General features: G+C 63.5%; 54 protein-coding genes (1 of these 54 cut by a window edge). 27 read left to right on the forward strand and 27 right to left on the reverse strand.

Annotated features, from left to right (window positions below; translation table 11 throughout):
* Window positions 1–230 precede the first annotated feature (230 nt).
* Both JAO75_RS00005 and JAO75_RS00010 read left to right on the forward strand, forming a co-directional pair.
* Window positions 231–608: a TadE/TadG family type IV pilus assembly protein gene (locus JAO75_RS00005; RefSeq protein WP_199045533.1), complete on the forward strand. Its 378-nt coding sequence runs from the start codon at window positions 231–233 to the stop codon at window positions 606–608.
* Window positions 605–1,924: a TadG family pilus assembly protein gene (locus tag JAO75_RS00010; protein ID WP_199045535.1), complete on the forward strand. Its 1,320-nt coding sequence runs from the start codon at window positions 605–607 to the stop codon at window positions 1,922–1,924. The genes JAO75_RS00005 and JAO75_RS00010 overlap by 4 nt, the downstream gene beginning before the upstream one ends.
* Before the next feature lie 196 nt (window positions 1,925–2,120).
* Here JAO75_RS00010 and JAO75_RS00015 read toward each other — a convergent pair whose 3' ends face one another.
* Together JAO75_RS00015 and JAO75_RS00020 are read right to left on the reverse strand one after the other, a co-directional pair.
* Entirely contained in the window at window positions 2,121–4,751 is a 2,631-nt protein-coding gene (locus JAO75_RS00015) for a hybrid sensor histidine kinase/response regulator (RefSeq protein WP_199045536.1), read from the reverse strand.
* A 76-nt stretch (window positions 4,752–4,827) separates the two neighbouring features.
* A complete protein-coding gene (locus JAO75_RS00020; RefSeq protein ID WP_199046269.1) occupies window positions 4,828–5,451 on the reverse strand; it encodes a LuxR C-terminal-related transcriptional regulator in 624 nt (207 codons plus the stop codon).
* 519 nt (window positions 5,452–5,970) lie between these two features.
* Here JAO75_RS00020 and JAO75_RS00025 point away from each other — a divergent pair.
* Together JAO75_RS00025 and JAO75_RS00030 are read left to right on the forward strand one after the other, a co-directional pair.
* Entirely contained in the window at window positions 5,971–6,699 is a 729-nt protein-coding gene (locus JAO75_RS00025; RefSeq protein ID WP_199045538.1) for a vWA domain-containing protein, read from the forward strand.
* The gene (locus tag JAO75_RS00030; RefSeq protein WP_199045540.1) at window positions 6,696–7,409 is read left to right on the forward strand and encodes a DnaJ domain-containing protein; all 714 of its coding nucleotides are present in this window, start codon (window positions 6,696–6,698) and stop codon (window positions 7,407–7,409) included. Before JAO75_RS00025 ends, JAO75_RS00030 begins: the two co-directional genes overlap by 4 nt.
* 29 nt (window positions 7,410–7,438) lie before the next feature.
* Here JAO75_RS00030 and JAO75_RS00035 read toward each other — a convergent pair whose 3' ends face one another.
* The 6 genes from JAO75_RS00035 to JAO75_RS00060 all read right to left on the reverse strand — a co-directional run bounded on the left by JAO75_RS00035 (window position 7,439) and on the right by JAO75_RS00060 (window position 13,852).
* Window positions 7,439–8,095, reverse strand: coding sequence for a dioxygenase family protein (locus JAO75_RS00035; RefSeq protein ID WP_199045542.1), 657 nt, complete (start codon window positions 8,093–8,095; stop codon window positions 7,439–7,441).
* Window positions 8,096–8,241: 146 nt separating this feature from the next.
* Window positions 8,242–9,099: a PPC domain-containing DNA-binding protein gene (locus tag JAO75_RS00040; RefSeq protein ID WP_199045544.1), complete on the reverse strand. Its 858-nt coding sequence runs from the start codon at window positions 9,097–9,099 to the stop codon at window positions 8,242–8,244.
* A gap of 21 nt (window positions 9,100–9,120) precedes the next feature.
* A complete protein-coding gene (locus tag JAO75_RS00045) occupies window positions 9,121–10,002 on the reverse strand; it encodes an alpha/beta fold hydrolase (RefSeq protein WP_199045546.1) in 882 nt (293 codons plus the stop codon).
* Between the two features lie 11 nt (window positions 10,003–10,013).
* Window positions 10,014–10,817: an SDR family NAD(P)-dependent oxidoreductase gene (locus JAO75_RS00050; RefSeq protein WP_199045548.1), complete on the reverse strand. Its 804-nt coding sequence runs from the start codon at window positions 10,815–10,817 to the stop codon at window positions 10,014–10,016.
* A gap of 91 nt (window positions 10,818–10,908) precedes the next feature.
* Entirely contained in the window at window positions 10,909–11,919 is a 1,011-nt protein-coding gene (locus tag JAO75_RS00055) for a TRAP transporter substrate-binding protein (RefSeq protein ID WP_199045550.1), read from the reverse strand.
* A 52-nt stretch (window positions 11,920–11,971) separates the two neighbouring features.
* Window positions 11,972–13,852, reverse strand: coding sequence for a TRAP transporter large permease subunit (locus tag JAO75_RS00060; protein ID WP_425523132.1), 1,881 nt, complete (start codon window positions 13,850–13,852; stop codon window positions 11,972–11,974).
* Window positions 13,853–14,195: 343 nt separating this feature from the next.
* Here JAO75_RS00060 and JAO75_RS00065 point away from each other — a divergent pair, with 343 nt between their 5' ends.
* The 3 genes from JAO75_RS00065 (at window position 14,196) to JAO75_RS00075 (ending at window position 17,530) form a co-directional block, all read left to right on the forward strand.
* The gene (locus tag JAO75_RS00065) at window positions 14,196–15,011 is read left to right on the forward strand and encodes an IclR family transcriptional regulator (protein ID WP_199045554.1); all 816 of its coding nucleotides are present in this window, start codon (window positions 14,196–14,198) and stop codon (window positions 15,009–15,011) included.
* 34 nt (window positions 15,012–15,045) lie between these two features.
* Window positions 15,046–16,680 (forward strand): acyl-CoA synthetase, encoded by a 1,635-nt coding sequence (locus JAO75_RS00070; RefSeq protein WP_199045556.1) that lies wholly within the window; start codon window positions 15,046–15,048, stop codon window positions 16,678–16,680.
* 79 nt (window positions 16,681–16,759) lie between these two features.
* Window positions 16,760–17,530 (forward strand): SDR family NAD(P)-dependent oxidoreductase, encoded by a 771-nt coding sequence (locus JAO75_RS00075; RefSeq protein ID WP_210340121.1) that lies wholly within the window; start codon window positions 16,760–16,762, stop codon window positions 17,528–17,530.
* Between the two features lie 5 nt (window positions 17,531–17,535).
* Here the strand turns inward: JAO75_RS00075 and JAO75_RS00080 are convergent, their stop codons facing one another.
* From JAO75_RS00080 to JAO75_RS00090, 3 genes are all read right to left on the reverse strand, one after another.
* Window positions 17,536–19,422 (reverse strand): bifunctional sugar phosphate isomerase/epimerase/4-hydroxyphenylpyruvate dioxygenase family protein, encoded by a 1,887-nt coding sequence (locus JAO75_RS00080; RefSeq protein ID WP_199045558.1) that lies wholly within the window; start codon window positions 19,420–19,422, stop codon window positions 17,536–17,538.
* A 67-nt stretch (window positions 19,423–19,489) separates the two neighbouring features.
* Complete coding sequence (locus JAO75_RS00085) at window positions 19,490–20,170, reverse strand: GntR family transcriptional regulator (RefSeq protein WP_199045561.1); 681 nt, start codon at window positions 20,168–20,170, stop codon at window positions 19,490–19,492.
* Entirely contained in the window at window positions 20,167–20,835 is a 669-nt protein-coding gene (locus JAO75_RS00090; RefSeq protein ID WP_199045563.1) for a GntR family transcriptional regulator, read from the reverse strand. The genes JAO75_RS00085 and JAO75_RS00090 overlap by 4 nt, the downstream gene beginning before the upstream one ends.
* 197 nt (window positions 20,836–21,032) lie before the next feature.
* On the opposite strand from JAO75_RS00090, the gene JAO75_RS00095 reads away from it, so the two are divergent.
* The 7 genes from JAO75_RS00095 to JAO75_RS00125 all read left to right on the forward strand — a co-directional run bounded on the left by JAO75_RS00095 (window position 21,033) and on the right by JAO75_RS00125 (window position 25,990).
* Entirely contained in the window at window positions 21,033–22,025 is a 993-nt protein-coding gene (locus tag JAO75_RS00095) for a sialic acid TRAP transporter substrate-binding protein SiaP (RefSeq protein ID WP_199045565.1), read from the forward strand.
* A 90-nt stretch (window positions 22,026–22,115) separates the two neighbouring features.
* Window positions 22,116–22,634 (forward strand): TRAP transporter small permease, encoded by a 519-nt coding sequence (locus tag JAO75_RS00100; protein ID WP_199045567.1) that lies wholly within the window; start codon window positions 22,116–22,118, stop codon window positions 22,632–22,634.
* Window positions 22,631–23,932 carry a TRAP transporter large permease gene (locus tag JAO75_RS00105; protein WP_199045569.1) on the forward strand — a complete coding sequence of 434 codons (1,302 nt, stop codon included), beginning with the start codon at window positions 22,631–22,633 and terminating at the stop codon, window positions 23,930–23,932. The genes JAO75_RS00100 and JAO75_RS00105 overlap by 4 nt, the downstream gene beginning before the upstream one ends.
* A 27-nt stretch (window positions 23,933–23,959) precedes the next feature.
* Window positions 23,960–24,409 (forward strand): type II 3-dehydroquinate dehydratase, encoded by a 450-nt coding sequence (locus tag JAO75_RS00110; RefSeq protein WP_199045571.1) that lies wholly within the window; start codon window positions 23,960–23,962, stop codon window positions 24,407–24,409.
* Window positions 24,410–24,414: 5 nt separating this feature from the next.
* On the forward strand, window positions 24,415–25,317 hold the full coding sequence (locus JAO75_RS00115; protein WP_199045573.1) for a shikimate dehydrogenase: 903 nt from the start codon (window positions 24,415–24,417) through the stop codon (window positions 25,315–25,317).
* 246 nt (window positions 25,318–25,563) lie between these two features.
* Window positions 25,564–25,710 (forward strand): hypothetical protein, encoded by a 147-nt coding sequence (locus tag JAO75_RS00120; RefSeq protein WP_199045575.1) that lies wholly within the window; start codon window positions 25,564–25,566, stop codon window positions 25,708–25,710.
* 49 nt (window positions 25,711–25,759) lie between these two features.
* Window positions 25,760–25,990 (forward strand): hypothetical protein, encoded by a 231-nt coding sequence (locus JAO75_RS00125; RefSeq protein ID WP_199045577.1) that lies wholly within the window; start codon window positions 25,760–25,762, stop codon window positions 25,988–25,990.
* An 18-nt stretch (window positions 25,991–26,008) separates the two neighbouring features.
* On the opposite strand, the gene JAO75_RS00130 is transcribed toward JAO75_RS00125, so the two are convergent.
* Entirely contained in the window at window positions 26,009–26,236 is a 228-nt protein-coding gene (locus JAO75_RS00130) for a hypothetical protein (RefSeq protein ID WP_199045578.1), read from the reverse strand.
* A 207-nt stretch (window positions 26,237–26,443) separates the two neighbouring features.
* On the reverse strand, window positions 26,444–26,842 hold the full coding sequence (locus tag JAO75_RS00135; RefSeq protein ID WP_199045579.1) for a hypothetical protein: 399 nt from the start codon (window positions 26,840–26,842) through the stop codon (window positions 26,444–26,446).
* Window positions 26,843–27,214: 372 nt separating this feature from the next.
* Between JAO75_RS00135 and trhA the strand changes: the two genes are divergently transcribed.
* On the forward strand, window positions 27,215–27,832 hold the full coding sequence (gene trhA / locus JAO75_RS00140) for a PAQR family membrane homeostasis protein TrhA (RefSeq protein WP_199045580.1): 618 nt from the start codon (window positions 27,215–27,217) through the stop codon (window positions 27,830–27,832).
* Between the two features lie 54 nt (window positions 27,833–27,886).
* Here trhA and mmsB read toward each other — a convergent pair whose 3' ends face one another.
* From mmsB to ytfQ, 8 genes are all read right to left on the reverse strand, one after another.
* Window positions 27,887–29,032 (reverse strand): multiple monosaccharide ABC transporter permease, encoded by a 1,146-nt coding sequence (gene mmsB / locus JAO75_RS00145; protein WP_425523138.1) that lies wholly within the window; start codon window positions 29,030–29,032, stop codon window positions 27,887–27,889.
* 55 nt (window positions 29,033–29,087) lie between these two features.
* The gene (gene mmsA / locus JAO75_RS00150) at window positions 29,088–30,617 is read right to left on the reverse strand and encodes a multiple monosaccharide ABC transporter ATP-binding protein (RefSeq protein ID WP_199045582.1); all 1,530 of its coding nucleotides are present in this window, start codon (window positions 30,615–30,617) and stop codon (window positions 29,088–29,090) included.
* A gap of 92 nt (window positions 30,618–30,709) precedes the next feature.
* The gene (chvE, locus tag JAO75_RS00155; protein ID WP_425523139.1) at window positions 30,710–31,753 is read right to left on the reverse strand and encodes a multiple monosaccharide ABC transporter substrate-binding protein; all 1,044 of its coding nucleotides are present in this window, start codon (window positions 31,751–31,753) and stop codon (window positions 30,710–30,712) included.
* A gap of 300 nt (window positions 31,754–32,053) precedes the next feature.
* On the reverse strand, window positions 32,054–32,830 hold the full coding sequence (locus JAO75_RS00160; protein WP_199045585.1) for a FadR/GntR family transcriptional regulator: 777 nt from the start codon (window positions 32,828–32,830) through the stop codon (window positions 32,054–32,056).
* A gap of 18 nt (window positions 32,831–32,848) precedes the next feature.
* Entirely contained in the window at window positions 32,849–33,808 is a 960-nt protein-coding gene (yjfF, locus tag JAO75_RS00165) for a galactofuranose ABC transporter, permease protein YjfF (RefSeq protein WP_210340122.1), read from the reverse strand.
* A complete protein-coding gene (gene ytfT, locus JAO75_RS00170) occupies window positions 33,805–34,809 on the reverse strand; it encodes a galactofuranose ABC transporter, ATP-binding protein YtfT (RefSeq protein ID WP_199045587.1) in 1,005 nt (334 codons plus the stop codon). Before ytfT ends, yjfF begins: the two co-directional genes overlap by 4 nt.
* Window positions 34,809–36,317 carry a galactofuranose ABC transporter, ATP-binding protein YtfR gene (ytfR, locus tag JAO75_RS00175; RefSeq protein ID WP_199045589.1) on the reverse strand — a complete coding sequence of 503 codons (1,509 nt, stop codon included), beginning with the start codon at window positions 36,315–36,317 and terminating at the stop codon, window positions 34,809–34,811. The genes ytfT and ytfR overlap by 1 nt, the downstream gene beginning before the upstream one ends.
* Window positions 36,318–36,414: 97 nt before the next feature.
* The gene (gene ytfQ / locus JAO75_RS00180; RefSeq protein ID WP_199045591.1) at window positions 36,415–37,377 is read right to left on the reverse strand and encodes a galactofuranose ABC transporter, galactofuranose-binding protein YtfQ; all 963 of its coding nucleotides are present in this window, start codon (window positions 37,375–37,377) and stop codon (window positions 36,415–36,417) included.
* 157 nt (window positions 37,378–37,534) lie between these two features.
* On the opposite strand from ytfQ, the gene JAO75_RS00185 reads away from it, so the two are divergent.
* From JAO75_RS00185 to JAO75_RS00240, 12 genes are all read left to right on the forward strand, one after another.
* Window positions 37,535–39,268 carry an IlvD/Edd family dehydratase gene (locus JAO75_RS00185; RefSeq protein ID WP_199045593.1) on the forward strand — a complete coding sequence of 578 codons (1,734 nt, stop codon included), beginning with the start codon at window positions 37,535–37,537 and terminating at the stop codon, window positions 39,266–39,268.
* Window positions 39,269–39,301: 33 nt separating this feature from the next.
* Entirely contained in the window at window positions 39,302–40,240 is a 939-nt protein-coding gene (locus JAO75_RS00190) for a dihydrodipicolinate synthase family protein (protein WP_199045595.1), read from the forward strand.
* Window positions 40,241–40,783: 543 nt separating this feature from the next.
* Entirely contained in the window at window positions 40,784–42,247 is a 1,464-nt protein-coding gene (locus tag JAO75_RS00195) for an aldehyde dehydrogenase (protein WP_199046273.1), read from the forward strand.
* 119 nt (window positions 42,248–42,366) lie between these two features.
* On the forward strand, window positions 42,367–43,566 hold the full coding sequence (locus tag JAO75_RS00200; RefSeq protein ID WP_199045597.1) for an ABC transporter substrate-binding protein: 1,200 nt from the start codon (window positions 42,367–42,369) through the stop codon (window positions 43,564–43,566).
* 88 nt (window positions 43,567–43,654) lie between these two features.
* Entirely contained in the window at window positions 43,655–44,326 is a 672-nt protein-coding gene (locus JAO75_RS00205; RefSeq protein WP_199045599.1) for a glutathione S-transferase family protein, read from the forward strand.
* The gene (locus tag JAO75_RS00210; RefSeq protein ID WP_199045601.1) at window positions 44,323–45,075 is read left to right on the forward strand and encodes an ABC transporter ATP-binding protein; all 753 of its coding nucleotides are present in this window, start codon (window positions 44,323–44,325) and stop codon (window positions 45,073–45,075) included. The genes JAO75_RS00205 and JAO75_RS00210 overlap by 4 nt, the downstream gene beginning before the upstream one ends.
* Window positions 45,065–45,772: an ABC transporter ATP-binding protein gene (locus JAO75_RS00215; protein ID WP_199045603.1), complete on the forward strand. Its 708-nt coding sequence runs from the start codon at window positions 45,065–45,067 to the stop codon at window positions 45,770–45,772. Before JAO75_RS00210 ends, JAO75_RS00215 begins: the two co-directional genes overlap by 11 nt.
* Before the next feature lie 3 nt (window positions 45,773–45,775).
* Window positions 45,776–46,663: a branched-chain amino acid ABC transporter permease gene (locus JAO75_RS00220; protein WP_199045605.1), complete on the forward strand. Its 888-nt coding sequence runs from the start codon at window positions 45,776–45,778 to the stop codon at window positions 46,661–46,663.
* A 5-nt stretch (window positions 46,664–46,668) separates the two neighbouring features.
* On the forward strand, window positions 46,669–47,655 hold the full coding sequence (locus JAO75_RS00225) for a branched-chain amino acid ABC transporter permease (protein WP_199045607.1): 987 nt from the start codon (window positions 46,669–46,671) through the stop codon (window positions 47,653–47,655).
* Between the two features lie 5 nt (window positions 47,656–47,660).
* Window positions 47,661–48,884 carry a CaiB/BaiF CoA transferase family protein gene (locus JAO75_RS00230; protein ID WP_199045609.1) on the forward strand — a complete coding sequence of 408 codons (1,224 nt, stop codon included), beginning with the start codon at window positions 47,661–47,663 and terminating at the stop codon, window positions 48,882–48,884.
* Between the two features lie 3 nt (window positions 48,885–48,887).
* Window positions 48,888–49,817: a hydroxymethylglutaryl-CoA lyase gene (locus JAO75_RS00235; RefSeq protein ID WP_199045612.1), complete on the forward strand. Its 930-nt coding sequence runs from the start codon at window positions 48,888–48,890 to the stop codon at window positions 49,815–49,817.
* 160 nt (window positions 49,818–49,977) lie between these two features.
* Window positions 49,978–50,598 carry a helix-turn-helix domain-containing protein gene (locus tag JAO75_RS00240; protein ID WP_199045614.1) on the forward strand — a complete coding sequence of 207 codons (621 nt, stop codon included), beginning with the start codon at window positions 49,978–49,980 and terminating at the stop codon, window positions 50,596–50,598.
* Between the two features lie 158 nt (window positions 50,599–50,756).
* On the opposite strand, the gene JAO75_RS00245 is transcribed toward JAO75_RS00240, so the two are convergent.
* The 6 genes from JAO75_RS00245 to JAO75_RS00270 all read right to left on the reverse strand — a co-directional run.
* Window positions 50,757–51,890 (reverse strand): 5-methyltetrahydropteroyltriglutamate--homocysteine S-methyltransferase, encoded by a 1,134-nt coding sequence (locus tag JAO75_RS00245; RefSeq protein WP_199045616.1) that lies wholly within the window; start codon window positions 51,888–51,890, stop codon window positions 50,757–50,759.
* A gap of 21 nt (window positions 51,891–51,911) precedes the next feature.
* A complete protein-coding gene (locus JAO75_RS00250) occupies window positions 51,912–52,646 on the reverse strand; it encodes an ABC transporter ATP-binding protein (protein ID WP_199045618.1) in 735 nt (244 codons plus the stop codon).
* The gene (locus JAO75_RS00255) at window positions 52,639–53,391 is read right to left on the reverse strand and encodes an ABC transporter ATP-binding protein (protein ID WP_199045620.1); all 753 of its coding nucleotides are present in this window, start codon (window positions 53,389–53,391) and stop codon (window positions 52,639–52,641) included. Before JAO75_RS00255 ends, JAO75_RS00250 begins: the two co-directional genes overlap by 8 nt.
* A gap of 1 nt (window position 53,392) precedes the next feature.
* Window positions 53,393–54,427, reverse strand: coding sequence for a branched-chain amino acid ABC transporter permease (locus tag JAO75_RS00260; protein ID WP_199045623.1), 1,035 nt, complete (start codon window positions 54,425–54,427; stop codon window positions 53,393–53,395).
* A gap of 19 nt (window positions 54,428–54,446) precedes the next feature.
* Window positions 54,447–55,301, reverse strand: a complete 855-nt coding sequence (locus tag JAO75_RS00265; RefSeq protein WP_199045625.1) for an ABC transporter permease subunit — start codon at window positions 55,299–55,301, stop codon at window positions 54,447–54,449.
* Between the two features lie 68 nt (window positions 55,302–55,369).
* Window positions 55,370–56,101, reverse strand: partial view of an ABC transporter substrate-binding protein gene (locus tag JAO75_RS00270; protein ID WP_199045627.1) — the 3' portion only. Its footprint extends 444 nt past the window's final position; the window shows 732 of its 1,176 coding nt (coding positions 445–1,176); the start codon falls outside the window, past its right edge; its stop codon occupies window positions 55,370–55,372.

A 56,101-nucleotide genomic window follows, 5' to 3' on the forward strand; every position in this document is an offset into this window, starting at 1 on the left:
GCGCCCACACCTTCTTCTCGGCCATCTGCATCGCTGCCTCAGTGGCCTTCTACCTCAATTAACGAGTCCTGAGCCTAGGTCGTTTAGCCGAATACATCCTCTTGAGAATCCATAGTAATCTGCATTGTGGATGACTGACTTCCCTGCAAGTAGTGAAGATCTCTGACATGCGCCTATGTCTGCGTTCAATGTGGTGCCGACTTGTCTCGGGAGCGAGAGAAGAGCGCGGGGTGAGCGCAATCGAATTCGCTTTCGTAGCCCCGGCGCTCATCCTCATCTTCGGTGCAATCACGGAAGGGAGCCTTCTCTTCTACACCTGGGGCAATATGGAGCATATCGGTCGCCAGGCAGCCCGCGCCGCAGCCATCGGCGAGTTTACCCGCGAAGAGGCCGAGAACTTCATCATAAGCCGGATGGCCGAGTCGATCGGTTCTCCTGCCGTCACGGCAGCCGTGACGTTCGAGTCCGGAGCGAACCCTATCGACAATGAGGTCATCGTCGACGTTGTCGTTCCGGCCACGGAGCTATCCAAGTTCCAGCCCTTCGGCTTGTTTCGTCTCGTCACTCTCTCCACCAAGGTCACCATGCATCGGGAGGTAAGCTCATGAGGGGCTTCCGCAGACTAGGACGCGCATTCAAGAAGAACGAAAGCGGCGCGGCCGCGATCCTCGTCGGGCCGGCATTGATCTCGTTGCTGGGCATCACCGCCGTTTCCGTCGATACGATGAGTGCCTTTACGGCAAAGGAGCAGTTGCTGACGACGGCCCAGGCAGCCGCGGCAGCCGCGGCCAGTGCCATGCCGGACAAGGACAGGGCCATCCAGGCAGCCTTGACCTATGCAGAGGAGAACCTCAAAGGAGCGCCATCCGGCACGGTCGTCACCTCCGAAGACATCCAATTCGGCCATTGGGACAAGCAGACACAGACATTCACGCCAGGAACCTACTGGCAAACTGCCAATGCGATCCGGGTGACGGCCAGCCGCACGACCTCGAAAGGCAATGCCGTGCCGACCATCTTCGGCCGCGTCATCGGCGTAGACACGCTAGGCGACCTTGCAGTAACTGCCACGGCAACGAAGTTCGACGCGCTGCCCTGCATCAATGCCCTGGCCGAAACCGGCGTGGGACTGCAGATCGGCGCGGACGCCAAGATCGAGATGGGCGAATGCCCGGTTCACGTTCAGTCGGCGTCCAGCAATGGTCTGACAACCGATTCCGACTCGCAGATCACGGCCGCCGAGGTTTGCCTCAACGGCGGCTACGTCCAGAAGAGCAACAGCGCGATCAACCCGATGCCCGGTGCCGGCTGCAAAACCGTCCTGCCGGACCCGTTCGCCGACCTTCCGCCCCCACCTACTTCTGGGGATGAGTGCCTGTTCACCAACAAGCCTCCTATCAACGGCGAAGTCCTGGACCTGATTCAGAATGCCGTCTATTGCGGCGGGCTCCACATCGGTGCCGGTTCCGTCGTCACCCTCCCACCCGGTGTCTATACCATGAGAGGCGGCAAGCTAACCGTCGAAGACGGCGCGACACTGAAGGGCGACGGGGTGACCATCTACTTGACGGGTACCGATGCGGTGCTGGACTTCAAGAACGGGGCCAATATCGACCTGAAAGCCCCATCCGAGAGTTCGCATGCCGGCATCCTGTTCTTCCAGGATCGCAATTATGGCGGTCTGCACCGGATTGGCTCGCATGTAAACGCATCGCTCAATGGGGCCGTTTACCTGCCTGAGGGGACGCTCAACATCAGCGGCAACAGCTCCCTGAGCGCAGCGCCATCCTGCCTCATGATCGTGGCCAGCCGGATCAACATCGATGCAGACCCCAGCCTCGTATCGAACAGCAGCGTGACGGGCCCGGACGCATCCCTATGTCCCCTGCCGCCCCATACGGTACGCTCCCGCATCGTCATGTAGGATTAAGACTGCTGCAACGACTTTTGCCTGAGGAGCTCCAGCGCTCCTCAGCGAACCGAGGCGCAAAAGATCGGACGTGCATGGAGTTGCGCGTCCGATCTTTTCTTTTGCCCGTCAGAGCCTCCGGTCTCAGGCTTCATTCGAGTGTCTGATCTCGGATCGTGCCAACACGGGCCGGAGCGGATGGAACAATCCGTCACACAGAGACGAGACGTTTCATCCCGGCGATTCGCTCGCGAACCTGCAGGGTCTCGCAGCATACCTTTTCCAGAGGGACGGCTATATCGCCGCCGCCGAGGCAGGCTTGCTCGAGAGATGCGCAAAGATCGGCGAGTTCGGGAAATCCCAGGAGGGCCGCTTGCGAGATGACCGCGTGTGCTTCCTTGGCGACCTGATCGCGCTCCAGAGCGTCGGCATCAGGGCCGGCAAAGGAGCTCCTGAGCTGGCGATCCAACCTGTCCAGCCATTGGCCGGCCCTCTCATCGCCGAACATGGCCCTGAACTCCTCGAAGCCACCCTGATCGCAATGCGATCTCGACCTGTTCTTGGCGTCCTGCGCAGGAACAGCCCTTCCCTGCATAGGCCGCCATTCACTCAGCTTCGCAAGGAGATCGGCGCGTCGGATCGGCTTGCCGATATGGTCGTCGAAGCCGGCCTTCCGCAAGCCTCTCACCTGCTGCGGCAGAACATTGGCCGTCGTGGCGACGATGAACACCCGGCGTGCAGGAGACTTCAACGCGCGGATCTCACGCATGGCCGTGATACCGTCCATGCCGGGCATCTGGATATCCATGAGGACAACGTCATAAACTTTTGCCTGCACGGCCGCCACGGCCTCGGCTCCGCTGGACACGACGTCGACGTCATGACCCGCCTCGTTGAGGAGCGTGCGCACGAGTTCCTGATTGATCTCGATATCCTCGGCGAGCAGGATCCGCGAAGGAGCCACGATTGGGAGAGCATCCGCCCGGGACGGTCGAATGGAGGGAGCATCGGCCTGCGGCATGGCAATCTCGATCCAGAAGACCGAGCCCTTGCCTTCGTGGCTTTCCACCCCGATTTGTCCTCCCATAAGCTCGACGAGATGCCTGGAGATGGCAAGTCCCAAGCCGGTTCCGCCGAACTCTCGCCGAATTGACGGATCGACCTGCGAGAACCTTTTGAATAGCCGGCCCTGCTTTTCCAGGGGGATACCGATTCCCGTATCGATGACCGAGATGCGCACCACCTCGCCTGCCTCGGAACGCCCCTTATGCTCGACGCGAGCCGTGATGTGCCCCTCTCGCGTGAACTTGACGGCATTGTTGAGAAGATTGAGCAGGATCTGGCGCAGGCGCGCCTCGTCTCCCAGCAGGATCGCCGGAAGATTTCGATCCATGTCGATCTGGATGGGAACGCCTTTGGTTTCTGCGCCGCTGCTCACGATTGAGACGGTGTTGTCGACGAGCGATACGATCGAAAAGGGTTCAAGCTGCAGCTTGATCTGACCCGCCTCGATGCTGGAGAAATCCAGCACGTCGTTCGCCACCGTCAGCAGCGCGGAGGCGGAGACTTGGATCAGCTCGGCATAGCGATGCTGTCGCGGAGGAAGCGTTTCCTCAAGCAGCCGCTCGGTATAGCCGATGATGCCGTTCAGCGGCGTCCTGATCTCATGGCTCATGGACGCCAGAAAGTCCGTCTTCGCCTGGTTCGCAGTATTGGCGCGGCTCAGCGCCTCTTCGGCCATTTTTCTGGCTGCCCTTAGCTCGTTCTCCCGCTCGGCGACAGCATCCGCCATCCGGTTGAGGGCACGAGCGAGGATCCTGACCTCGCCGGCACCGCGGCGCGGAGCGCGAGATCCGAAATCCCCATACTCGAACGCCTCTGCCGTGTGGACCAGACCGCGCAGGGGGCGAAAGAAGAAGCTTTCTGCACCGAGCATGCCGAGAAGGAGCGAACCGCCGACGACAAGCGTGATCAGCACCAACCGGTAGCGGAGTGCCACTTCTATCGGGGTGACCACGGAATCCCGGTGGATTCCCATGGCCAGCACAGCCCCTGTGCCGGGCAGCTCCCGAAAGGCGAACAGGCGCGGCGTTCCGGCCAGATCGGGATATTCCGAGGCTTCACGCGGGGCCTGCATGGCCTTCTGGATGACCGGAATCTCCGTCAGCGTGGCTCCGATCAAGCTGTCCAGAGGCGGATGGTGGGCCACGAGCGTTCCCTTGCGATCGACGATGAACATCGTGACATCAAGATCAGGGTCGACCTGGATGTGGGATCGTTCTTCGAAGACGCCCGGGTTGATCTCTGCCGACACGGTACCGATGATGCGTCCGTCCTGCATGACCGGAGCGGCTGCCGTCATGCGGAGCGCGCCGGTGCTCGGCTCGACCACGAGGTCGCTGAGGGCGAAGCCGTTTCCCTGCTGCACGACGCCTTGCAGGAACTCGCGTCCGTCGAAGCTCTCGGCGCCTCCCATACGGTCGCTGCAGATCTCGTTTCCTGCTGCGTCAGAGTAGCGAAGCCCCGTGACCCAGCGGTGCAGCCTCATGTAGCGGCTCAGGAACATGCGGCATTCTGCCCCCGCCGAGCGGACTTCCTCGGCATCCGCCAGAAAATGCAGGATGGCCTTTGCCTCGTCCAGCACATGGTCCTGGCTTTCGACGGCATAGGAAATGAGCAGTTCTGCACGCTTGCGGGTGGCTTCGACAGCCATGGCGCGCTCCTCGCCCGCGAGCTGCACCAATGCGCCGATCAGAGGTGCGAGAACTGCGATGCCGATAAGGATGAAGCGCCAGAACAGGCTACTGTGATGCAGCCGGCGAAGCTTAGTGTCTCGGCGCATCGGGACCGTCGTATGGTGAGAGGCACTCGATGGCAGCGGCAGGATGCAAGGCGTCCCCTCTCAACCCGCCAGCCGATCAGAGATGCTGTCGGCTGAGATGAGGACGAGCGCCCGCAACGGCCGCAGCCGCACGGTTGTTGACGCCGAAGTAGCGGAAGATCGCAGCCATGTGAATCTTGACCGTGCCCTCGCCGAGGCCGAGAGCCAGCGCAATTTCCTTGTTGGTCTTGCCTTGAACCAGGAGGTCGAGGACGTCCTGCTGGCGCGGAGTCAACTGGCCCAGCATGTCCCCCTGCTCGAAGGAAGGAGCAACGTCCTTCATCTTTTCGGCAAGATCGGACGAGAAATCCGCCAGCGAAGGCGGCACATAGATGCCTCCGTTGAACACCGCCTCGAGAGCTGTCGTGAGCTCCGAGATGCTGAGGCTTTTCAACATGTAGCCATGAACTCCGGCCTCGAGCGCCAGAAGCATGTCGCGCCGGGAGCTCGACCCGGAAACAACGGCCACCTGTGTCTGCGGAAAGCACTCACGCACCGCCCGAAGGCTCGTCGGGCTTCGCAAGCCGGGCATGGACAGGTCGAACAAGGCTACTGAAATCTCGGTTTCCTCGCTCAAGCGCTCCAAGGCCTCGTCGAGCGACCCCACTTCAATGACGTCAGAGAAACCGAACCTGCGCGTGAGGATCGCCCCCAAGGCCATACGAAAGTATGCATCGTCATCAGCGATGAGCCCAATACGCCCCGACACGCCACCCTCCTCACTACAAACGAAACGCCGCCAGTTTTTGGCTATTCTTCAGCACTTCGCTCTATGTGCATTCTTTCCAAGAACACCTGTTCAGGTGCTCCGGACAGGCATCAACTATTCGTTCGTTACCGTCTTATTCATTTTTTTACGAAAGGCTCTTCAATAAGACTTGAGATTTAACTTCAGCATATCAGACAACTCATATTGTATGAAATAAAGTTTCAATGCGTTCAATATACATTGTTGCAATTCGGGTTTGCAAATTCGCATATGAAGCTTCTGTCCTCCACCGGAACAGCACGTTGCGCTCCTGATTTTGCAAGCCCGTCCGAATGGCTCTTCCGAAGTGAAAGACGGTTTGAAGAGGCCTGGATCGCAGGCCCTGCCATCGGCGCGTGCTAGGCAAAGCTCCTGCCCTACGGGATTTACAGGCGGTCCCTGCAGCCCCACATAGTTCCGGAGGGAGATGCAATGGCCGACAAGAAGGACATCACGCGACCGCCCCCAGCCTCCGGCAGTACGAGCTCGATGGTTGATGCCTTTGTGGCAAAGGCAAAGCAGCTCGGATCCGTAGCGGATCGCGGACCTCGGGCGCGGCTCGTCTTCGCGCTCGATGCAACCATGAGCAGACAGCCGACCTGGGATCTCGCCTGTCGGGTCCAGAGTGAGATGTTTTCGGCGGCCGGCGATGCCGGCGGCCTTTCGGTGCAGTTGGTCTACTTCAGAGGCTTCGGCGAGTGCCGCGCCTCTCGCTGGGTCAACGATCCCCGGTCTCTTACCGATCTCATGACGAAGATCGATTGCCGGGGTGGCCAGACCCAGATCGGGCGGGTGCTCCGGCACGTTCGGACAGAGGCGGGCCAGGCTCCGGTGAAAGTGCTCGTCTATGTCGGGGATGCCATGGAGGAGTCGATCGACGATCTCTGTGCTGTTGCCGGCGAACTCGGCCTGCTGGGGATCAAGGCCTTCATGTTCCACGAGGGCCACGATCCCGATGCGGCCCGGGCCTTTCGAGAGATCGCCCGGCTCAGCGGCGGAGCCTATGCGCAGTTCGATGCAGGAGCCCCCCACACCCTGTCGGAACTCCTGCGAGCCGCCGCCGCCTATGCGACCGGCGGCGTCGAGGGCCTCACCCGATTGACCGCAGGCAGCACGCAGGCTCGCGGCCTGCTCACCGATATCACCGGACGCAAGCCGTGATGCTGCTCTACGGCATCGCAGCGGTTGCCGTGCTGTGGTTCTTCCTGAGCAACGTCGCGCATGCGAATCCGGCGGCCCTTGCCAAGTTTATCAAACTCGTCGGCGGCATCGTGGCTCTCGGCATCGCAGGACTGCTCGCCGTGCGAGGGCGGATCGATCTGTCACTGCTCATCGGAGGCGCTGGAGTTTGGCTCCTCGGGTGGAGCCGCCCTGGTTTTCCCGGTCTTGCAGGAGGGTCGCAGCGGTCGTCCGGCAGCAATTCTCGTGTTCGTTCCAAGCTCATCGAGATGACGCTCGATCACGATACCGGGGAGATGGACGGATCCGTCCTCGGCGGTGCCTTCGCAGGGCAGCAGCTCGGTTCCCTCGATGAGGCACGCTTGCGGGATCTGCTGGCTGAGTGTCATGCCGGCGACACGGACGGCGTCCGCCTGATGGAGGCCTATCTCGACCGTCGGTTTCCTCTCTGGCGTGAAGCCGCTCGGAATGAGGAGCAGCCGCGGGCCGACGCTCAATCCTCATCCGGCGCCATGACGCCGGATGAGGCCTACCAGATCCTGGATCTCCAACCGGGCGCCAGCGCCGAGGAGATCCGGCAGGCCCATCGCACTCTCATGAAGAAGCTCCACCCGGACCAAGGCGGCTCCACCTATCTCGCAACCCGCGTGAACCAAGCCAAGGATCTTCTGTTGCGAAGTCATGGCGGGTGACCGGATGAAGCTGGAGGTCACCCTCAGCTCTAAGCCGCCACGACGATGTCGAACCGCCCGTGGAGAGCACCTGGCTCGAGGACTTGCCCAGACGCCAGGGGCACAATCACGCTGCGGCGCGCCTGAGGATCACGGATGCGGCTGAGGACCCCATCCCGCGCGTTGAGGGGCTCGCCTTCGATGTACATCTGCGTGACGAGACGCCCCTGCCCCGGTACGTGCACGGCGAAGTGGATGTGGGGCGTCCGCCCGGGATACGGCACCGGCCGGATCGTGCGGAACCGGTATTGTCCCTGCTCGTCCACCTGGGTGCGGCCATAGCCCTGGAAGGCATGGTCGATGCGCCCCTGCCCGGCTGCACGCGGGTGACGATAGATGCCGTTTGCATCGCATTGCCAGATCTCGACCACGCTGCCGGGCTTCGGCTGCCCGCACGTGTCCAGCACCCGCCCTGATACGTGGATCACCTGCCCCAGCGCCTGAGCCGCCTGCCCTGTGACCCGCACGAGGTCGCTGTCCATGTCGGGCGGGAACTCGATAGGGTAGAATGGCCCCTCCGTCTGTCCTGGTGTCGGAACAAGCTCGGCGGCAAGCAGGCTCTTCGGGACAATGACAGAGGCTGACGTGACGGCCGCCTTGATCAGCAAAGAGCGCCGATCCAGACGGATGAGAGAATGGTCCTTCATGGCGGAACCTCACGCACAGATCACCGCCCGGAAACATAGGCCATCGGCTTCGGCAGGCCAGTTCACTGCAGCTCGCATCGCACGAACGTGATGAGGGAGGTAGCGCCCAGGGGTAGAATCGGACGCTCAAGGCACCGGCGGCAGCTTCACCTCTCGACTGTCTCGATCACGAGCTCGAAGGTGACGCATACAGGATTGTCACCCCGGACGATCTCTCCGGAGGAAATCACGCCGTCCATGTCGACGACGTCAAGAGTAAGCCGTGCCCGCCCCTGCCTGTTCTCATTGTCATAGTGGCCTGCATGGATCAGGACCTCGGTGGCATATGAATCCACGCGCGTTCCATCGACGAAGCGCACGCCGTTCAAGCTGCCGATACCGTAGATGTTTGCTCTTGCTATACCTTGCCGGAAGCAGATGTCCTCAATGGCGAGGCTGATGTCCTGATTGGGGCGAACCTTGGCAAGCAGCACGCGCACACCTGCCTCCGGGGAGCCTGCTCGGGCATGCCGAACCGGCTCGAAGAGGGTGAAGTTCGTCTCCGGGTCGGGCATGGCCTCGAAGGTCGCATCCCTGAAGCCGATGCCCGTCACCACGATGGGTTCCGCGACCGTGGAAAAGGGAGCGAGCATGTGGCCCATCCGCTGTCCCTCGGCCGTGTTCCAGATGCCGTGGCAATGGAGGAAGGTCTTTCCGTCCCGCACACCGACGATGGCGCATGCGCGCGTCACATCCACCGGCCCGGCCGGCTCAAATGTGTCGCTGTACCAGGCGACGTAGCGTGGATCGGACGATGCGGCAGGCATCACATACCGGAACGGTTCGCAGCGGCCGCCCCGAAACTCCACGAAGCCGCCGATGCAGCCGGCCTCCCGCATGCCCGCGGCGACGGCCTCATCAATCGTCAGGCCGGGCGTCAGCACGAAGCGGAGCGGCACCGCCGCGCCGGGCACGGCGGCATGACGATCCGCAGCAGCCGGTCCCGGATGATCGATGCGTCTCATGATCGGCCCTTCTCCCGCGTCCTAATCCGCCCGCATGATCTGGTTCGGGTCGGCGCGCGAATCCCGCGGACCCCAGCGCCCCGCCTCCACCCGGGTGATGAATTCCGTCAGGAGCTGATTGAACAGCGCCGGCTCCTCAAGGTTCAAGGTATGGCCGGATTTCGGAAGCATGGCGAGGCCGGAGCGCGGCGCCGTCCGCTTGAGGAAGATGCCCGGTTGGATGGAGTGATCGTCCTCGTCGCCGACCACCACGAGCAGCGGAACCTCGAGGGCCGCCAGTTCGGCCTCCAAATCGTAGAGCGACGGCCGCCGCATCTGCACGCCGCGCATGGTGTTGGCGGCGCCCTTGTCGGAATGCTGCGCCATCCGCTCTACGAAGAGCCGCCAGCCTCGAGGGTCCTTCTCCTGGAACTGCACCCGCGAGGCGCTCTCCCCATAGATGGGTGCGAACGCTCGCGCGCCGCGTTCCTCGAAGCCTTGCGCCACCTGGTCGGAATTGCGGCGGAAGAACTCCTGATGCGCCTTCTCGGAGCCGTACCCCGCTCCCGCGATGACCGCGGACCGGATGCGATCGGGATAGCGCAGGGCGGCATGCAGGCAGGCAAAGGCCCCCATCGAGAGGCCGACCAGATGAGCTTTCTCGATCCCGGCCGCGTTCATGACGTCGATGATGTCATCGGTCGCGCGGGCCTGGGAGTACTGCCCCACATCCTCAGGGATATCCGATGGCGGATAGCCGCGGGCGGAGAAGGTCACGCAAAGGTGCCTGCGGGAGAAGTAGCCGACCTGCGGCTCCCAGCTCCAATGGTTGCCGCCGAACTCGTGCACGAAGACGATGGGCGTGCCCGCTCCGGCGGCCTCATAGAAGAGCCGGATGCCGTCGCTCGTGGTCGCGAATGCCATAACCGTCATCCTCAGCGAAATTCGGAGACGGCGCAGCTCTGCCCGCCATCCACCGGCAGGCAGACGCCCGTGATGTACTGTGCATCGTCGGATGCGAGGAAGACCGCCGCGTGGGCTACGTCCCAGGCCGTTCCCATGCGTCCGACCGGGACAGCCGCGTTGCGCGCCGCCACCATGTCTTCGACCGACGCGTACTGCCCCGAGATCTGGCGATAGATCAGCGGCGTGTCGATGAGGCCCGGCATGATGCAGTTGGCGCGGATGCCCTGCCGGGCATATTGCATCGCGAGCGCCACGGTCGCCTGGTTCACCGCCGCCTTGGTGGCGTAATAGGCAAAGTAGGGATATCCCGTCCAGCGGATCGCCGCGAGGGAGGAGATGTTGACGATGGCGCCTCCACCCTGCCGCAGCATGTGCGGGATCACGGCCTTGGCCGTGCGGTAGACGGGTCCGATGTTGAGCTTCAGCGCGGCCTCGAACTGCTCCTCGGTCAGCTCGACGGGGCCGCCCATGTGGGTCACCCCCACATTGTTGTGCAGGATATCGATGCGCCCGAAGGTCTCGATGGCTTGAGCGACCGCTGCCGCGACCGAATCCGTGTCGGTCACATCGGCAGCAACCGCGACGGCCTCGCCGCCTTCCCCGGCAATGATCGATGCCGTCTCCTGCGCCGCCTCCAAGACGAGATCGACACAGGCGATGTGGGCTCCCTCGCGTGCATAGGCAACGGCCGCGGCCTTCCCGTTGCCCCAACCGTCTCCCGAGGATCCAGCCCCGAAAACGATGGCCGTCTTTCCCTTGAGGCGGTCGACCATGAGGCTCTCCAGCGCCTTTATGCGCATTCGACAGAAAGCAGAATGCGACCGGCGGATGTCGCCGGCCGCGAGGATGAGGTCAGCTTGCAGATCAGCTCAGGTTGCCGCCGACCGCCTTCTCGAGGATCGACCAGGCCTCATCGCCGTACTTCTTCTTCCACTCGGCATAGAAGCCGGCCTTGCGCAGCGCCTCGCGGAAGGGCGCCGGATCCGGATCGTTGAACACCATGCCCTTGGCCATGAGGTCGTCCTTGAGACCGGCATTCAGCTTCGCCACGTCGGCACGCTCGGCGACGGCGGCTTGGTTGAGGTTCTTCGCCACGATGGCCCGCAGGTCCTCCGGCAGGCGCTCCCAGGCGCGGCGGTTCGCCAGGAACCAGAACCCGTCCCACATGTGATTGGTCATGGAGACGTTCTTCTGCACCTCGTAGAGCTTTGCGGTCGAGATGATGGCGAGCGGGTTCTCCTGGCCGTCGACGACGCCGGTCTGCAAGGCCGGATATACTTCCGCGAAGTTGATGCTGGCCGGCGCCGAACCGAAGGCCGTGAACATGGAGGTCCAGAGCGGGCTGACCGGGACGCGGATCTTGAAGCCCTTGAGATCCTCGGGCGTCGCGATGGGCTTGCTCGAGCTCGTGATCTGGCGGAAGCCGTTGTCCCAGATCTTGTCCATGACGACGAGATTCGCCTTCTCGATCTGGCCGCGGACATAGGCTCCGAGTTCGCCGTCCATGGCCTTCCAGACGGCATCGTAGTTCGGGAAGGCAAAGCCGATGCCGCTGATGGAGGCGTTCGGCACGAGGGTGGAGAGGATCAGCGGCGACAGGGTGAAGAACTCGACGCCACCCGACCGAACCTGGCTCAGCATATCCGTGTCGGAGCCGAGCTGGTTGTTCGGGAAGATCTGGATCTCGACCCGTCCGCCCGTCTCCTGCTTGATCCGGTCGGCCGCCTCCTTCGCACGCAGGTTCATCGGGTGCGTAACCGGCAGATTGTTGGCATATTTGTAGGTGAATTCGGCCGACTGAGCCCGAGCCCCGAAGCTGCCCACAAGGGCGGCGGAGGCGGTGCCCTGCAGCAGGGTGCGGCGTGAAATGATCATGTTTCTCTCCCTCTTGCTTGTTGTGTCAGGCAACTTGTGGCGAGCCTCCGCATCACAGGAACGCGGTTGACAGCGCCGGGATCGCGGCGATCAGCACGAGGCCGACGAGCAGCGCCCCAATGTAAGGCCAGATGGCCCCCATGGCTTCGTCCGGCGAGACGTTGCCGATCTTGCAGGCGATGTAGAACCCGATGCCGATGGGCGGCGCCATGAGGCCGATATTCATCGCCGTCACGACGACCATGGAATAATGGATGTCGTTGATGCCCAGGTTCTTGGCGATCGGGAACATGAGCGGCGCCATGAGGACGATGGCGGGCAGGCCCTCCAGCACGCAACCGAGGAGTAGGAACACCACGATGGTCACGGCCATGAAGATGATCCAGCCGCCGGGCAGACTGGCCATGAGGGTCGCGAGCTGCTGAGCGAAGCCCGTCTGGGTGAGCGCCCAGGCCATGGCGAGCGCCGTGCCGAGGATCAGCAGGATCGCGCCGGAAAGCGCAGCCGTTTCCACGAGCATGTCGTAGAACTTGCGCAGCCCGATGCCCCCATAGAGAAAGATGCCGATGATGAGGGCGTAGAGAACCGCGATTGTGGAGACCTCGGTGGCCGTCGCGACGCCGCCGCCCACCGCACTCCGGATCAGGAATGGCAGCACCAGCGCCGGCGCCGCAATCAGCATCGTGCGCCATATGGTCCGCAGCGGCGCACGCCGCACGTCGCCAAGGCGCTCCCCGGAAGCCTTGATGCGTGCAAGGGCCGCGAGGACGGCGAGCAGCACCATGGCGATGATGAAGCCGCTCGTGAACAATCCGGCGATGGACACGCCGGCGACCGAACCGAGCACGATCAGCACGATGGAGGGCGGCACCGTGTCGGCCATGGCCGCTCCCGTGGCCAGCAGCGCGATCATCTCCCGGGGCTTGTGGCCGCGCCGCTTCATCTCGGGAAACAGCGCCGGGGCGACGGTGGCCATGTCGGACACCTTGGAGCCGGAAATTCCCGAAACGAGAAAGAGCGAGCCCAGCAGCACATAGGACATGCCGGCCTTCACGTGCCCGAGCAGGGAGGCGAGGAACTCGACGATGGCCTTTCCCATGCCGGTGGCATCGAGAATGCAGCCGAGGAACACGAAGATCGGCACCGACAGCAGGATCAGGCTCGACATGCCCTCGTCCATGCGCCCGATCATGACGAAGATCGGCACGCGCGTGCTGAAGGCCAGGAACGCCAGGGTGCCGATGCCGAAGCAGAATGCGATCGGCACACCCATGACCAGGCACAGGGCAACGACGCCGACGAGGAAGATCAGGATGTTGACATTGCCGAGCCTCAGCAGCGTGGGCGAGAGAAGCCAGAGCACACCCACCAGGGCTGCGACAAGGACCACCGAAGCTGCAAGGTCGCGCAGGCTCGATGTCTTCACCGCATGCGACACGATGAAGCCCAGCATGGCGAAGATGCCGAAAGCGATGGCCGACACCCGGAAGCTGTTGGGGATGTTGAGGGCCGCCGACGTGACGTACCATTCCTCCATCACGTACTCGACGGCCGGCTGCAGTATCACGAGCAGGAATGTCGCGGTTAGGACGAGGCCGAGGGTGTGGATGAACCCCTGCAAACTTCTAGGGAACATTCCGGTGAAGAGCGTCAGCCGGAGATGCTCGTTCCGGTCGATGGCGATAGCCGAGCCCAGCATGGCAAGCCACAGGAACGAGATCGACGCCACCTCGTCGATCCAGATGATCGGGTAGGAGAATACATAGCGGGAGGCAACGCCTGCCAGAAGCAGCACGATGACGACACAGAGAAGCAGAGCCGATACTGCTTCGATCGGGCGGATCAGCAGCGCCCCGACACGGGGCGATGTGGGCTCTTCAACCTTTGACAGCGGGGCAGCGATACCGCTGGCGGCAGGCACGTTGCTCTCCATGCTCAACATGCCACCTGGCGGCGCGCTCTGCTGCTCAGGGATGAGCGGATTCGAGTGTGTCGCGACATCTCACGCTCCTTCCGATGAGCCGGCACGGCCTGCGAGCAAGGTTGAGAGGATTTCATGCCGGCTCCCTCAACAATCATCAGCCTCCTCCCGCATCTTTTGGCAGCAATAATTGTCTTGCTGCAGGTCCATCTTATGGATCTTTGTTTCGCAATGGACGCGAAAAAGATACACATCTTACAGACCATTGCAACACGGACCGAAGCAATTTAGCCTCGGAACAAGGATGTGGCTGGGAATTCCGGTCCATCATGTGGACCGACAATGGATCTGGACCATGGATGATGCCTCCTTGTCGAACGGGGATCTGTCAGGCTCTCAGAGCGTGGACAGGGCTCTGCGCCTGCTGGCACTCGTCGGACGCGAAGCGGAACACGGCGTGCAGCTCAGCGGCATCGTCGAGGAGAGCGGCCTCAACAAGCCAACGGTGCGGCGGCTGCTCCTCGCGCTGATGCGCGCAGGCCTCGTGGAGCAGGAGGCGCGAACACGCCGGTACTTTCTGGGCGAGGAAGCTTATGTGCTCGGCACACTCGCGTCTCGCCGTCATGGCTTGCTCGAGCTTTCGCTCGAGAGCCTGCGCAATCTCTCCGATGCAACGATGGACACGAGTTTTCTGTCCGTGAGGCGCGGCAACTATTCCGTATGTCTGCACCGGGAGGAAGGCACCTATCCCGTGCGCACACACGCCCTGCAGGTTGGAAACCAGCATCCCCTCGGCATCGGCGCTGGCTCCCTCGCCATGCTGTCTTCTCTCGACGATGACGAGGTGGAGACCATCCTCGCGGCGAACAGGAGGGTTCTCGAAACCCAGTACCCCTATTATCCGGCGGAGCAGATCCGGGATGATATCGCCACTGCCCGCCGCCTGGGCTATGCGCTCAATCCCGGCCGCATCGTTGCCGGTTCCTGGGGCCTCGGCCTTGCGATCAGGTTCCCGGACGGGCGCATCGCCGGCGCGCTGAGCCTCGCGGCCATCGACAGCCGCATGAGCGACCGACGGCAGCCGGAGCTCGCCCGCCATCTCAGAAAAGAAGTCGAGAGTGTCGAGAACAAGCTCCGCAACATGTTTATGCCTGCGGGAGCCTGGCCATGACTCCCCACCGCCCCGTCCATTCGGAACGAGTTCCATGAACAGCAGCACTCCCCTGATCTCGCCTGTGACGAAGCGGGTCATGAATCTGTCCCACATCCTGCGCCAGGCAGCACGCCGGCACGGCGAGGATATCGGCTTCGTCTGGGGCGAGCGTACATGGAGCTGGGCAGAGCTTGACCGGCGCGTCGATGCCATGGCGGCGGCGCTTGCCGCAAAAGGGATCCGGAAAGGTGACCGCGTCCTGGTGCAGTCCAAGAACTGCAACCAGATGTTCGAGTCGATGTTCGCCTGCTTCCGCCTCGGCGCCGTCTGGGTGCCGACGAACTTCCGGCAGACCCCGGACGAGGTCGCCTACCTTGCTCAGGCGAGCGGCGCTTCGGCCATGATCTGTCACGGCGACTTTCCCGACCATGCCGAAAGAATTCGTGAAGCCGTCCCGGGCATTCGCTGCCTGATCTCCATCGGGCGCTCGGCCTTTGGCGAAAGCTACGACGATCTCGTCGAGCGCCACAGGGAGCAACCGGCGCCGGAAGCGGCGGTGGAGCACGACGATCCCTGCTGGTTCTTCTTCACCTCGGGAACGACAGGACGCCCCAAGGCCGCCGTTCTGACCCATGGCCAGATGGCGTTCGTGATCACCAACCACCTTTGCGACCTGATGCCGGGCACCACCAATGCCGACGCCTCTCTGGTGGTCGCGCCGCTGTCCCACGGTGCCGGCGTCCATCAGTTGGTGCAGGTCGCGCGGGCCGCCAAGACGGTGCTGCTGTCGAGCGAACGCTTCGACGTCGGCGAAGCGTGGAGCCTGGTCGAAAGGTGGCGCATCACGAGCATGTTCACGGTGCCCACCATCCTGAAGCTGATGACGGAGCACCCCTCGGTCGACGCGCACGATCACTCGTCCCTGCGCTATGTGATCTATGCCGGCGCTCCCATGTATCGGGAGGACCAGAAGCACGCGCTGAAAAAGCTCGGAAAGGTGCTGGTGCAGTATTTCGGGTTGGGCGAGGTCACCGGCAACATCACCGTGCTGCCTGCCGCGCTCCACGACCCGGAGGACGGCCCCGGTGTGAAGGTGGGAACCTGCGGCTACGAGCGCACGGGCATGCAGGTCTCGATCCAGGACGATCAGGGGCGTGAGGTCCCGGCGGGTGTGACGGGCGAGATCTGCGTCTGCGGACCGGCGGTCTTCGCCGGCTACTACAACAACCCGGACGCGAACGCGAAAGCCTTCCGGGACGGCTGGTTCAGAACCGGCGATCTCGGCCATGTCGACGAGGAAGGCTTCCTCTTCATCACCGGGCGCGCCTCGGACATGTACATCTCGGGCGGCTCCAACATCTATCCGCGTGAGATCGAGGAGAAGATCCTGACCCATCCGGCCATTGCCGAGGTCGCCGTGCTGGGTGTGCCCGACAGGACCTGGGGCGAGGCCGGCGTGGCCGTCTGCGCCCTGCGGCCGGATCAGACGCTCAGCGAGGGCGAGCTCCTTGCTTGGCTCGACGGCAGGATCGCGCGCTACAAGCTCCCGAAGCGCGTCTTCTTCTGGGATGCCCTGCCGAAATCGGCCTATGGCAAGATCACCAAGAAGACCATTCGTGAAGAACTGGAGACGAAAGGCTGCCTCCAGCCCACCGATCACGCCGAGGTTTCTGCACAACGACAATGAATGTCGCGATACCGTTTGAACGACGTGCGCCGGTGAGCAGGCAAGGCGAGAGCATCCCTAGAGCAGGAGCGCGATATCCATGCAGCAGACAGTGTTCGTCACAGGCGGGGCCTCGGGCATAGGCTTCGCCATCGCCGAAGCAGTGCTCGATCAGGGCTGGCGCGCCATCATCGCGGACCGTGACGAGCGGAACATCGACCAGAGCCGAAAGGCGCTCGCACGGTCGGATCGTGACGTTCATTTCCTGCAGCTGGATATCGCGGACGAGGCCGCGGTCGTGCAGGCAGTCGAGCGGTGCGAGGCGCAAATCGGCCCGGTCACGGGCCTGGTCAACGCCGCCGGCATCGCCAAGGATGTGGCCGCGCTCGACACCAGCGCCGAGCTGTTCCGCAGGATTCTCGACGTCAACGTCGTGGGGAGCTTTGTGGCCTCCCGCGAGATCGCCAAGCGAATGTGCGAGCGCGGCAGCGGCGCCATCGTCAACATCGCATCGGTGTCCGGCATTCGCGGCAATATCGGCAGGGTAGCCTATGGCGCCTCGAAAGCCGGGGTGATCACGATGACGCAGGTCATGGCCGTGGAGCTTGCAGCTTCGGGGGTGCGCGTCAACGCCATTGCGCCAGGCCCCGTCGACACGCCCCTCGTGCGCGAGATCCACACCGAGGAGATCCGAGCCCAGTGGATCGAAAGAGTTCCTCAGCGGCGATACGGAAAGCCGTCCGAGATTGCCGGCATGGCGGTCTTTCTGCTCGACGACAGGAAAGCAGGCTTCATCACGGGTCAGACGATCTGTATCGACGGTGGCTTCACGGCCGCAGGCCTTTTGGTCAGTGAAGACAAGAATTCTTGATCACTTTAGAGCCCTGGCGGAAGCATGTCGGAGGCCAGGCGGGCCTGGGATGCAAGGCGGATGGGGGCGTTCACAGCCCCATAACCCTTGTAGCTGCGCCGCTCCACGATCTCGAAAAAGAAGCCGCCTCCCATGGTCGTGGTGTAGACCTGGAAGTATTCGGCGGCTCCCTCGCGGTCGTACAGGATGCTGGCTGCCCGCAGCCGCTCCATGTCGTCGGCGGACAGGTCGGCCCTCACCTCAAGGTCGTCGTAGTAGTTCTCGGGGATCGGCAGGAGATCGACCCCGTTCGCCCTGAGCCGTTCGACGGTTGCGAAGATGTCGTCGGTTGCAAGCGCAATGTGCTGCACCCCGGACCCGAACAGCTCGCTCAGGAAGCGCGACGACAAAGTGCGCTGGCTTTGAGAGGCGTTGAGGATCAGACGAAGCGAGCCGTCGGGGGTCTCGATCGCCTGGCTCTGCACCACGCCGCCCGGATCGATGACGGTCTGCACCGGGGTCTTTCGCACATCCAGAAGCGACGCATAGAACAGGAGCCAGGTGAGCATCTCCTCATAATGCATCGATTGGGAAACGTGATCGACGGAGCGCAAGCCGGCTCCGGTGAAGTCTTCCGTGTCGGCAGGCTCGAAATCAACATCCCAATGCCGGTCCAATCCCGTCTTGCGGTCCACGAAATAGAGAATGCTTCCTCCAAGTCCCCGAACCGCCGGGATGTTCATCTCTCCAGGTCCGACCGGCTGCTGGAACGGCTGGTCCAGCAGCGTGACGGCGCGCTCGACGGTGCCTGGCGCATCGTCCACACGCAGAGCCAGGGCGCAGATGGCTGTACCGTGAGTAATGTTGAAGGAATGGGCAAAACCCTCCTTCTCCGCGTTCACCACAATGTTGATGTCACCCTGCCGCCAGCGGGTCACATCCTTCGAGCGATGGATTCCGGCTTTACGGAACCCGAGACCGCCCAGGATCCGCTCGAGGCCGGCGGCACCCCGCTCGTCGACGGCGAACTCGACGAACTCCACGCCGGAGCAATGGGCTTTGGGCGGGAGGGCCTCGACCGCCGGAGAAACATCACCCTTGCGCCGCCGGAGTTCGTCGAGCATGACGATCAGGGAGCGCTGACCGTCGATGGCAACGCTGCGCGCGGAGCCCGCCCGGAAGCGGTCGTTGAAGATTTCGAGGGACAGGTGTCCGTCGAAGCCCGTCGCGTGAAGCGCATCCATGAATGCGTCGACGGGCAGGTCCCCCTGCCCCGGAAAGCAGCGGTAATGCCGGCTCCAGGACAGGTAATCCATGTCGAGCTTCGGCGCGTCGGCCATCTGCACGAGGAAGATCTTGTCCGACGGGATCGACCGGATCGCCGACAGGTCCGTTCCGCGTGCCAGCACGTGAAAGGAATCGAGCACCAGCCCGACCGCCGGATGGTTCGCACGGCGCACGACTTCCCAGGCGTCGCGGTAGTCGTGGATGTGCCGCCCCCAGGACAGGGCCTCGAAGGCCACCCGCATGCCGCGCTTGGCGGCGCGCTCGCCGAGCTCGTGAAAATCCGCCGCCGCACGCTCGATTCCGCCAAGGGAGTCCGGCGAGACATTGCTGCACACCATCAGGAGATCGCAACCGAGCTCTTCCATCACGTCGAACTTGCGCTCGGCCCTGGCGAAGACTTTCGAGCGCTGCGGCTCGGGCATGCCTTCGAAGTCGCGGAAAGGCTGGAGGGTGATGGTCTGAAGGCCCAGGCCTTCGATCATGCGCTGCACCTCGGCGGGCGTACCGTTGAAGGAGAGAAGATCGTTCTCGAAGATCTCCACGCCCTTGAACTGCGCAGCCGCGATGGCTTCGATCTTCTCGGTCAGGCTGCCGCTCAGGCAGACGGTGGCGATGGCCTTGCGCATGCTCGTTGGTCCATTTCCTCTCAGGCTTACGGGAGCGTGCTGCCGGCACGGCTCGCTTCTTCCGCCGTCAGCTGATGGTCCCCGTGGCCAGCGCATGCTCGACGCCGCCGGCGACGTGGCGCGTCAGCACCTCGCAGGCACGCGCCGCATCCCGCGCGAGAGCGGATTCCAGCAGAAGGGCATGCTCGTTGGCGGCGATCTCGCCGCGATAGCTCAAGGCGATCATCTGGTAGCGCAGGTACTTGTCGAAGACCGCGGCGTGGTTGTCGATCAGCATCTTCGATCCGCAGGCGGAGATGAGCGCCTGGTGGAACTGCCAGTCGTACCGCTTCCACTCCTCGGTATGGGACCTGTCGCCATCCGCCATCCGCTCCTCCATCCGGGCCAACCGATGGTGGGCGGCAACGACGCGACCTTCCCATTCCATGTCGCCGGCCCGGAACGACTGCTCGAGCGCGCGGCATTCGAGAAGCTGCCGCAGCGCCGCGATCTCCCTCAGATTCGCTATGGAGACGGGCGCCACCTCAAACCCCTTCTGGCCCTCGGCGACGACGAGCCGCTCGGAGTGAAGGCGATTGAGGATTTCCCGAAGCGTGCTGATGCTGGCGCCGTAATCGGCCTTCAAACGTTCGAGCTTCAGCTTCCTGCCGGGGAGCAGGCGCCCGAACACGATGTCGGAGCGGATCTTCTGGTAGGCGCTCTCGCCGATTGTGGTGGGCTGCGGGATGACGAGGGTGTCGTCGGTCATGCGAGCGCTCCGCTTTCCAGCGTGTAGGTCACGCATCCGTTCACATGCCGGGTGAGCGCCGCGCAGGCCCGGTCGGCATTGCGGGTCAGAGCACAATCCAGCAATTGCCTGTGCTCCTCGGCGGCGATGTCCCCGCGAAAGACCACCGCCACCATCTGATAGCGAAGATACTGGTCGAAGACGCCGCCATACAGATCGAGCAGGGTCTGGGAGCCGCAGGCCTCGATCAGGGCTTGGTGGAACTCCCGATCATAGCGCTTCCAGAGTTCCGTTCCCTCCTGGTCCCCGGCCATCATCCGCCGCTCCATGAAGGCGAGCTTGTGATGGGCCGCCACAACCCGGCTTTCCCACTCCAGGTCGCCGGCGGCAAATGACAGGGGCAGCGCGTAAGTCTCCAGAAGCAGCCGCATGGCTGCGACGTCCTCGAAGCCGGCAGGCGAGACGGGCGCGACCCGGAAGCCGCGCTGCCCCTCCGCGATCACAAGGCCTTCCGATGAGAGGCGGCTGAGGATCTCCCGTAAGGTGCTGACACTCGCCCCGTAATCGCCAGCCAGCCGGTCCAGCCGCAGCCGCGCTCCGGGGGACAAGCGACCGAAGACGATATCGGCCCGGATCCGGTCATAGGCCCGATCCGCGATGGATGTCGCCAGCAGCTCGATGCTCATCGGGCTATCGCCTTTCCTCGCGTCAGCATCAATGAGGCCCTCCCAGGCCCGCTCGCCCCTCCGGCCGAGCCCTGTCTATATGTTGAAAGTCAAAATATCAGATGTTTTGGGGAATGACTATTGATTTTCTGTCTGTCCGAGGGGATAGTCCGTCCAAGACGCAGACCAATGCGCGGCAACTTGTAGGAGAGGAAATCATGGGATTTGACATCAATCGACGCGTCCTGATGGCTGCCGGCGCGGCCCTTCTGGCTTGGAGCGCGGCCGGGCCCGCCACCGCGCAGACCCCGACAAACTTGCGTTTCTCCGCCGTCTTCTCCGAGCAGGATATCCGGGCCGAGATGATGAAGCGCTTCGGCGAGGAGGTGAAAGCCCAGGGCTTCACCCTTCAGCCCTACTATGGCGGCACCCTGTTCAAGCAGGGCACCGAGTTGGTCGCCATGCAGCGCGGCAATCTCGAGATGGGCAACATCGCCCCGCAGGATATCTCCAACCAGATTCCCGAGTGGTCCATCGTCACCTCCGCCTATCTCTTCCGCGATGCCGACCACCTGAAGAAGGTGTTTGCGAGCGACGTTGGCCAGCAGCTCAAGAAGATGGCTTCGGAGAAGCTGGGCATCCACATCCTCGGGCCGACCTATTTCGGCGCCCGGCATGTGGGCCTGAAGCCTGAGAAGAAGATCAATACCCCGGCGGACATGGCAGGGATCAAGCTGCGCATGCCTCCCGGCGAGGCCTGGCAGTTTCTCGGGACAGCAATTGGAGCTAACCCGACCCCCATGGCCTATGCCGAGGTCTATACGGGCCTCCAGACCGGCGCCATCGACGGGCAGGACAATCCGCTGCCGAACGTGCAGAATATGAAGTTCTACGAGGTGATGTCCCAGATTGCCCTCACGTCGCATCTTGTGGGCTTTGATCTCCTGGCCGTGTCCAACAAGGTCTGGAATGCCATGTCGCCGGAAAAGCAGGCCGCCTTCCAGGCCGCTGCCGACAAGGCGATCGAATGGAGCACGCAGGAGCACCTGAAGAAGGAAGCCGAGCTCGCCAGCTTCTTCAAGGAGAAGGGCCTCGACATTTACACGCCCGACCTGAAAGCCTTCCGTGACTTCGCCCAGAAGAAGTACCTGGCCTCCGATCTCGCCAAGAGCTGGCCGGCGGGCATGCTCGACAAGATCAACGCGATGTAGACTCCGCTCTGCGGCCGCCGAGGTCATCGTGCTCCGGCGGCCGCTTTCCTGATACGGCCCAGCGCCTTCTCACAAAGGGGAGCGGCTCTCATGACGTCATCCTTGCGTGCAATCGGCTCCTGGCTGGCACGACGCGCGGAGAACATTGCCGCCGCGATGCTGTGTGCGATGTTCCTGGCCTTCCTCCTGCAGATCGCCTTCCGGTATGTTCTCGGCCTTCCCATCGGCTGGACGCACGAGATCAGCGTCATCCTGTGGATCTGGCTCGTCCTCTGGGGCGCGGCCTTCGTGGTGAGCGAGCGCGAGGAGATCCGCTTCGACATCCTCTACGGCTCGGTCGGGCCCGGCGCGCGCAGGATCATGGGGCTCGTCACCGCCGTGGCGCTGATTACCCTGTATGCGATCTCGTTTCCGGCAGTTCTCGATTACGTCACCTTCATGAAGGTGGAGAAGACCGGCTATCTCAAGATCCGCTTCGACTGGCTGTTCTCGATCTACATCGTCTTCGTCGTAGCCACCATCGCCCGCTACCTCTGGCTGGCCTGGCAGGCCTTGCGCGGTGTGGCGCCGGACGGATCCGATCCCACCAAGGCGAATTCCGGCGTATGAACCTGGCCAGTCCCTTCTCGCTCGCGCTCGTCGCGATCACTGCCCTCGCGTTCCTCGGGCTGCCCATCGGTCACGCGATGATTGCCGGCTCCATCCTGTACCTGCTGCTTGCAGGCCTGGACATGGGAACGGCCGCCGAGCAGCTTCTGAACGGGATGTATTCCAACTACGTCATCCTGTCGGTGCCGCTCTTCATCCTGGCCGCGGAATTCATGAATATCGGCAGCATGACCGACCGCCTCATGACGTTCTGCAATGCGCTCGTCGGCCGCTTTCGCGGCGGTCTCGCCCAGGTCAACATCCTACAGAGCATCATCTTCGCCGGCATGTCCGGCTCGGCCATCGCGGATGCGGCCGGCACCGGGCGCATGATGCAGGCCATGATGACCCGCGACGGCCGCTATACGCCGAGCTACGCGGCCGCCACGACCGCCGTCTCGTCGGTTATCGGACCGATCATTCCGCCATCGATCCCGATGGTGCTCTATGCTCTCGTCTCCGATGCTTCCATCGGCTTCCTGTTTCTCGGCGGCGTCGTTCCGGGCCTGCTGATGGCGCTTAGCCAGATGGTCATCGTGGCCATCACGGCGCGCCGGAGGAACTTCCCCGTCGAAAAGCCCGTCCCCTTACGCAAGCTGCCGCGGATCACCTGGGAGGCCCTTCCCTCGCTCATGATGCCGGTCGTGCTCCTCGGCGGCATCTACAGCGGCGTGATGACGCCAACCGAGGCAGCGGCTGTCGCGGCAGCCTATGCGCTCCTCATTTCGGCTGGTCTTTACCGCAGCGTGAGCTGGCGCGACTTCTACCGATCGCTGGCCATCAGCGCACGCACCAGCACTTCGATCGGCATGCTGATCGCAGGCTCCCTGGTGTTCAATTATGTCGTCACTGTCGAGAACATCCCCGATGAACTGAAGACGCTGCTGGCAGGCTGGGATCTCTCGCCGGTCGGCTTCCTGATCCTTGTGAACGTCCTGCTCCTCCTCCTCGGCTGCGTGCTGGAAGGAACGGCGATCCTGCTCATCATCGTTCCGGTGTTCATCCCCACGGCGCAGGCGCTGGGCATCGATCTGGTGCATTTCGGCGTCGTCGTGGTGATCAACATCATGATCGGGCTGATCACGCCGCCCTATGGGCTGCTGCTGTTCATCATGACGAACATCTCGGGCGCGCCGCTGCGCAGCCTCGTGCGGGACGTGCTGCCGTTCCTGTTCGCGATGCTGGCAGCCCTGGCGATCCTGACCTTCGTGCCCGAAACCGTGCTCTGGCTGCCTCGCCTCTTTGGCTACCAGGGATAAGCCGGCCTCCCGCAGAAAAGCGCATCCATGAGCAAGCCGATCTACATCCTTAATGGCCCCAACCTCAATCGCCTGGGAACCCGCGAGCCGGAGATCTACGGGCGCACGACCCTAACCGAGGTGGAAGCCCTGTGCCGGGAAGCTGCACCCGGTGAGGCCATCGTGTTCCGGCAGTCAAACCGCGAGTACGAGATCATAGAATGGGTGCATGAGGCCATCGACGAGGGCAGCGGCATCATCATCAACCCCGCGGCCTTCACCTTCACGTCCATGGCGATCATGGACGCCCTGAAGATGTTTCCCGGCCCTCTCATCGAACTTCACATCTCGAACATCCACAGGCGCGAGCCGATCTATCACAAGTCCTATATCTCCCCGGTCGCCACGGCCGTCATTGCCGGCCTGGGCACCGGCGGATACCCGGTGGCCGTGCGGGCCATGCTCGACATGATCGGCGCCCAGCCGGAAAGGGCCTGACGCTCATGGCGAGCGATCCTTCACCTGAACCGCTCTCCCGCATCGGCGAGGCCTCGGATTCGTGGCGTCGCCCCTCCGTCCTCGTCGGGCTGATGGGCAGCGGCATTCAGGCGTCGCGGACGCCCGCCCTCCACGAGCGCGAGGGCGCCGAGCAGGGCTTGCGCTATGTCTACAAGCTGATCGACCTGGAGGCGCTCGGTCTCGATGCCGGCGCGCTTCCGGAGATCCTCACGGCCGCCCAGCGCTTCGGCTTCGCCGGGCTCAACATCACGCATCCCTGCAAGCAGTCCGTCATTCCCTTCCTTGACGACCTGTCGACGGATGCCGCCGCGCTCGGCGCCGTGAACACGGTCGTGCTGAAGGATGGGCGGCGCGTCGGGCACAACACCGACTGGTGGGGCTTTGCCGAGAGCATGAGGCGCGAGCTGCCCGACGTGCGCCGCAACCGGGTCGTTCAGTTCGGCGCCGGCGGAGCCGGTGCGGCTGTGGCCCATGCCCTTCTCACCCTTGGGACAAGCGAACTCGTCGTCATCGATACGGATCAAGCCCGCGCTGAGACTCTCGCGGCTGCCCTGTGCGAGCGTTTCGGCAAGGGCCGCGCCTCAACCGGTATTCCTGTGGCGGATTCGATGGCTGCGGCGGACGGCATGGTCAACACCACGCCGCTCGGGATGGCGAAGTATCCCGGCATGGCCGTGCCTGCCAATTTTCTGCGCTCCGACCTCTGGGTCGCGGATATCGTCTACTTCCCGCTCGAGACCGAACTCTTGCGCCAGGCCCGCGTCCAGGGCTGCCGCACGATGTCGGGCGGCGGCATGGCGGTCTTCCAGGCCGTCGGCGCCTTCCAGCTTTTTACAGGCCTGGAGCCGGACGCCGAAAGGATGCTCCGTCACTTCAGCGAGATGTAGAACCTGGAGTTCGCGGCTGCGACGGGCAATGCTTAGGAATATCCCCTCGTGGCTCAAGGGACAGGCATGGAGCGGGACTATGAGAGGTCCATTCTGCACTGCCGAGATCGACGATCCCCATATCCGCTCCCGAGGCCCTCGATCTGCCAAGCTTCGGAAACACTCATACATAGTTTGTGAAGGAATAGTCTGACGGCTGCCTGCGTTTGACGACCATGCATTCGCACCCAAACGCAGGATAGATTCATGTCTCTCGGCCAAGGCTCACAGAAAATCGATCACGAACAGTGGAACGGCTCCCATGCAGGCCCGTCGCTCGGGCGGGCTTCGTTCCTCTTCGTGACCTCCGTCAGCACCCTCATCGGGGCGAGCCTCCTGCTCGCAAGCATCTGACAGGGCACGCACCGGCATATCTCGACGCTTTGAAACGGAGGTCCTCATCATGAGCGGCGTCAGGGTCGAACACACAGTAGAGCTCGTGGCTCGAGCAATATACGAGGCCGAGCAGCATGCGCACTCCTGGGATGACGGATCTGCAAGAAGCAAGGAGCGTTCCCGAGAATATGCCCGGAATGCGATCCGGCTGCTGAACGAGGATATCGGCATCCTTCTCGTCGCATTGAATGAAGCTTTAGCGGAGCATCCTTCGAGGGAGCCGGGAACAGCAGGCTGAGCCACTGCCCGCCGGCCTTTATGAAGATGTCTCGACCTTGGGAGGTGCGGGAGGCGGCATCCAGTGGGATGCGTCGTCCACGTCGATGTAATCGCGCAGGTGGCTGTCGTAGAAGACGAACGCACCCTGGGGAAAACCAGGACCTTGGTGCCAGAACACATCGATGTAGCGAACGCCATTCTCCGTCCACACGTCGAGCCTGGATCCGTCCCGAGGCGCGGTCTCCAATGGCCGCCAGTCACTCATTGAGGGTCTCCTTCAAGAGAACAGAGTTTCAGCTCTCGGGACAACACGCGACAGTCCCGACGATACTCCGTTATAGTGATAGCAGACCATCGGAAGGATAAGAGGCAGGAACGATATTTCACGGCTCCTGTCGAGCTTGAAGCTGGCTTTGCTGTACTCCACACATAGGATCCGTTGGGGGAGAGGAAGCACCAGGTGACGGTCGGGTCAGAAGACGAGGCCTGAGCCTTGATGCCCGTGACCGGTCAGCGGCGTCCTCCGCATCGACGCAGAGCGGAACCGTTTCTTCGACGCCGGAGCAAGAGCTGTACTGAGAATTTTGATCAGGCTCCGGAACTCTTCCTGCAGGGCTTCGAGGCGCATCAGAAGCTCGGCATCCGACATCTCGGCAACAGATGCATTAGCGTACGATGACTGCCGATACCCTGTGGCCTGACGGATGCTCGCCAAGGCCGTCTGCCCGATTCCCGGAACGGCCAACCAGCTTCGATCACAGATCCGGTCGACCTCGCGAACGGTGGGCCTGCGCCCTTTGAACTCGCGCAGGATCGCAAACTTCACCCGGGACGGGACGGCTTCCAGTGGGAACATCTCATCGTCATGCATGGCAGATCCTCTCGCGCCCCAAGGATTCCCACTAAGTCAAAGTTCAATCGAGGCAAAGTCGCGACGAGACTTGGACTGATTTGAGATCTCATGTGGTCATATACAGAAGAGATCGCTTCTTCATACGCCTCAGCATCCGGATCACCATGGCTGACCCGCACCTATGACGGGAGACATGTTGTCTCTTCATTTCATATCCGAAAGTATCCTGGGCTGGATCACCGACATCGGGCGGATGAATTCGCCTTGAAGTGCACTGAATCAGGTCCAAATATCCTTCAAGCGTGCCGCGTTCACATTTCATAACCTGCGGCGGCGTTCCGCAGCCAATGCAAGGAAGCGAATGTGAGGTGGGACTACGATAGGAGTGAGATGATCGCCGACGGCATGGTGCATGCTGTCGGCGTGACAGTCGGTACCATATCCGTCATTGCCCTTCTCATCGTGGCCGCGCCGACCGTGGGAGCGTGGGAATTCACCTCTATTCTGGTCTATGGCACCGGCCTGCTGGCGGTGCTCACCGTGTCGGCGCTCTACAATCTCTGGCCGGTCTCACCGGTCAAGTGGATGTTGCGGCGGTTTGACCATTCAGCCATCTATCTCCTGATTGCGGGCACCTACACGCCGTTCATCACTCAAATGAAGGCGAGCGCGGAGTCCCTGGCGCTCCTGGCCGGCATTTGGCTAACGTCCGCAGTGGGTATCGCGCTCAAATTGCGCTTTCCTGGCCGTTTCGACCGCCTCTCGATAGTGCTTTACCTGCTCCTGAGTTGGAGCGGCGTCATGGCCTACGAATCCGTTTTCGGCGAGCTTGCCGCCTCAACCATCTGGCTCCTTGCGATTGGCGGGATCATCTACACGGCGGGCGTCGTCTTCCATCTCTGGGAAAGCCTGCGGTTCCAGAATGCGATCTGGCACGGCTTCGTTCTCGTCGCGGCCGCCTGCCATTATGGCGCCGTGCTCGACTGCCTGGTGCTTGCTCGGTCCTGATGAAGCGCAATGCCTATCAGGAGGTGAGCATGAGGGCTTCACAAGCGTGCAGTCTTACTTCTTCCTGTTGTAAACGTCCAAGGAGACGGCTGCGAGCAGCACGAGGCCTTTGATGACCTGCTGATAGTCGATGCCAATGCCTAAGATCGACATACCGTTGTTCATCACACCCATGACGAAGGCTCCGATGACGGCACCCGTCACCTTGCCAACCCCGCCTGTGGCCGAGGCGCCACCGATGAAGACGGCTGCGATCACGTCGAGTTCGAATCCGAGACCGGCCTTCGGCGTGGCTGTGTTGAGACGCGCCGCGAAGATCAGGCCGGCGAGACCCGCCAGGACGCCCATATTGACGAAAGTGAGAAAGGTCAGCCGCTCGGTCTTGATGCCAGAGAGCTTCGCCGCCTTTTCGTTACCCCCGAGGGCATAGACCCTCCGGCCGATGGTGGTGCGGTTGGTCACGAAGGCATACAGTGCGATCAGCACCGCCATGATGACAAGGACGTTCGGCAGCCCGCGATAGGTCGCCATCAGGTAGCAGAACGCGATCACGAGAACGGCAAGCAGGCCGTTCTTGAACAGAAAGAGGCCGAAGGGCGCGGTCTCGACGGCATGCTTGAGCTGGTTCGCGCGGCTGCGGAGGCTGAAATAGATAATCGCCGCGACGCTCGCGATGCCCAGGAATAGAGCCGTATAGTTGAACCCCTCCCCGCCGAAAACGTCAGGGATGAAGCCGGAGCTCAGCCGCTGAAACGCCACCGGGAACGGACCGACCGACATGCCGCCGAGGAGTGCCAGGGTCAGCCCTTTGAACACGAGCATGCCGGCAAGCGTCACGATGAAGGAAGGTACCTTGAAATACGCCACCCAATAGCCCTGGGCCGCGCCGATGAGACCGCCTATGATCAGGCAGGCGATGGTGGTCGTCACCGGATCGAACCCCCACCTGACCATCATCATGGCGGCCAGGCCGCCGACGAAGCCGACGATGGAACCGACGGAGAGATCGATGTGCCCGGCTACGATGACAAGCAGCATGCCGAGCGCCATAATGACGATATAGCTGTTCTGCAGCACCAAGTTAGTGAGATTGAGGGGCCGCAGCAGGGTGCCGTTCGTGACCACCTGAAAGAAAAGCATGATGACCAGCAGGGACAGCAGCATGCCATAATCGCGGAAGTGAGCCTTGATGAACTCCATCCATGATGTCTTCTGATGGGAAAGCGAAAGCTCGTCGGCTGTTCTCGTATCCATCTCAGCGCCTCCCCGACTTTACGATGGCATGCATGATCTTCTCCTGGGACGCCTCGGCGATGTCGAGTTCGGCAATCAGGGAGCCCTCGTTCATCACATAGATCCGGTCGCACATACCGAGCAGTTCCGGCATCTCGGAGGATATCATGAGAACACCTTTGCCGGCATCGGCCAACCTGTTGATGATCGTGTAGATTTCGTACTTTGCGCCCACGTCGATGCCCCGGGTCGGCTCGTCGAGAATGAGGATCTCCGGGTCGGAGAAGAGCCATTTGCTCAACACGACCTTCTGCTGGTTGCCACCCGACAGATTCACTGTCTCCTGGAAGACGCTGGGACTGCGGATGCGCATCTTGGCGCGGTAATCGTTGGCGACCGCCAGTTCCCGGATGTCATCGATGACAAAATTCTTGGAAACCCCTTCCAGATTGGCGAGGGTCACGTTCTTGCGAATGTCTTCGGCCAGAACCAGGCCATAGGTCTTGCGATCCTCGGTGGCATAGGCGATCCCGCTGGAGACGGCCTTCTCCACCGTGCTCACGTCGATCTCCTGCCCGTGGAGCATCACACGGCCCGAAATGTTCCGGCCATAGCTGCGTCCGAAGAGGCTCATGGCGAACTCGGTCCGTCCTGCTCCCATCAGCCCTGCGATGCCGACGATCTCGCCACGCCGAATGTTCAGGTTGACGTCTTTGACCACCTGCACGTGGCTGTGGATCGGGTGATATGCGGACCAGTTCTCGACCTGGAAAATCGTCTCGCCGATGTTCGGATCGCGCTTGGGATAGCGGTCTTCCATGGTGCGACCCACCATGCCGCGGATGATGCGGTCCTCACTGATGGTCTGCGCCCGGCAGTTCAGCGTCTCGACCGTACCGCCATCCCGAAGAACCGTGATCGAATCGGCAACCTTCGAGATTTCGTTCAGCTTGTGCGAGATCAGGATTGAGGAGATGCCCTGAGCCTTGAACTGAAGCAGCAGGTTCAGAAGTGCGTCGCTGTCCTTCTCGTTCAGGCTGGCGGTTGGCTCATCGAGGATCAGAAGCTTGACCTTTTTCGAGAGCGCTTTGGCGATCTCCACGAGTTGCTGCTTGCCGACTCCGAGATTGGTCACGAGCGTTTCGGGCGACTCGTTGAGTCCGACGACCTTGAGCAGTTCCTTGGTGCGGGAAAACGCCAGCGACCAGTCGATCACGCCGTATTTCGCCTGCTCGTTGCCGAGAAAGATGTTCTCTGCGATCGACAGGAGCGGCACCAACGCCAATTCCTGATGGATAATGATGATGCCGAGCGACTCGCTGTCGGCAATGCCCTTGAAGCGGCGCTCCTCGCCTTCGTAAAAGATCGAGCCGGAATAGGAACCGTGCGGGTAGACGCCGCTCAGAACCTTCATGAGCGTAGACTTGCCTGCGCCGTTCTCACCGACCAGCGCGTGGATCTCGCCGGCCCGAACGGTGATGTTGACGTCGTCGAGCGCCTTTACGCCCGGAAACGTCTTGGTGATCCCCTGCATTTCAAGGATCGCATTCATCGCATGACCTCAAGCCGCACCGGACGGGCAGCCTCTTCAGAAACGAGCAAGGACCCCGCGCGGGTGCGCAGGGTCCGCCTGTATCGACTCAGTTACTTGAACTCGGTTTCCTTGTAATAGCCGCTACCGACCAGAACTTCCTTCCAGTTAGACGCATCGACATTGACCGGCTTCAACAGGTAGGACGGCACGGTCTTCACGCCGTTCTCGTAAGTCTTCGTGTCGTTGACCTCGGGCTGCTTGCCCGAGAGCACGGCGTCGACCATGTTGGCTGCGACCTTCGCAAGCTCGCGGGTGTCCTTGAACACCGTTTGGGTCTGCTCCTTGGCCAGAATCGATTTCACGGAAGGCACCTCCGCATCCTGGCCGGTGATGACCGGCATCGGCTGCTGGGCCGTGCCGTAGCCGACGCCCTTGAGAGAGGAGATGATGCCGATGCTCAGGCCGTCGTAGGGCGAGAGAACCGCATCGACCCGCTTGTCGGTGTAGAAGGCACTGAGCAGGTTATCCATGCGCGATTGAGCAACCGCGCCATCCCAGCGCAGGGTCGAGACCTTGTCCATCCCCATCTGGCCGCTCTGCACTTTGAGCTTGCCGCTCTTGATGTAGGGCTCAAGGACGGACATGGCGCCGTTGTAGAAGAAGTAGGCATTGTTGTCGTCCGGCGAGCCGCCGAACAGCTCGACGTTGAACGGCCCCTTGCCCTCTTTCAGGCCGAGCGCCTTCTCGATGTAACCGCCCTGAAGCACGCCGACCTGGAAGTTGTCGAAGGTGGCGTAGTAGTCGACATTCTTGGAATTGCGGATCAGGCGGTCATAGGCGATCACCTTGATGCCCTTGTCGGCAGCCTGCTGCAGCGCGTCTGACAGGGTCGTGCCGTCGATGGCTGCGATCACCAGCACCTTGGAGCCCTTGGTGATCATGTTCTCGACTTGGGAGAGCTGGTTCGGAATATCATCGTCCGCGTATTGCAGATCGACGTTGTAGCCCTTCTCCTTCAGCACCTTGACCATGTTGTTGCCATCGTCGATCCAGCGCGCGGATGACTTCGTGGGCATGGCCACGCCGACGGTTCCCTTGTCCTGCGCCTGAGCGGCGCCAAGCACGCCGAAAGCTCCGAGAGCCACGGCCGCCAATGTGGTCGTATACGTCTTCAAGATCGTTCTCCCTTTTGTCCGTGTCCGGCGTTGTCGTTCCGCCGGACCTATCTCCAGCACTCTTCGCTCAAGGACTTTCGTCAGCTTGCGCTTCGGCCACGACCGGGAGCGGCTGCTGATCTTTTTAGAGCAGGACTCCTGGCTGAGCCCTGGCATCTCTGGTGGCGGACCAAGTGTTAAGGCTGTCACGTCCGCCGATAAATCATACTATACTACTATTGAAGGGAACAACACTCGCCCCTCCACAACCTTCCTTTAGGAGCGGCAGTCCTGCTTCCGTCAGTCGGATCCCGAGAAGGCATGGATCTGAATGCTGGTCAGCGAACTCTCGGCATGCATGATCTGAACCCGCTCGGCCGCCTGCAGGATGAGAGCCGCCATGGCATCACTCGCGGCGGACGGCTGGCGCTGCTCGATGGCGTCGAAGACGGCCTGATGCTGGCGCATCACCTCCTGGAAGCGATCATCGCTCGAGACGGGGGAGCTGATGGTGAACGATGTGGCGAGCGCGGCGCCGATCACGGAACCGATGGACTGCAGGAACGGATTGCCTGACGCCTCCAGGATGGCCTGGTGGAAGGCGAGGTCGGCCTTGGTGAACCCCTGCCGATTGCTCTCGCAGCCGTACATGGCCTGCAGGGCTTTGTGCATGGCGTCCAGCTGCTGCTGCGTCCGCCGCAGGGCCGCCGTGGCGCAGGCGAGCGGCTCCAGGGTCTGCCGGATCTCGAAAAGCCATCCCAGGAAGCGGGCATCGACCCCCATCTGGAGATGCCACTCCAGAATGTCGGCATCGAACATGTTCCAGTTGTTGCGGTCCAGGACCTTGGTGCCGACCTTGGTCTTGGACTCGATCAGCCCCTTCGCGGCCAGGGTCTTCAAAGCCTCTCGAAGTGCCGTACGGGAAACTCCAAAGAACTCCATCAGCTCGGCATCGCCGGGCAGGATGCTGCCGATGGGAAAGCGACCCTGCATGATGTTCTGGCCGATTCCATGGGCCACGAGGTCGTGGGCCGAGCGCGCTCTCGGGGATTTCTGGAAGCCGTTCATCAACACCATGGCCCTGTTCTCTCACTTCTATCGGGACCGAAGAGATGCCGCCGACAATCCCCGCTGCAGCACGATGAATGCGAACAGGAGAGCACCGATGGCGATTTTCGTCCACCAGGAACTCAGGGTTCCCTCAAAGGTAATGTAGGTCTGGATCAACCCCTGGATCAGCACCCCGACAAGAGTGCCGATGATCGTCCCGTAGCCGCCTGTCAACAGGGTGCCGCCGATGACCACTGCGGCGATCGTGTCGAGTTCCACGCCCGTCGCGGCCAGGGAATAGCCTGCCGACGTATAGAACGAGAACACGATCCCGGCGAGCGCGGCGAGGAGGCTCGACAGCATGTAGATCCCGATCGTCGTCCTCCCGACGGGAACGCCCATCAGCTCGGCCGACGTCCTGTTGCCGCCGAGAGCATAAACATTGGCGCCGAAGCGCGTGAAATGGGCCAGGACGATGCCGGCGGCGAAGGTCACGAGCATGACGATGGCGATGAAGGTCAGCCTTCCTCCGCCCGGCATGACAAAGGCGATCTCCGTGATCTGGCCATAGGCCGGCGCATTGATCGGAATCGAGTCCGTGGTCAGCACGAAGCACAGGCCGCGAGCCAGGAACATGCCGGCGAGGGTCACGATGAAGGCCGGGATCTGGAAGGCATGGATCAGCAGCCCCATTCCTGCGCCGAACAGGGCCCCGATGCCGAGAACGAGCACGAAGGCCAGATAGGGATTGATCCCGTAGCGTTCGATGGCGACCGCCAGGAACACGCCCGTGAAGGCGATCACCGACCCGACCGACAGGTCGATCCCCCCGGACAGGATCACGAAGGTCATGCCGACCGCGACGATGCCGAGGAACGCGTTGTCGGTCAGGAGATTGCCGATCACGCGGGTCGAGGCGAAGCTCGGAAACTGCGCCAGGCAGATCAGGTAGCCGACGATGAAGACCGCGAGCGTAATGAGAACAGGGAGATGGCGCCGGATCATGCCTTCCTCCTCAACACGGCGCGCACGGCCGTCAGAACGGGCGATTGGGCCAGGAGCACGGCCAGCACGACGATGGCCTTCACGATGAGGTTGTACTCGGGCGGGTAGCCGCTCAGCAGAATGCCCGTGTTCATGGCCTGGATGATGAGGGCGCCGATGACGGCGAGGACGAGGCTGAAGCGTCCGCCGAACAGGGACGTGCCGCCCACGACCACGGCCAGGATCGCGTCGAGCTCGAGCCAGAGGCCGGCATTGTTGGCGTCGGCCCCCCGGATGTCGGCGGTCACGATCAGGCCCGCGATGGCCGCACAGAGGCTGCACCACATATACACCGCAATGGTCACCGCCTTGGTGCCGACGCCCGCATAGGCGCTGGAGCGGACATTGGCGCCGATTGCTTCGATAAAGAGGCCGAGCGCCGTGTATCGGACCACGAGATGCGTGATGAGAAGCATCACGAGGGCGATCATCACAGCCATCGGCAGCATCAGGAAGGAGCCGCTGCCGATGGCCGCGAAGCCGTCGCTCACGAAGGTGATGATCTGTCCCTCGGTGATGAGCTGCGCGAAGCCGCGCCCGGCCACCATCAGGATCAGGGTGGCCACGAAAGGCTGGATCTCGAGAACGGCCACGAGAATGCCGTTCCACAGGCCACAGGCCAGTCCCACGCCGGCCGCGGCGGCGAGCGCCACCGGCAGCGGATACCCCTCGGCCGTCAGGGCTGCCGCCGTTGCGCCCGCAATGGCCATGACGGCGCCGACGGAGAGATCGATCCCGCGCGTTGCGATGACCAGCGTCATGCCCAGCGCCAGAATGGCCACCGGGGCGCCCCGGTTCAGCACGTCGATCAGGCTGCCGAAGAGACGGCCGTCCTGAAGGCGCAGGGCGAAGAAGTCGCGGAAGACGAGCCAGTTGACGAGAAAGACGATCAGGAGCGCCGCAACCTGCGGAAGCCCCTTGGGGAGCGTGCGCGGAGCACTGGCTTGGATCACGCTGCTCATCAGTGGCTCGCAATGGTTGTCATGATGGTATCCGCGCTCACCTCGGCGCCTGAGAGTTCGCGGACATGCCGCCGGTCGCGCAGCACCACGACGCGGTCGCTGTAGGAGGCGATCTCCTCCAGTTCCGAGGAGATGACGAGAAGAGCAAGGCCGTCCTCGCACAGGCGCTCGATGAGACGGATGATCTCGGCGTGGGCGCCCACATCGATGCCGCGCGTCGGCTCGTCGAGGATGAGGAAGCGCGGCTCGGTGGCGAGCCAGCGGGCGAGCAGCGCCTTCTGCTGGTTGCCGCCCGAAAGAAGGCCGATGGGCTTTTCCGCATCCGGCGTCCGGATGTCGAGAAGCTTGATGAAGCGGTTGGCGATCTCCTCCTGCTTGCCTCGGGGGATCTGATGCAGCCAGCCGCGCTGCGCCTGCAGGGCCAGAACGATGTTCTCGCGGATCGACAGCTCCGCCACGATGCCTTCCGTCTTGCGGTCTTCGGGCGTGAAGCCGAACCGCAGGCGGGCGGCATCGCGCGGGGTCGCGATGCGCACGGGCTTCCCATCGACGAAGGCCTGCCCGCTGTCCGCGCGCTCGACCCCAAAGATGAGTTTCGCGGTCTCGGTGCGGCCCGAACCCAGGAGGCCGGCCAGTCCCACCACCTCGCCGGGGCGCACGGCAAGATCGAAAGGCTCGATGAGGCGCCGCCTGCCGTAATTCTTGAAGGCCACGAGCGGCTCTCCGGTGACGGCGGGGCGCTGGTTGCGGTGCAAGGCCTCGTCCGCGAGCTCACGCCCCAGCATCATGGACACGAGCTCGATCCGCGGCAGCTCGGCGATGGGCTTCGAGCCCACGAGACGGCCGTTGCGCAGCACGGTGATGCGGTCGCAGACGGCATAGACCTGATCGAGGAAATGCGTGACGAACACGATGCCGATGCCGCGAGCCTTGAGGCCCTTCAGAATCTCGAAAAGACTCTCGACCTCCTGCGCGTCGAGGCTCGCCGTCGGCTCATCGAGGATGAGCACCTTGGCGGAAAGATCGACCGCACGCGCAATCGCGATGATCTGCTGGACGGCGACGGAGAAGCTCCCGAGGGGATTGGCCACATCGATCGCGAGGCCATAGCCGGACAGAAGCTCGGCCGCGCGGCGCCGCATCTCGCCCGTGCGCACGAGGCCGAAACGATGGGGCTGGCGGCCGATGAAGAGGTTTTCCGCCACGGACAGGTTCGGCAGAAGATTGACCTCCTGATAAACCGTGCCGATGCCGAGCGAGAGCGCATCGGCCGGGTCGCGTGCCGTAATCTCCTGCCCGTCGAGGCGAACCGTTCCGGCATCGCGCCTGAACACGCCCGTCAGCACTTTGATCAGAGTCGACTTGCCGGCGCCGTTCTCGCCGAGCAGGCCGTGGATCTCACCCGCATGAAGGGTGAAGTCCACATGATCGAGCGCCAGCACGCCCGGAAACCCCTTCGTCAGCCCCCTGATCTCGAGAAGTTCAGGCCGTTCCCTTGTTGGCTGCATCCCGTCCTCACCAGCCCATGCGCAAAGCCGCCGCAGACCGGCGGGGTTGGAAGGGCAGCAGGCGGGTGCCGCCTGCCGCCCTCGCGGTTGGATGATCTCAGTAGAGATCCTTGCGCTTTTCGTATTCGGCCTGCGCGGTCTCGGGCGTGTAGACCTTGGACTCCGTCTGGATCCACTTCGGCGGCTGCTTGCCGTCCTTCTTGAAGGCGAGCAGCGCGTCGAATGCCGGGCCTGCCATGTTGGGCGTCAGCTCGACGGTCACGTTGGCTTCGCCGTCCGCCATGGCCTTGAAGATATCCGGCACCGCGTCGATGGACACGACCTTGATGTCCTTGCCGGGCTTCAGGCCGGCTTCCTTGATGGCCTGGATGGCGCCGATGGCCATGTCGTCGTTATGGGCATAGACGGCGCAGATGTTCTTGCCGCCGCCTTCGGCCTTGATGAAGCTTTCCATGACTTCCTTGCCCTTGGTGCGGGTGAAGTCGCCGGACTGGGTGCGGATGATCTTCATGCCGGGATTGGCCGCCACGACCTGATCGAAGCCTTTCTTGCGGTTGATCGCCGGGCTCGAGCCGACCGTGCCCTGGAGCTCGACCACGTTGCACTTGCCGCCAGTCTCCTTGGCCAGCCACTCGCCGGCCACCTTGCCCTCATAGACGGTGTCGGAGGTCACGGCCGTGAGATAGAGGGAATCGTCCTTCGTCTCGATGGAGCGGTCGAGCAGGACCACCGGGATCTTGGCGTCCTTGGCTTCCTTGAGAACCGAGTCCCAGCCCGTGGAGACGACCGGCGCGATGAAGATGGCATCGACGCCCTGCGCGATGAAGGAGCGCACGGCGCGGATCTGGTTCTCCTGCTTCTGCTGCGCATCGGAAATCTTGAGGTCGATGCCGCGCTTCTCGGCCTCGATTTTCGAGACCTTCGTCTCGGCGGCCCGCCAGCCGGACTCCGAACCGACCTGCGAGAACCCGACGGTCATTTTGCTCTGGGCGTAAGCGGCGCCTGAGGACAGCATCAGTGCGGCCATGCCGATTGTCGTCAGAAGATGACGGGCCTTCATGCGTTTCTCCCTAAATTTGTCGTTGCTCTTCGACTTTAGCAGCCTTAACAGCTGCCTATTAGTACTATTATATGAAACATCGAGAGCGCCTATACGACCAAAGTCGCGGTCCTCCAGACCTCCTTGGCCGGCGCTCGGGTTTCAGAGGCGGGAAGCAATGAGCGAAGACAAGAAGCGTCCCTTGCGCAGCCAGGCGTGGTTCGGGCGCCAGGACAAGATGGGTTTCTATTACCGCTCGTTTTTGAAGAACAGCGGCTTCCCCCAGGACCAGTTCGAAGGCCGTCCCGTCATCGGCATCTGCAACACCTGGTCAGAGCTCACCCCCTGCAATGCCCATTTCCGCACCCTGGCCGAGCACGTGAAGTACGGCGTGCTCGACGCCGGCGGCTTTCCGCTCGAGTTCCCTGTCTCCTCGCTCGGCGAGGTGACCATGCGCCCCACGGCCATGCTTTTCCGCAACCTCGCCGCCATGGACGTGGAGGAGGCCATCCGCGCCCATCCCCTCGACGGCGTCGTGCTCCTCATGGGCTGCGACAAGACCACTCCTGCCCTGCTCATGGGCGCAGCCTCCGCCGACCTGCCCACCATCGGCGTCTCCGGCGGCCCGCAGCTGCGCGGCGTCTATCGCGGCAAGTATATCGGGTCCGGCACCAACATCATCTCCATGAGCGAGCAGCTTCGCGCCGGCGAGGTCACCCTGCAGGAGTTCCACGAGGCGGAAGCCGGCATGAACCGCTCGGCCGGCCACTGCATGACCATGGGCACCGGCTCCACCATGGCGTCCATGGTGGAGGCGCTCGGCGTCGGCCTGCCGGAGAATGCCGCCATCCCGGCCTCGGACGCGCGCCGCAACCAGCTCGCCCGCATGGCGGGCCGCCGCATCGTCGAGATGGTGCGCGAGGATGTCGTGCTCTCCAGGATCATGACGCGCCAGGCTTTCGAGAACGCCGTACGCACGCTCGCCGCCATCGGCGGCTCGACCAATGCGGTGGTGCATCTCCTGGCCATCGCCGGCCGTTGCGGCATCGACCTGACGCTCGACGACTTCGACCGGCTCGGCCGTGACATCCACTGCCTCGTCGACCTGATGCCCTCGGGCCGCTTCCTGATGGAGGATTTCTATTATGCCGGCGGCCTGCCGGTGGTCCTACGTACGCTCGGCGAGCGCGGCCTGCTGCACAAGGATGCGCTCACCGTCAACGGCAAGCCGATCTGGGACAACGTGCAGGACGCGCCGTGCTGGAACCGCGAGGTGATCACCACCTTCGAGGAACCGTTCAAGCCGGAGGCCGGAATCGCCATCCTCAAGGGAAATCTCGCGCCGAACGGCGCCGTCATCAAGCCGTCGGCCGCCTCGCCCGAACTGATGCAGCACACCGGCCGCGCCGTCGTGTTCGAGACCATCGAGGATCTGCATCATCGCATCGACGACGAGGATCTCGACATCGACGAGACCTGCATCATGGTGCTCAAGAACTGCGGACCCAAAGGCTATCCCGGCATGGCCGAGGTGGGCAACATGCCCCTGCCGCAGAAGCTTCTGAAAAAAGGCATTCGCGACATGATCCGCATCTCGGATGCGCGCATGTCGGGCACGGCCTATGGCACGGTGGTGCTGCACGTGGCGCCCGAGGCTGCCGCCGGCGGGCCGCTGGCTCTGGTGCAGAACGGCGACCTGATCACCCTCGATGTGCCGGCCCGCAGCCTGCACCTTCACGTGGAGGCCGAGGAGATGGAGCGCCGTCGTGCCGCCTGGGTTCCGCCGGAGCCGCATGCCACCCGCGGTTGGGCCAAGATATATGTCGACCATGTTCTGCAGGCCGACAAAGGTGTCGACCTGGACTTTCTTGTGGGCCGTACGGGTTCGCCCGTTCCGCGCGACAATCATTAGACAACGAGAAGCAACATCAAGAAGGAAGAGATCATGCTCGCAGCCGGCAGGAGTTCCACCCGCCCCTATCGTGGTGTGTTTCCGGTGGCGCCCACAATCTTCGACGATAGCGGCCGCCTCGATCTGGAGGGCCAGAAGCGTGCCGTCGACTTCATGATCGACGCGGGTTCCGACGGCCTCTGCATCCTGGCGAATTTCTCCGAGCAGTTCCTGCTCCGCGACGATGAGCGCGACGCCGTCATGACGACGGTGCTCGATCATGTCGCCGGTCGTGTTCCGGTGATCGTCACGACCAGCCATTTCTCGACGGAGATCTGCGCCGAGCGCAGCCGCCGCGCACAGGAGGCTGGCGCTGCCATGGTGATGATCATGCCGCCGTTCTTCGGCGCGACCCTGCGGGTGTCGGAGCCCGGCATCTACGAGTTCTTCCGCCGGGTGTCGGACGAGATCGGCATTCCGATCATGATCCAGGATGCCCCCATGGCCGGCACTTCGCTGTCGGCACCGTTTCTCGCCCGCATGGCGAAGGAGATCGCCAACGTCTCCTACTTCAAGATCGAGGTGGCGGGCACAGCCACGAAGCTGCGCGACCTTATCGCGCTCGGGGGCGAGGCGATCGAAGGGCCGTGGGACGGCGAGGAGGCGATCACCCTCATGGCCGACCTCGATGCGGGCGCCATGGGCGCCATGACCGGCGGCGCCTATCCGGACGGAATCCGTCAGATCATCGATCCGTACTTCGCCGGCAACCGCGAGGAGGCGGCCGCAGCCTATGAGCGCTGGCTGCCGCTGATCAATTACGAGAACCGGCAATGCGGGCTCTTGGCCGCCAAGGTGCTCATGAAGGAAGGCGGGGTGATCCGCTCGGAAGCGGTGCGCCATCCGTTGCAGCCGCTGCACCCGGAAACGAGAAAAGGCCTCATCGAGGTCGCCCGGCGCCTCGACCCGATGGTCCTGCGCTGGGGACGCTAAAACCGTATAGCCGCCGCATGAGCTCATGCCTTGCGGCGGCAGTGCCATGAATCGTTGATGCTCATGCTGCAGTCTATGAGCCGAGCGCTCCTGCAGCAGAAGTTTCCGGACATCGGACCTGCGCCCATGAGCCGGCCCGCGGAGCCGGCCGTGCCACGTGGCCGGACCTGAACCGGCATTGGGGAAGTTCCCTGGACCTAGCGGCCGGGCTCAAGCCTTAAAGGGCTGCGTCTTCGGCGCTGCTGATCTCTCCCGACATTTTTCTGAACCAAGGAGCCCAGGAGCGCCGAGCGTCGGATTACGCCGGCTCTGCAACCTTAGGTTCAATAATGGAGCCTAGGGCACGCCCAGATCAAAAATCCACTATAGGAGATTTTCTCTATTGCTCAGCTGAATTCTACCATGGTAGACATAGATACATAACAATGAAGCATAAGACGACGCCGTGGTTTGGAATCTCTGAACACCGTGCCGTCGTCACCTGAACGGGAGAGTGACGTGGGATCCTCAATCGTCGAAGCATCGCCGCTCCAGGACTTCCGCATGCTGATCGAAGGCGAGTGGTGCGAGTCTTCGTCGGGGAACTGGTTCGAGACGAAGGATCCCTACAGCGGAAAGCCCTGGGCGCGCCTCCCGCGCGGGAATGCCGACGATGTCGATCGGGCCGTTCGCGCCGCGCACACCGCATTCACATCCGGCCCATGGTCGAAGATGCTCGCCAGCGATCGCGGGATGCTCCTGTACCGCCTCGCAGATCTCATCGAGAAGAACGCCCAGCGCCTCGCCGAACTCGAGGTGCGGGACAACGGCAAGCTCATGATCGAGATGCTGGGGCAGATGCGCTACATTCCGCGCTGGTTCCAGTATTATGGGGGTCTCGCGGACAAGATCGAAGGCGCGGTGACGCCAATCGATAAAGGGGACATGCTCCACTACATCCGCTACGAGCCGATCGGCGTCGTCGGGGCCATCACGCCGTGGAATTCGCCGCTGCTCCTGACCGTGTGGAAGCTCGCGCCCGCCCTTGCGGCCGGCAACACGGTTGTCATCAAGCCGTCGGAGCATGCATCCGTTTCGATGCTGGCTTTCCTCGAGCTTTTCGAGCAGGCGGGCTTTCCTCCCGGCGTCGTCAACGTGGTCACCGGCTTCGGCCACGAGGCCGGCGCGGCGCTCGCCGAGCACCCGCTGGTCGACCGCATCGCCTTCACGGGATCCGACGTGGGAGGACGGCTGGTCTCGCGCGCGGCGGCGGAAAGCTTCAAGCGCGTGTCGCTGGAGCTCGGCGGCAAGTCGCCCCACATCATCTTCGAGGACGCCGATCTCGACGCTGCGGTCAAGGGCGTCATCTCGGGCATCTTCGCGGCGGCAGGGCAGACCTGCATGGCCGGTTCGCGCCTGCTCGTTCACGAGAGCATCCACGACAGCTTCGTCGAGCGGCTGATCGAGCGGATGCGGCAGGCCCGCCTCGGCGACCCGCGCAGCGACAATACCGATGTAGGCCCCATCGCGACCGAACCGCAATTGGCAAAGACGCTCGAACTCATCGATATCGCCCGGTCCGAGGGCGCCGTCTGCGCGCTCGGCGGCAAGCGGCCGGATGCCGAGGGCCTGAAGGAAGGCTGGTTCGTCGAGCCCACCATCTTCACAGGCGTGGACAACTCCATGCGCATTGCGAGGGAAGAGGTGTTCGGACCGGTCCTCTCGGTTCTCAAGTTCCGGACCGACGAGGAAGCGGTGGCGCTTGCCAACGATACTCCCTACGGGCTGGCCGCCGGATTGTGGAGCCAGAGCCTGGAGCGCGCGATCACGCTGCCGCGCAAGCTGCGGGCCGGCACCGTCTGGGTGAATGCCTATCGCGTGGTCAGCTACATGGCGCCGTTCGGCGGCTTCAAGTCTTCGGGCATCGGGCGCGAGAACGGCAAGGCCGCGATCTACGAATACCTTGAGACGAAGAGCGTCTTCATCAATCCGAAATCGAGAATTTCCAATCCTTTCACCCTGCAATAGAGGCAGCACATTGCCCGGGCATCGTGAGGGAACGGAAATCTGAAGGGACTTGGCAGGCAGTCCCAACGTCGTGCGGATGACGACATCCGCAAGACCTGCCGAACAAGAGGGAGGAAGACATGAACAACAAGTGGAAGACACTGCTGGGAGCCGCGCTTCTGTCGACGGCCCTGCCCATGGCGGCCGTCGCCCAGAGCGGCCCGCTGAAGATCCTGGTGCTCGACGACATGTCCGGCATCTTCGCGGCCAACGGAGGCCCCGGCACGCTCATGGCCGTGCAGATGGCCGTTGAGGATGCAGGCGGCAAGGTGCTGGGCCGCCCCATCGAAGTCGTGCATGCGGACCACCAGAACAAGCCGGACGTCGGCTCGGCCCAGGCCCAGCGCTTCATCGAGGAGCAGGGCGTTCGCGCCATCACCCTCGGCGGATCGAGCGCCGTCGGTCTCGCGGCTCAGGCGCGCGCCGCCGAGGCCAAGGTGTTCACGCTGGCCAGCGGCGCCTTTGCGCCGAACTTCTCGGAAGCGCAATGCTCGCCCTACGGCTTCCAGTTCGCGCCTTCCACTCAGGAACTGTCGCGTGCGGTGACCTCGCGCATCGTCGCGGACGGCAAGAAGACCTGGTACCTGATCGCCGCCGACTACGTCTTCGGCCACACCCTCATCGCTGACGCGACCAAGTCGATCCAGGCCGCCGGCGGCAAGGTGCTCGGGCAGACCCTGCATCCGCTCAACTCGAACGACATGGCCTCGGCGCTGCTGACGGCTCAAGGGTCGGGCGCCGACGTCATCGGCCTCGCCAATGCGGGCACCGATCTCGAGACCACCGTGAAGCAGGCGGGACAGTTCGGGCTCGGCGACAAGCTCGCCGCCATGATGGTCTACACGAACAACATCGAGGCGCTGACCCTCGATGCCTCCAAGGGCATGCGCATGTCGGTCTCGACCTACTGGGACCTGAACGACAAGACCCGCGCGCTGGCCAAGAGAATGATGGCGAAGAACGGCGGCAAGACTCCGACCATGGGCCAGATGGGCGCCTATGGCGCGGTCACGCATTATCTGGAAGCCGTGAAGGCAGCCGGAACGGACGATCCGGACAAGGTGGCGGCGAAGATGCGCGAGCTGCCCATCTCGAGCGGCCTCTGGGAGAACCCGCGCATTCAGGCGAACGGCCGCGTGACCTACGACATGCTGCTGGTCGAGGTGAAGACGCCTGCGGAATCGAAGGGACCGAACGATCTCTACAAGATCGTTGCCAAGATCCCGGCCGAGGGCCTGTTCCGCACCGCCAAGGAAAGCGGCTGCCCGCACGTGAAGTGATCCAGCCGGGCGGGATCGCTCCCGCGCCGGTCCTCAGAACCGCTTGGACCTGCTCGACAGAGCAGGTCCTCGATGGCGGAGATTTCCCATGAGACTCTATGTCAGTCCGACATCTCCATACGCGCGTCTGGCGTGCGTCATGTGCCTGGAGGCGCGCCTCGCAGGGCTGGAGATCGTGATCCTCGATCCCTGGCAGAATCCTCCGGACCTGCTGGAGCACAACCCGGCCGGCCGGGTCCCGGCTCTGGTTCTCGAAGCGGGCGACGGGAGCGGCGGGCAGACGATCACGGAATCGCTCGTGATCGCCGACTTCGCGGCGCGCCGTTCGAACGATGCGGAGCGTCTCTGGTTTCAAACCGACGCCCAGCGTCAGCTCGGCGGCATCTGCTTCGGCATCATCGACGCCGCCGCCGCCATCATGGCGGGGCGCATGGTGACCTCGGGGTCGGTCAGCGACACGGCCTTCGATTCCTCCCCTGTCGCCCACCGTCGGCAGGCCGCCATGAACCGCAGCCTCGATCGGCTGGAGCAGTTGATCGTCGAGCAGGGCGACGCCCTGCTGGCCCGGCCCGGGATCGCGGCCTTCCTGCCGGTGATCGTGGTCGAATACCTGCACATGCGGTTTGGCGATGCCTACGAATCCGCAGACCGCCCATACTTGTCCGCACTGGTTTCCGCGCTGAAGGAGCGTCCCGCGCTCGCCAGCACGCGGCCACTCTTCACCAAGTTCACACCCTTCGATGGAGCGGCGACCCCATGAGCATCGTTCTCGAGGCCCGGCAGGTGAGCAAGAGTTTCGGCGGCTTTCTCGCCGTCAAGAACGTGGACCTCAAGGTGCATGAAGGCAGCATCCACGCCCTCATCGGCCCGAACGGCGCCGGAAAGACCACGCTCTTCGGCCTCCTGACCCGGTTTCACTCCACCACCTCGGGCAGCATCTTCCTCAAAGGCGAGGACATCACGAGCAAAGGGCCTGCCGACGTCGCCTTGCGCGGGCTGTGCCGCTCGTTCCAGATTTCCTCGATCTTTCCCGGCCTGACATTGCGGGAGAACGTGCGTGTCGCGCTCCAGCGCCGCCATGGTTCCAGCCATCAGTTCTGGCAACCTTCGCGCGTTCTGCGTCGCTTCGACGACGATGCCGACCGCCTGCTGGACCGCGTCGGATTGAGGCCGCTGGCGGATCGTCTGTGCTCGGAGGTTTCCTACGGGCGCAAGCGCGCCCTCGAGATCGCCACCACCCTGGCCATGGAGCCGAAGGTCCTGCTTCTCGACGAGCCGATTGCCGGCATGGCCGCGGGAGACATCCCGATGATCGTCGAGCTGATCCGCAGCGTCGCGAAGGACCGCACCGTGGTGATGGTGGAGCACAATCTCTCGGTCGTCGAGAGCCTCTGCGACAGGGTCACCGTCCTGGTGCGCGGAGAGCTCATGGCGGAAGGCACCTACAGCGAGATCCGCGACAACCCCGCAGTGCGCCAAGCCTATATCGGAGCCGGCTATGAGGTATGATCCCCTGCTTTGGGTCGAGAATCTCCAGGGCTGGTATGGCGAGAGCCATATCCTGCACGGGGTCAGCCTCTCGGTGCCGCGCGCCCAGACCATCGCCATCCTGGGACGGAACGGCGTCGGCAAGACCTCCACGCTGCGCGGCATCGTCGGGCTCCTGTCGCGCGCCACGGGCTCCGTGCGCATGAACGGCACGGAGCTGATCGGCATGCCGCGCCACCGCATCGCCTATACGGGCATCGGCTACGTTCCCGAGGAGCGCGGCATCTACGGCTCGCTCTCGGTTCAGGAGAACCTCGATCTCCTGCCCAGGATCAGCGATCGCGGCATGAGCCTGGAGCGGATCTTCGATCTCTTCCCCAATCTCAAGGAGCGCCGGCGCGCCGCCGGCGGCACCCTCTCGGGCGGCGAGCAGCAGATGCTCTCCATCGCGCGCGTCCTGCGGGCGGGCCCTGAGCTTCTCGTGCTCGACGAGCCGACCGAGGGTCTGTCGCCCGTCATCGTCCAGCACATCGGCCGTGTCCTGAACGCGCTCAAGAAGGATGGTCTGACCATGCTGCTGGTGGAGCAGAACTTCCATTTCGCGCGCCACCTGGCGGATCACTTCTACCTCATGGAAGAAGGGCGCGTGGTGGACGACTTCGCCGCCCGCGATCTCGACGCGCGTCTTGATACCGTCTCCAGCCTGATCGGAGTATAGGTCATGACAATGATCTTCGGCGTTCCTCTCGTGGCACTGGCCTCCCAGCTGGTGATCGGCCTGTTCAACGGCGCGTTCTACGCTCTCCTCAGCCTCGGCCTCGGCGTCATCTTCGGCCTTCTGCGCGTGGTCAATTTCACCCACGGCGCTTTCTACACCGTGGGCGCCTTCGCGGCCTTTCTCCTCACCAGCTATGCGGGCTTCAGCTTCTGGGCCTGCCTCGTCATCGCCCCCCTCATCGTGGCCGCGCTCGCCGCAGTGCTGGAGCGGTCGCTGTTGAGAAAGCTCTATGGACTCGATGCGCTCTACGGGCTGCTGCTGACCTTCGGCATCGCTCTGCTCATCGAGGGCCTGCTCCAGTTCTATTTCGGCGTGGCCGGACAGCCCTATCAGGTGCCGGCCCTCCTCAGCGGCACGAGCAATCTCGGCTTCATGTTCCTGCCGCACTACCGCGCGTTCGCCATCGCGGTCTCGCTTCTGCTGTGCCTGCTGACCTGGCTGATCATCGAATACACCTCCCTCGGAGCCAAGCTCCGGGCCGCGACGGAAAACAGTCGCCTGCTCGAGGTCTTCGGCGTCAACGTGCCTCTCCTTCTCACCTGCACCTATGCCTTCGGCGGAGCGCTGGCCGGCTTTGCAGGGGTCATCGCCGCGCCGGTCTTTCAGGTCAGCCCGCTCATGGGCGCCAACCTCATCATCGTGGTGTTTGCGGTGGTCATCATCGGCGGCCTCGGCTCGATCACCGGCGCCATCGTCAGCGGCCTGATGCTGGGCACGCTGGAAGCGCTGGCAAAGGTCTACTGGCCGCCCTCCGCGAACCTCGTACCCTTCCTCATCATGGCTGTGGTGCTCTTCCTGCGCCCGCGTGGACTTTTCGGAAAAGGGGAGTGATCACCATGGCTTCCGCATCGCTGTCTCTTCCCATGCAACGGCGCAAGCACCTCGGTGTCGTGCTGCTGCTCGCGAGCCTGGCGCTCCTGGCCGTGGCGCCCCTGTTCCTCTACCCCGTCTTCCTGATGAAGCTCCTGTGCTTCGGGCTCTTCGCATCGGCGCTGAATCTCGTCCTGGGTTACGGCGGCATGGTGGCGTTCGGCCATGCAACCTTCTTCGGGGGAGCGGCCTACATCACGGCCCATGCCCTCAAGGAGTGGGGCTTCGGCGCAGGCTCAGGCCTCATGATCGGCGTCGCCTTCGCGCTCGTGACCGGCTTTCTCATGGGCATCATCGCGATCCGCCGTCAGGGCTTCTACTTTGCCATGACGACGCTTGCGCTGTCCCAGATGGCCTATTTCGCCTTCTTCCAGGCGCCGTTCACCAATGCCGAGGACGGCATTCAGCGTGTGCCGCGCCCCGACTTTCTCGGGCTCGTGTCCCTCACCGACAACTTGACCCTCTACTACTTCGTCCTGGCCGTGTTCCTGATCGGCATGGCGGTGATCTGGAGGGTGATCCACTCGCCGTTCGGCGCCTCGCTCACCGCCATTCGCGAGAACGAGCCGCGCGCCCTGTCGCTTGGCTATCACACCAATCGCTACAAGCTGACGGTCTTCGTCATCTCGGCCGGGCTCTCGGGGCTCGCCGGCTCGCTCAAGGTTCTCGTCTTTCAGATCGCGACGCTCACCGACGTCGCATGGCAGATGTCCGGCGAGGTGATCCTCATGACGCTGCTGGGCGGCGTCGGCACCTTCCTCGGCCCCATGATCGGCGCCGCTCTGGTGCTGACCATCCAGAACTACATGGCCTCGACGGCGGTGCCGGTGACCATCCTCATCGGCCTGGCCTTCATCGGCTGCGTCATGCTGTTTCGCAAGGGCATCGTGGGCGAAATCATCGCGCTTCTTCCCAGCGGATGGTTGGGCAATCACGACCGCGAGAGGGTGTAACGGCGATGGCCTCCGCGCAACCGAACGACGCCGAGGGCCTGCCCCTGGAAGGCCTGCGGGTTCTGGAGATCGGCCACTACATCGCGGCTCCTTTCGCCACTCGCCTGCTGGCCGATTTGGGCGCGGAGGTGATTAAGATCGAGCCTCCGGTTTCAGGCGATCCGGTGCGCAAATGGGGCGCAGCCGAGGACGGGCATACCTATTGGTGGTCGGTCCACGGCCGCAACAAGAAATGCGTCACCCTCGATCTCAAGTCCGAGGAGGGCCGCGCCCTTCTCAAGGATCTGGTGGCCCAATCGGATGCCCTGGTGGAGAACCTGCGGCCCGGGCAACTGGCGCGGCTCGGCTTCGATGACGCGCAGTTGCACGAGATCCGCCGGGATCTGGTCATATGCCATGTCTCCGGTTACGGACTGACAGGCCCGTTGGCCGACCGGGCCTGTTTCGGCGCCATCGGCGAGGCCTTGGGCGGGTTGCGCCATCTGTCGAACCACACGCCCGGCACCACGGATCTGCCTCCCGTGCGGGTGGGCATCAGCATCGGCGATTCGCTCGCCGGCCTCTATGCCGCCATAGCGGTGCTCGCGGGCCTCTGGTCCAAGTCTCCCAAAGGCAGGGTGGCGGATGTGGCCCTCACCGAATCCGTCTTGAGCGTCATGGAGGGCGTGCTGCCGGAATACGGCGCCACGGGCCTCGTGCGCGAGCCCTCGGGCGGCCGCATCAGCACCGCGGCGCCGACGAACGCGTTCCCGACCGCCGACGGCGGCTGGGTGTTGATCGCAGCCAATTCGGATGCGCTGTTCAGAACCCTGTGCGAGGTGATGGAGCGCCCGGACATGGCCGACGATCCCTGCTACCGCGACAACCCGGCCCGCTGCCGCAACGTCGATGCTCTCGAGGCCGAGATCGGCGCCTGGACCCGCCGGTACGACGCGAAGTCCCTGGAGCGCCGGTTGGCGCAGGCCGATATTCCGTCCAGCCGCGTCTATACGGCGGCGGACATCGCGGAGGACGAGCAGTACAACGCGCGCAGGATGGTGCAGTGGGTCGATGACCCGAAGCTCGGCAAGGTGCTGCATCCCGGAACCGTGCCGATGTTCGGCTCTTCCTCGCGTGACGTGCGCTGGACCGGCCCCAGCATCGGAGCGCATAACCGGGATGTCTATGGCGGCCTCTTGAGCCTGGATGAGGCTCAGCTGGATCGCCTGTCCCGAAACGGGACGATCTGAGCCGTGGCCCGCCTCCCCGATCGCGTGTCGATCACCGAAGTCGGCCTGCGCGACGGCCTGCAGATCGAGAAGCGCATTCTCCCGACCGACGAGAAGCTGGCGCTCGCCCGCGCGCTGATCGATGCGGGCCACACCAGCCTGGAGCTGACCTCCTTCGTCTCACCGGCCCGCGTGCCGCAGCTCGCGGATGCGGCCGAGCTTTTCTCAGCCCTCCGCAGGAATGAGGGCGTGGAGCTCAAGGCGCTGGTCCCCAATGTCCGAGGCGCCGAGCGGGCCATTGCGGCGCAAGCGGATGTGCTGGTGTTCGTGCTCTCGGCCAGCGACGCTCACGGCAGGCGGAATCTCAACCGGACTCCGCATGAATCCTTGAACGAGCTGCACGAAGTCGCCGCAACGGCCGCTGCGGCCCGGATCCGCGTCGACGTTTCGCTCTCCGTCGCGTTCGGCTGCCCCTTCGAGGGCGATGTGGCGGTCGACACGGTGATCGATCTCGCGAGCCGGATTCAGGGGCTCGGGATCCAGCGGATCTCCTTCTGCGACACGACCGGCATGGCCACGCCGCGACAGGTCCGGGCGCTTGCGGAGGCTTTGGGGGACAGGCTTCCCGAGGTCGATCCGGCCTTCCATTTCCACAACACCCGCGGGCTGGGGCTGGTGGGCGTCCTGGTTGCGCTGCAGGAGGGGATCGTGCGCTTCGAGAGCAGCGTCGGCGGGCTCGGAGGATGCCCGTTTGCGCCCAATGCCGCCGGCAATGTCTGCACGGAGGACATGGTTCACATGCTTCATGAGATGGGTATCGAAACCGGGCTCGACCTCGCAGGCCTGATGAAAGCGGCGCAGCTGGCCGAGCGGCTGGTGGGGCACACCCTCGATGGGCAGGTGATGAAGGCGGGCCCGCGCCTGCATCTTCACGGCCGCGGTGAGCAGCAATGAGGGGCCGCGGGTCTTTTCAGGCGGGCTTCAGCCGGGCGGGCGGCCCTTGTCCTGTCTGACACGACCGCCGGCAGCGTTGTCTTGCGATGTGCCGGCAGGTGTGCCAGTGCTCGCGGCGTAAGGCCGTTCAGTTCCTGTTCCCTCGGTTAGGCTTGATCCCATGCATATCTCCCCTCAAACGATCACAGAAAATGAGGGCAGCGGCGAATCCGGCGACGAGTTGCTGTCCACTCTCGGGCCGCGCCTGCGGGAGCTTCGCCGCACGCAGAACCTGACCTTGGAGATGCTGGCCCACCGCGCCCAGGTCAGCCGGGCCATGATCTCCAAGATCGAGCGCGGCGAGAAGATGCCCACGGTCGGGATCCTGGTGCGCATCGCGACCGGCCTCAATGTCAGCCTGTCCGCATTGCTCGGCGAACAGCCCCAGTCCGCCGCCGTTCAGCTCCAGCGCGCCAACCGCCGCACCCGCTTTCGCGACCCCTCGACGGGCTTCGAACGGGAGGCTGTGTTCTCTCCGGCGGAGGCTGGCGACGTCGAACTGGTGCGTCACGTGCTGCCCGGGCTCCAATCGACGGGCCTGCTCTCTCCCTATCCTGTGCCGACCCGCAAGCTGATCTTCTCGCCGAGCGGCCCGCTCGTCGTCAAAATCGGCGATGAGACGTTCTGGATGGAGCCCGGCGATGCGCTGCGCTTCGATGTCACATCCGCCTACAGCTTCTCCAACCCGGAGGCTGCGCCTGTCAGCTACTACCTGTTCATGTCCCGGCATGGAGGCGCGTGACACCGGCCTCGTAGAGGCCGCGGATCGGGCTCAGCCGGCATCCTCGACAGGCGGCGTTCCATAGGTGTGGAACGACTCCACCGTCTTCATGCCCTTTCGCTTCAGCAAACCTGCGCGGCGCGAGCCCGGAGCAGCGGCATCCGGGCTCGCGTTGGCGATCAGGCCGCCTTCCTGGCACCGGAGCCGGGGCTGCCCCAGACCTCCTCGGCGATCTCGACGATCATGCGCAGCTTCGCCCACTGCTCCTCCTCGGCCAGCGTGTTGCCCTCCTCCGTGGAGGCGAAGCCGCATTGCGGCGACAGGCAGAGCTGGTCGAGGTCGACATATTTGGAGGCCTCGTCGATGCGGCGCTTGATGTCGTCCTTCTTCTCGAGCACGCCGGTCTTGGAGGTCACGAGACCCAGGACGACGGACTTGCCCTTCGGCAGGAAGCGCAGCGGCTCGAAGCCGCCGGCGCGGTCCGTGTCCCATTCCATGAAATAGCCGTCGACCGGCATGCGGTTGAACAGCACCTCGGCCACCGGCTCGTAGCCGCCGGAGGCGATGAAAGTGGAGCGGAAGTTGCCACGGCACAGGTGCATGGTGATGGCCAGATCGTCTGGCTTGTCCTTGAGCGCCTCGCGCACCATGCCGGCATAGATCTCCGGCTGCTTCTCGGGATCGTCCCCGCGCTGGCGCAGCATCTCGCGCTGGTCCGGATCGCACAGATAGGCAAACGAGATGTCGTCGAGCTGAAGATAGCGGCAGCCTGCATCGTAGAAGGCATGCACGGCCTTGTTGTAGGCTTTGCCCACGTCGGCATAGAAGTCGTCCATGTTCGGATAGACGCCCATGTTCATCATCTTCCGCCCGCCGCGATAGTGCAGCATGCTCGGACCGGGGATCGTCATCTTGGCGACCCGATCCGTGTTGTCCTTCACGAAGCGGAAATGGTCGATCATCGGATGGTGGCCCGAGAAGCCGACCTTGCCGGTCACGCGCAGGGCCTTCGCGATGCCGACGCCGCCCTTGAAGTTCATGCCGGAATCGGCCTCCACCGAGGTGACGCCGTCGAGGTGCTCCAGGAAATCGAAGTGCCAGTAGGCGCGGCGGAACTCGCCGTCGGTGACGGCCTGCAGGCCGATCTCCTCCTGGCGCTTGATGAGGGCGCGGATCTCGCGATCCTCGACCTCCTTCAGGGCCTCGTCGGAGAGCTGTCCCTCATGATGCTTGTGACGGGCTTCCTTGAGCGCTGCCGTGCGCAGAAGGCTGCCGACCATGTCGGCGCGGAAAGGCGGCTTGGTGCGTTGCATGGATCGATCCTCCAGTGTGGTTCAATGGGATGCGGCGCGCATCGGCTTCTTCTTCGCCGTCACGCCGAGATGCTGTTCGAGGGCCGCCGGGTCCTCGATGAGGGCGCGGCTGGAGCTTGCGTGGACGATGGTGCCCCGGTCGAGAATGAGCGCGTTGTCGGTCACACCCAAGATTTTCTGTGCATGCTGCTCCACCACGATGGCCGACATGCCCTCCCCGCGGATGATCCGCGTCAGGGCCGCAAGCAGCTCCTCGATGATGATGGGCGCGAGCCCTTCCGTCGGCTCGTCCAGCAGCAGGAGCTTGGGATTGAGCACCAGCGCGCGGGCCACCGCCAGCATCTGCTGCTCGCCGCCGGAGAGCTGGTTGCCCATGTTGGACCGGCGCTCCCTGAGGCGCGGGAACATGTCGTAGACGCGGTTCACGTTCCACGGCCCCGGGCGGGACACGGCGGTCAGGTTCTCCTCGACGGTGAGCGACTTGAAGATGTTGCGCTCCTGCGGAACCCAGCCGATGCCGGCCAGGGCGCGCCTGTCGGGGCGGGTCTTCGTCAGATCCCGCCCATCGAACATGATCGAGCCGCCGCGGTGCCGGGTCACGCCGATGATGGTGTTGAGGAGCGTGGTCTTGCCCGTGCCGTTGCGGCCGAGAACGGCAAGCGATTCACCGGGCTTGAGGTGCAGGTCGATGTTCGAGATGACGACGGCTTCGCCATACCCGGCCGAGACCTGCTGCAGGGTGAGAAGATCACTCATCGACGCTCTCCCCGAGATAGACGGCCCGGACACGCGGGTCGGTCGAGACCTCCTCGACCGTGCCTTCGGTGAACAGCGCACCGTTGACCAGCACCGAGATCCGGTCGGCAAAGCTGAAGACGAGATCCATGTCGTGCTCGATCAGCAGAACCGACACGTCGCGCGGCAGCGCCGCCACGGTCGCGAGCAGTTCGTGCCGCTCCGCCTCCGGCACGCCGGCGGCGGGCTCGTCGAGCAGCAGCACGCGGGGCCGGCAGGCGAAGGCAACGGCGATCTCCAGGAGACGCTGCTTGCCGTAGGGCAGATTCGAGGTCCGCTCGTCGAGCACATCGGTCAGGCGGAAGCGCTGCGCGATATCGACGATGTCGTCGATGATGTCCCGCTTGCTGCCCGTCACGCGCCACCAGTCGCGCCCGCCGCCGGTGCGCTCGGAGACCGCAAGGCCGATGGTTTCGAGCGGCGTCATGGCGGGAAAGAGCTGGTTGATCTGGAAGGTGCGGGCAAGGCCCCGCTGCACCCGAAGTTCCGGGCGCAGGCCCGTGATGTCCTGGCCTTCCAGGAGGATCTGCCCGGCTGTCGGCTTGATGACGCCGGTGAGCAGATTGATGAAGGTCGTCTTGCCGGCGCCGTTCGGCCCGATCAGGGCATGGCGTGCGCCCTGCTGCAGCTGGAACGACACGTTGTCCGTCGCCTGGAGGCCGCCGAAGCGCTTGACGAGACCTTTCGTTTCGAGAGCGATGGCCATGTCAGATCTCCCGGACAGACGTTTTCGGCAGCGGCTCGGGGCTCTTGGCCGTTCGTCCGGCCACACCTTTCCAGAGGGTCCTCACCCGCTCCGTCAGGCGCTCGCGCCCGGCGAGCACGATGATGACCAGGATCAGGCCGATCCAGAACTGCCAGTATTGCGGCGTCCAGGCCGAGATGACGTCCTGCAGCACCTTGAAGATGATGGCGCCGATGAGCCCGCCATAAAGATACCCGACACCGCCGATCACCAGCACCAGCATCACGTCCGCGGAGCGGTGGAAGGCGAGAACGTCGAGCGATACGAACTGCGTGGTCTGCGCCAGCAGGGCGCCGGCTACGCCCGCATAAGCGGCCGAGAGCGTATAGACGGCCACGAGACGGCGGTTGACCGGGATGCCGACCGCGCGCGCGCGCAGAGGATTGTCGCGGATCGAGCGCAGCGAGAGGCCGTAAGGCGACACAACGATCCGGCGCGCCACGATGAAGAGCAGGAACGTCACCACGAGGCTGTACGCATAGGCCGTGGTGCCGAAGATATCGAACTCGAACAGGCCGACGACCGGCCCCATGGAGACGCCCTGCAGGCCGTCGGCGCCGCCCGTGAGCCAGGAGGCCTGGTTGGCGATTTCGCCGAGAACGAGCGCCACGCCCAGGGTCACCATCAGCTTGGTGAGATCGGAGCCGCGCAGCACAAGAAAGCTGGTCACGAAGCCAAGGATCGCCGCGGCGATCGCCGCGATCAGCAGTCCCAGCAGCGGATCGGCAAACCCATGTTTCGCCAGGATGCCGGCGGCATAGGCCCCGAGCCCGAAGAAGGCCGCGTGGCCCAGCGACACGATGCCGGCATAGCCGAGGATGAGGTCGAGGGAGAGCGCGAAGAGACCGATGATCGCGATCTCGTTGAGGATCAGGTGCCGCTCCGGCAAAAGGAACAGCGTCGCGGCGGCAATGAGCCAGAAGAGGATTTCGCCAATCCCCCATCGCCCTTTCCGGACCAGGCTGGTTCTGACGTGATCGGCGATATTCGTCGACATGGGTTCAGGTCCTGTTGGATCAGCGCGCACGCTCAAAAAGCCCCTGCGGGCGCAGAACGAGCACGACGATCATCAGCGTGTAGATGACGAAGGCGCCGACGCTCGGCACATAGTACTTTCCCGCCACGTCGGCGATGCCGAGCAGGAGCGAGGCCAGGAACGGCCCGGTGATGGTGGTCGTGCCGCCGACCGTGACGACGATCAGGAAGTAGATCATGAACTTGAGCGGGAAGGTCGGATCGAGGCCGAGGATTTCCGCGCCGAGCGCACCGCCCAATCCGGCAAGCCCGGAACCGAACGCGAAGGTCGTGGCGAAGATCAGGCTCACGTTGATGCCGAGGCCACGGGCGACGCGGGGATCGTCCACCGCGGCCCGCAGGCGGCTGCCGAACCGGGTCCTGGTCAGGATCAGCTGCAGGGCGACCACGAGGGCGCCGCAGATCACGATGATGAAGCTGCGATAGAGACCAATCTGAACGCCGAGCACATCGATGCGCCCTTGGAGCCATGTCGGCAGCTGGATCAGCTGCTGCTGCGACCCGAAGCTGTAGTCGACGGCGGCGACCGCCATGAAGACGAGGCCGATGGAGAACAGCACCTGATCCAGGTGGCTGCGGGTGTAGAGCTGCTTGTAGAGGGTTCTCTCGAGCACCAACCCGAGGATCGCCGGGACGATGAAGGCAAGCGGCAGCGTTGCCAGGAAGGGCACGCCGCTCCGGTTCATCAGCACGGCCGTGACATAGCCGCCCGCCATGGCGAAGGCGCCGTGGGCAAGGTTGACGAAGTTCATCAGGCCGAGCGTGACGGCCAAGCCGCAGGCCAGCACGAACAGCAGCATGCCGTAGGCAATGCCATCGAAGAGAATGGTCAGCACCGCGTTCTCCGGAAAAACTCATGAGAAGCGCCGCAGGTGAGTGCGGCGCTTCCGGTTGTATAGCGTGCTCAGTTGGACTTGGCGGCCTTCACCGGGTCCTTGACGTTCGGGATCGTGGCGAACTCCACATTGTAGAGCTCCCCGTCCTTGCGCTCCACCTTGCGCACATAGATGTTCTGCACGATGTCGCGGGTCTGCGGATCGATGGAGACCGGGCCGCGCGGGCTGGTCCAGCTCATGCCCTTCATGGCGTCGATCAGCGCCTGCCCGCCCTGGCCGTTGGTTTTCTTCAGGCCCTCGTAGATCAGGTGCATGCCGTCATAGCCGCCCACGGCCATGAAGTTCGGGCGCATGCCGTTGTTGGCCTTCTTGAACGCCTCCACGAAGGACTTGTTCTCGGGGCTGTCGTGCGCGGCGGAGTAGTGGTGCGTGGTGATCGCGCCGAGCGCCACGTCGCCCATGCCGTTCAGGATGTCGTCATCGGTCACGTCGCCGGGGCCGATCAGCTTGATGCCGCTCTTGTCGAGACCGCGCTCCACGAACTGCTTCATGAACTGCGCGCCGATACCGGACGGCACGAACACGAACAGGGCGTCGGGCTTGGCGTCGGCGACCTTCTGCAGGAAGGGCGAGAAGTCGGGGTTGGCCAGCGGCACCCGCAGGTTCTCTACCTGACCGCCCTTGGCCGTGAACGCACTGGTAAACGCCTTCTCGGCATCGATGCCGGGGCCATAGTCCGACACAAGCGTCACGACCTTCTTGATGTCGTTCTTGGCAGCCCACTCAGCCATGGGCACGGT

It is taken from the genome of Microvirga splendida (assembly GCF_016427565.1).
GTDB lineage: Bacteria > Pseudomonadota > Alphaproteobacteria > Rhizobiales > Beijerinckiaceae > Microvirga > Microvirga splendida.

Excerpts from the sequence above, each read along its gene's own strand:
- JAO75_RS00115 (WP_199045573.1), top strand. The coding sequence starts at position 24,415 with ATGGCGAGCGATCCTTCACCTGAACCGCTCTCCCGCATCGGCGAGGCC.
- JAO75_RS00065 (WP_199045554.1), top strand. The coding sequence starts at position 14,196 with ATGGATGATGCCTCCTTGTCGAACGGGGATCTGTCAGGCTCTCAGAGC.
- JAO75_RS00055 (WP_199045550.1), bottom strand. The coding sequence starts at position 11,919 with ATGATCATTTCACGCCGCACCCTGCTGCAGGGCACCGCCTCCGCCGCC.
- JAO75_RS00080 (WP_199045558.1), bottom strand. The coding sequence starts at position 19,422 with ATGCGCAAGGCCATCGCCACCGTCTGCCTGAGCGGCAGCCTGACCGAG.
- JAO75_RS00025 (WP_199045538.1), top strand. The coding sequence starts at position 5,971 with ATGGCCGACAAGAAGGACATCACGCGACCGCCCCCAGCCTCCGGCAGT.
- JAO75_RS00060 (WP_425523132.1), bottom strand. The coding sequence starts at position 13,852 with ATGGAGAGCAACGTGCCTGCCGCCAGCGGTATCGCTGCCCCGCTGTCA.
- mmsB (WP_425523138.1), bottom strand. The coding sequence starts at position 29,032 with ATGGAGTTCATCAAGGCTCACTTCCGCGATTATGGCATGCTGCTGTCC.
- JAO75_RS00020 (WP_199046269.1), bottom strand. The coding sequence starts at position 5,451 with ATGGCCTTGGGGGCGATCCTCACGCGCAGGTTCGGTTTCTCTGACGTC.
- JAO75_RS00110 (WP_199045571.1), top strand. The coding sequence starts at position 23,960 with ATGAGCAAGCCGATCTACATCCTTAATGGCCCCAACCTCAATCGCCTG.
- JAO75_RS00190 (WP_199045595.1), top strand. The coding sequence starts at position 39,302 with ATGCTCGCAGCCGGCAGGAGTTCCACCCGCCCCTATCGTGGTGTGTTT.
- JAO75_RS00130 (WP_199045578.1), bottom strand. The coding sequence starts at position 26,236 with ATGAGTGACTGGCGGCCATTGGAGACCGCGCCTCGGGACGGATCCAGG.
- trhA (WP_199045580.1), top strand. The coding sequence starts at position 27,215 with ATGATCGCCGACGGCATGGTGCATGCTGTCGGCGTGACAGTCGGTACC.
- JAO75_RS00135 (WP_199045579.1), bottom strand. The coding sequence starts at position 26,842 with ATGCATGACGATGAGATGTTCCCACTGGAAGCCGTCCCGTCCCGGGTG.
- JAO75_RS00095 (WP_199045565.1), top strand. The coding sequence starts at position 21,033 with ATGGGATTTGACATCAATCGACGCGTCCTGATGGCTGCCGGCGCGGCC.
- mmsA (WP_199045582.1), bottom strand. The coding sequence starts at position 30,617 with ATGAATGCGATCCTTGAAATGCAGGGGATCACCAAGACGTTTCCGGGC.
- JAO75_RS00230 (WP_199045609.1), top strand. The coding sequence starts at position 47,661 with ATGGCCTCCGCGCAACCGAACGACGCCGAGGGCCTGCCCCTGGAAGGC.
- JAO75_RS00085 (WP_199045561.1), bottom strand. The coding sequence starts at position 20,170 with ATGACCGACGACACCCTCGTCATCCCGCAGCCCACCACAATCGGCGAG.
- ytfT (WP_199045587.1), bottom strand. The coding sequence starts at position 34,809 with ATGAGCAGCGTGATCCAAGCCAGTGCTCCGCGCACGCTCCCCAAGGGG.
- JAO75_RS00120 (WP_199045575.1), top strand. The coding sequence starts at position 25,564 with ATGTCTCTCGGCCAAGGCTCACAGAAAATCGATCACGAACAGTGGAAC.
- JAO75_RS00195 (WP_199046273.1), top strand. The coding sequence starts at position 40,784 with ATGCTGATCGAAGGCGAGTGGTGCGAGTCTTCGTCGGGGAACTGGTTC.
- JAO75_RS00210 (WP_199045601.1), top strand. The coding sequence starts at position 44,323 with ATGAGCATCGTTCTCGAGGCCCGGCAGGTGAGCAAGAGTTTCGGCGGC.
- JAO75_RS00205 (WP_199045599.1), top strand. The coding sequence starts at position 43,655 with ATGAGACTCTATGTCAGTCCGACATCTCCATACGCGCGTCTGGCGTGC.
- JAO75_RS00035 (WP_199045542.1), bottom strand. The coding sequence starts at position 8,095 with ATGAAGGACCATTCTCTCATCCGTCTGGATCGGCGCTCTTTGCTGATC.
- JAO75_RS00045 (WP_199045546.1), bottom strand. The coding sequence starts at position 10,002 with ATGGCATTCGCGACCACGAGCGACGGCATCCGGCTCTTCTATGAGGCC.
- JAO75_RS00260 (WP_199045623.1), bottom strand. The coding sequence starts at position 54,427 with ATGTCGACGAATATCGCCGATCACGTCAGAACCAGCCTGGTCCGGAAA.
- JAO75_RS00015 (WP_199045536.1), bottom strand. The coding sequence starts at position 4,751 with ATGCGCCGAGACACTAAGCTTCGCCGGCTGCATCACAGTAGCCTGTTC.
- JAO75_RS00160 (WP_199045585.1), bottom strand. The coding sequence starts at position 32,830 with ATGGTGTTGATGAACGGCTTCCAGAAATCCCCGAGAGCGCGCTCGGCC.
- JAO75_RS00250 (WP_199045618.1), bottom strand. The coding sequence starts at position 52,646 with ATGAGTGATCTTCTCACCCTGCAGCAGGTCTCGGCCGGGTATGGCGAA.
- JAO75_RS00105 (WP_199045569.1), top strand. The coding sequence starts at position 22,631 with ATGAACCTGGCCAGTCCCTTCTCGCTCGCGCTCGTCGCGATCACTGCC.
- JAO75_RS00185 (WP_199045593.1), top strand. The coding sequence starts at position 37,535 with ATGAGCGAAGACAAGAAGCGTCCCTTGCGCAGCCAGGCGTGGTTCGGG.
- JAO75_RS00075 (WP_210340121.1), top strand. The coding sequence starts at position 16,760 with ATGCAGCAGACAGTGTTCGTCACAGGCGGGGCCTCGGGCATAGGCTTC.
- JAO75_RS00255 (WP_199045620.1), bottom strand. The coding sequence starts at position 53,391 with ATGGCCATCGCTCTCGAAACGAAAGGTCTCGTCAAGCGCTTCGGCGGC.
- JAO75_RS00010 (WP_199045535.1), top strand. The coding sequence starts at position 605 with ATGAGGGGCTTCCGCAGACTAGGACGCGCATTCAAGAAGAACGAAAGC.
- JAO75_RS00125 (WP_199045577.1), top strand. The coding sequence starts at position 25,760 with ATGAGCGGCGTCAGGGTCGAACACACAGTAGAGCTCGTGGCTCGAGCA.
- JAO75_RS00225 (WP_199045607.1), top strand. The coding sequence starts at position 46,669 with ATGGCTTCCGCATCGCTGTCTCTTCCCATGCAACGGCGCAAGCACCTC.
- JAO75_RS00240 (WP_199045614.1), top strand. The coding sequence starts at position 49,978 with ATGCATATCTCCCCTCAAACGATCACAGAAAATGAGGGCAGCGGCGAA.
- JAO75_RS00090 (WP_199045563.1), bottom strand. The coding sequence starts at position 20,835 with ATGAGCATCGAGCTGCTGGCGACATCCATCGCGGATCGGGCCTATGAC.
- JAO75_RS00200 (WP_199045597.1), top strand. The coding sequence starts at position 42,367 with ATGAACAACAAGTGGAAGACACTGCTGGGAGCCGCGCTTCTGTCGACG.
- ytfR (WP_199045589.1), bottom strand. The coding sequence starts at position 36,317 with ATGCAGCCAACAAGGGAACGGCCTGAACTTCTCGAGATCAGGGGGCTG.
- JAO75_RS00070 (WP_199045556.1), top strand. The coding sequence starts at position 15,046 with ATGAACAGCAGCACTCCCCTGATCTCGCCTGTGACGAAGCGGGTCATG.
- JAO75_RS00040 (WP_199045544.1), bottom strand. The coding sequence starts at position 9,099 with ATGAGACGCATCGATCATCCGGGACCGGCTGCTGCGGATCGTCATGCC.
- JAO75_RS00215 (WP_199045603.1), top strand. The coding sequence starts at position 45,065 with ATGAGGTATGATCCCCTGCTTTGGGTCGAGAATCTCCAGGGCTGGTAT.
- JAO75_RS00245 (WP_199045616.1), bottom strand. The coding sequence starts at position 51,890 with ATGCAACGCACCAAGCCGCCTTTCCGCGCCGACATGGTCGGCAGCCTT.
- JAO75_RS00220 (WP_199045605.1), top strand. The coding sequence starts at position 45,776 with ATGACAATGATCTTCGGCGTTCCTCTCGTGGCACTGGCCTCCCAGCTG.
- JAO75_RS00100 (WP_199045567.1), top strand. The coding sequence starts at position 22,116 with ATGACGTCATCCTTGCGTGCAATCGGCTCCTGGCTGGCACGACGCGCG.
- ytfQ (WP_199045591.1), bottom strand. The coding sequence starts at position 37,377 with ATGAAGGCCCGTCATCTTCTGACGACAATCGGCATGGCCGCACTGATG.
- yjfF (WP_210340122.1), bottom strand. The coding sequence starts at position 33,808 with ATGATCCGGCGCCATCTCCCTGTTCTCATTACGCTCGCGGTCTTCATC.
- JAO75_RS00050 (WP_199045548.1), bottom strand. The coding sequence starts at position 10,817 with ATGGTCGACCGCCTCAAGGGAAAGACGGCCATCGTTTTCGGGGCTGGA.